The organism is Prevotella pectinovora, assembly GCF_000834015.1.
Lineage (GTDB): Bacteria > Bacteroidota > Bacteroidia > Bacteroidales > Bacteroidaceae > Prevotella > Prevotella pectinovora.
Map to the genome: position 1 here is coordinate 115,343 of NZ_JXQI01000021.1, position 55,843 is coordinate 171,185.

Annotated in this window: 64 protein-coding genes, 1 tRNA gene and 1 pseudogene (2 of these 66 cut by a window edge); 48 read left to right on the plus strand and 18 right to left on the minus strand. The window is 46.9% G+C overall.

Annotated features, from left to right (window positions below):
* Window positions 1-1,300 carry the 5' portion of an AAA domain-containing protein gene (locus ST42_RS02505; protein ID WP_044072133.1) on the minus strand. The gene continues 677 nt to the left of window position 1, outside the view, so the window shows 1,300 of its 1,977 coding nt (coding positions 1-1,300); it begins with the start codon at window positions 1,298-1,300; its stop codon lies off the left edge, out of view.
* A 368-nt stretch (window positions 1,301-1,668) separates the two neighbouring features.
* Between ST42_RS02505 and ST42_RS02510 the strand changes: the two genes are divergently transcribed.
* Window positions 1,669-2,685 carry a YqiA/YcfP family alpha/beta fold hydrolase gene (locus tag ST42_RS02510; RefSeq protein WP_044072183.1) on the plus strand — a complete coding sequence of 339 codons (1,017 nt, stop codon included), beginning with the start codon at window positions 1,669-1,671 and terminating at the stop codon, window positions 2,683-2,685.
* A 1,843-nt stretch (window positions 2,686-4,528) separates the two neighbouring features.
* On the opposite strand, the gene ST42_RS02520 is transcribed toward ST42_RS02510, so the two are convergent.
* Window positions 4,529-5,032, minus strand: a complete 504-nt coding sequence (locus tag ST42_RS02520; RefSeq protein ID WP_042519259.1) for a regulatory protein RecX — start codon at window positions 5,030-5,032, stop codon at window positions 4,529-4,531.
* Window positions 5,029-5,862, minus strand: a complete 834-nt coding sequence (gene prmC / locus ST42_RS02525; RefSeq protein ID WP_022315712.1) for a peptide chain release factor N(5)-glutamine methyltransferase — start codon at window positions 5,860-5,862, stop codon at window positions 5,029-5,031. Before prmC ends, ST42_RS02520 begins: the two co-directional genes overlap by 4 nt.
* A gap of 156 nt (window positions 5,863-6,018) precedes the next feature.
* On the opposite strand from prmC, the gene metG reads away from it, so the two are divergent.
* The 5 genes from metG (at window position 6,019) to ST42_RS02550 (ending at window position 10,327) form a co-directional block, all read left to right on the plus strand.
* A complete protein-coding gene (metG, locus tag ST42_RS02530) occupies window positions 6,019-8,085 on the plus strand; it encodes a methionine--tRNA ligase (RefSeq protein WP_044072136.1) in 2,067 nt (688 codons plus the stop codon).
* A gap of 375 nt (window positions 8,086-8,460) precedes the next feature.
* Window positions 8,461-9,426 (plus strand): bifunctional diaminohydroxyphosphoribosylaminopyrimidine deaminase/5-amino-6-(5-phosphoribosylamino)uracil reductase RibD, encoded by a 966-nt coding sequence (gene ribD / locus ST42_RS02535; protein WP_022315715.1) that lies wholly within the window; start codon window positions 8,461-8,463, stop codon window positions 9,424-9,426.
* A gap of 67 nt (window positions 9,427-9,493) precedes the next feature.
* Complete coding sequence (locus ST42_RS02540) at window positions 9,494-9,748, plus strand: TIGR03905 family TSCPD domain-containing protein (RefSeq protein WP_042519097.1); 255 nt, start codon at window positions 9,494-9,496, stop codon at window positions 9,746-9,748.
* 93 nt (window positions 9,749-9,841) lie between these two features.
* Window positions 9,842-9,913, plus strand: a tRNA-Arg gene (locus ST42_RS02545).
* A gap of 96 nt (window positions 9,914-10,009) precedes the next feature.
* Window positions 10,010-10,327 (plus strand): DUF3467 domain-containing protein, encoded by a 318-nt coding sequence (locus ST42_RS02550; protein WP_022315717.1) that lies wholly within the window; start codon window positions 10,010-10,012, stop codon window positions 10,325-10,327.
* A gap of 140 nt (window positions 10,328-10,467) precedes the next feature.
* On the opposite strand, the gene ST42_RS02555 is transcribed toward ST42_RS02550, so the two are convergent.
* Together ST42_RS02555 and ST42_RS02560 are read right to left on the minus strand one after the other, a co-directional pair.
* Window positions 10,468-10,869, minus strand: coding sequence for a DUF4878 domain-containing protein (locus ST42_RS02555; protein WP_197065801.1), 402 nt, complete (start codon window positions 10,867-10,869; stop codon window positions 10,468-10,470).
* Between the two features lie 165 nt (window positions 10,870-11,034).
* Complete coding sequence (locus ST42_RS02560) at window positions 11,035-11,685, minus strand: YiiX/YebB-like N1pC/P60 family cysteine hydrolase (protein ID WP_022315719.1); 651 nt, start codon at window positions 11,683-11,685, stop codon at window positions 11,035-11,037.
* A 548-nt stretch (window positions 11,686-12,233) separates the two neighbouring features.
* On the opposite strand from ST42_RS02560, the gene rpsL reads away from it, so the two are divergent.
* From rpsL to ST42_RS02725, 34 genes are all read left to right on the plus strand, one after another.
* Window positions 12,234-12,611 carry a 30S ribosomal protein S12 gene (gene rpsL, locus ST42_RS02565; protein ID WP_022315720.1) on the plus strand — a complete coding sequence of 126 codons (378 nt, stop codon included), beginning with the start codon at window positions 12,234-12,236 and terminating at the stop codon, window positions 12,609-12,611.
* Between the two features lie 137 nt (window positions 12,612-12,748).
* Window positions 12,749-13,225, plus strand: coding sequence for a 30S ribosomal protein S7 (gene rpsG, locus ST42_RS02570; RefSeq protein WP_022315721.1), 477 nt, complete (start codon window positions 12,749-12,751; stop codon window positions 13,223-13,225).
* Window positions 13,226-13,250: 25 nt separating this feature from the next.
* Window positions 13,251-15,368: an elongation factor G gene (gene fusA, locus ST42_RS02575; RefSeq protein ID WP_022315722.1), complete on the plus strand. Its 2,118-nt coding sequence runs from the start codon at window positions 13,251-13,253 to the stop codon at window positions 15,366-15,368.
* A 98-nt stretch (window positions 15,369-15,466) separates the two neighbouring features.
* The gene (gene rpsJ, locus ST42_RS02580; RefSeq protein WP_009228666.1) at window positions 15,467-15,772 is read left to right on the plus strand and encodes a 30S ribosomal protein S10; all 306 of its coding nucleotides are present in this window, start codon (window positions 15,467-15,469) and stop codon (window positions 15,770-15,772) included.
* Window positions 15,773-15,796: 24 nt separating this feature from the next.
* A complete protein-coding gene (rplC, locus tag ST42_RS02585) occupies window positions 15,797-16,411 on the plus strand; it encodes a 50S ribosomal protein L3 (RefSeq protein ID WP_022315723.1) in 615 nt (204 codons plus the stop codon).
* Window positions 16,411-17,040 carry a 50S ribosomal protein L4 gene (rplD, locus tag ST42_RS02590; RefSeq protein ID WP_022315724.1) on the plus strand — a complete coding sequence of 210 codons (630 nt, stop codon included), beginning with the start codon at window positions 16,411-16,413 and terminating at the stop codon, window positions 17,038-17,040. Before rplC ends, rplD begins: the two co-directional genes overlap by 1 nt.
* A gap of 21 nt (window positions 17,041-17,061) precedes the next feature.
* Window positions 17,062-17,406 (plus strand): 50S ribosomal protein L23, encoded by a 345-nt coding sequence (gene rplW, locus ST42_RS02595; RefSeq protein ID WP_022315725.1) that lies wholly within the window; start codon window positions 17,062-17,064, stop codon window positions 17,404-17,406.
* Window positions 17,407-17,414: 8 nt separating this feature from the next.
* Entirely contained in the window at window positions 17,415-18,239 is an 825-nt protein-coding gene (gene rplB / locus ST42_RS02600) for a 50S ribosomal protein L2 (RefSeq protein WP_042519092.1), read from the plus strand.
* A 21-nt stretch (window positions 18,240-18,260) separates the two neighbouring features.
* The gene (gene rpsS / locus ST42_RS02605) at window positions 18,261-18,527 is read left to right on the plus strand and encodes a 30S ribosomal protein S19 (RefSeq protein WP_022315727.1); all 267 of its coding nucleotides are present in this window, start codon (window positions 18,261-18,263) and stop codon (window positions 18,525-18,527) included.
* Window positions 18,528-18,556: 29 nt separating this feature from the next.
* A complete protein-coding gene (rplV, locus tag ST42_RS02610; protein ID WP_022315728.1) occupies window positions 18,557-18,961 on the plus strand; it encodes a 50S ribosomal protein L22 in 405 nt (134 codons plus the stop codon).
* A 9-nt stretch (window positions 18,962-18,970) separates the two neighbouring features.
* Window positions 18,971-19,693, plus strand: coding sequence for a 30S ribosomal protein S3 (gene rpsC, locus ST42_RS02615; protein ID WP_022315729.1), 723 nt, complete (start codon window positions 18,971-18,973; stop codon window positions 19,691-19,693).
* A gap of 14 nt (window positions 19,694-19,707) precedes the next feature.
* Complete coding sequence (rplP, locus tag ST42_RS02620) at window positions 19,708-20,136, plus strand: 50S ribosomal protein L16 (RefSeq protein ID WP_022315730.1); 429 nt, start codon at window positions 19,708-19,710, stop codon at window positions 20,134-20,136.
* Between the two features lie 2 nt (window positions 20,137-20,138).
* Window positions 20,139-20,333, plus strand: a complete 195-nt coding sequence (gene rpmC / locus ST42_RS02625) for a 50S ribosomal protein L29 (protein ID WP_022315731.1) — start codon at window positions 20,139-20,141, stop codon at window positions 20,331-20,333.
* A gap of 2 nt (window positions 20,334-20,335) precedes the next feature.
* Window positions 20,336-20,602 (plus strand): 30S ribosomal protein S17, encoded by a 267-nt coding sequence (gene rpsQ / locus ST42_RS02630; protein ID WP_082026239.1) that lies wholly within the window; start codon window positions 20,336-20,338, stop codon window positions 20,600-20,602.
* A gap of 2 nt (window positions 20,603-20,604) precedes the next feature.
* Window positions 20,605-20,970, plus strand: coding sequence for a 50S ribosomal protein L14 (gene rplN, locus ST42_RS02635; RefSeq protein WP_009231165.1), 366 nt, complete (start codon window positions 20,605-20,607; stop codon window positions 20,968-20,970).
* Window positions 20,971-20,989: 19 nt separating this feature from the next.
* Window positions 20,990-21,310, plus strand: a complete 321-nt coding sequence (gene rplX / locus ST42_RS02640; RefSeq protein ID WP_022315733.1) for a 50S ribosomal protein L24 — start codon at window positions 20,990-20,992, stop codon at window positions 21,308-21,310.
* Window positions 21,310-21,867, plus strand: coding sequence for a 50S ribosomal protein L5 (rplE, locus tag ST42_RS02645; RefSeq protein ID WP_022315734.1), 558 nt, complete (start codon window positions 21,310-21,312; stop codon window positions 21,865-21,867). The genes rplX and rplE overlap by 1 nt, the downstream gene beginning before the upstream one ends.
* A gap of 3 nt (window positions 21,868-21,870) precedes the next feature.
* Window positions 21,871-22,173 (plus strand): 30S ribosomal protein S14, encoded by a 303-nt coding sequence (rpsN, locus tag ST42_RS02650; RefSeq protein ID WP_022315735.1) that lies wholly within the window; start codon window positions 21,871-21,873, stop codon window positions 22,171-22,173.
* A 61-nt stretch (window positions 22,174-22,234) separates the two neighbouring features.
* Complete coding sequence (rpsH, locus tag ST42_RS02655; protein ID WP_022315736.1) at window positions 22,235-22,630, plus strand: 30S ribosomal protein S8; 396 nt, start codon at window positions 22,235-22,237, stop codon at window positions 22,628-22,630.
* 14 nt (window positions 22,631-22,644) lie between these two features.
* Entirely contained in the window at window positions 22,645-23,211 is a 567-nt protein-coding gene (gene rplF, locus ST42_RS02660) for a 50S ribosomal protein L6 (RefSeq protein ID WP_022315737.1), read from the plus strand.
* An 18-nt stretch (window positions 23,212-23,229) separates the two neighbouring features.
* On the plus strand, window positions 23,230-23,574 hold the full coding sequence (gene rplR, locus ST42_RS02665; RefSeq protein WP_022315738.1) for a 50S ribosomal protein L18: 345 nt from the start codon (window positions 23,230-23,232) through the stop codon (window positions 23,572-23,574).
* 6 nt (window positions 23,575-23,580) lie between these two features.
* The gene (gene rpsE / locus ST42_RS02670; protein ID WP_042519089.1) at window positions 23,581-24,093 is read left to right on the plus strand and encodes a 30S ribosomal protein S5; all 513 of its coding nucleotides are present in this window, start codon (window positions 23,581-23,583) and stop codon (window positions 24,091-24,093) included.
* A gap of 15 nt (window positions 24,094-24,108) precedes the next feature.
* Window positions 24,109-24,285, plus strand: a complete 177-nt coding sequence (gene rpmD / locus ST42_RS02675; RefSeq protein ID WP_022315740.1) for a 50S ribosomal protein L30 — start codon at window positions 24,109-24,111, stop codon at window positions 24,283-24,285.
* 29 nt (window positions 24,286-24,314) lie between these two features.
* The gene (rplO, locus tag ST42_RS02680; RefSeq protein ID WP_022315741.1) at window positions 24,315-24,761 is read left to right on the plus strand and encodes a 50S ribosomal protein L15; all 447 of its coding nucleotides are present in this window, start codon (window positions 24,315-24,317) and stop codon (window positions 24,759-24,761) included.
* 4 nt (window positions 24,762-24,765) lie between these two features.
* Window positions 24,766-26,109, plus strand: coding sequence for a preprotein translocase subunit SecY (gene secY, locus ST42_RS02685; protein WP_022315742.1), 1,344 nt, complete (start codon window positions 24,766-24,768; stop codon window positions 26,107-26,109).
* An 11-nt stretch (window positions 26,110-26,120) separates the two neighbouring features.
* A complete protein-coding gene (gene map, locus ST42_RS02690; RefSeq protein WP_044072138.1) occupies window positions 26,121-26,918 on the plus strand; it encodes a type I methionyl aminopeptidase in 798 nt (265 codons plus the stop codon).
* Window positions 26,919-26,921: 3 nt separating this feature from the next.
* Entirely contained in the window at window positions 26,922-27,140 is a 219-nt protein-coding gene (gene infA, locus ST42_RS02695) for a translation initiation factor IF-1 (protein ID WP_022315744.1), read from the plus strand.
* A 13-nt stretch (window positions 27,141-27,153) separates the two neighbouring features.
* Window positions 27,154-27,270, plus strand: a complete 117-nt coding sequence (gene rpmJ, locus ST42_RS13395) for a 50S ribosomal protein L36 (protein ID WP_006950529.1) — start codon at window positions 27,154-27,156, stop codon at window positions 27,268-27,270.
* Between the two features lie 83 nt (window positions 27,271-27,353).
* The gene (gene rpsM / locus ST42_RS02700; protein WP_022315745.1) at window positions 27,354-27,734 is read left to right on the plus strand and encodes a 30S ribosomal protein S13; all 381 of its coding nucleotides are present in this window, start codon (window positions 27,354-27,356) and stop codon (window positions 27,732-27,734) included.
* A gap of 11 nt (window positions 27,735-27,745) precedes the next feature.
* The gene (rpsK, locus tag ST42_RS02705) at window positions 27,746-28,132 is read left to right on the plus strand and encodes a 30S ribosomal protein S11 (protein WP_042519081.1); all 387 of its coding nucleotides are present in this window, start codon (window positions 27,746-27,748) and stop codon (window positions 28,130-28,132) included.
* Window positions 28,133-28,215: 83 nt separating this feature from the next.
* Window positions 28,216-28,821, plus strand: coding sequence for a 30S ribosomal protein S4 (gene rpsD, locus ST42_RS02710; RefSeq protein ID WP_044072186.1), 606 nt, complete (start codon window positions 28,216-28,218; stop codon window positions 28,819-28,821).
* 11 nt (window positions 28,822-28,832) lie between these two features.
* Window positions 28,833-29,825, plus strand: coding sequence for a DNA-directed RNA polymerase subunit alpha (locus ST42_RS02715; protein WP_022315749.1), 993 nt, complete (start codon window positions 28,833-28,835; stop codon window positions 29,823-29,825).
* A 73-nt stretch (window positions 29,826-29,898) separates the two neighbouring features.
* Window positions 29,899-30,390 (plus strand): 50S ribosomal protein L17, encoded by a 492-nt coding sequence (gene rplQ, locus ST42_RS02720; RefSeq protein WP_022315750.1) that lies wholly within the window; start codon window positions 29,899-29,901, stop codon window positions 30,388-30,390.
* Between the two features lie 270 nt (window positions 30,391-30,660).
* The gene (locus ST42_RS02725; RefSeq protein ID WP_044072140.1) at window positions 30,661-31,656 is read left to right on the plus strand and encodes a hypothetical protein; all 996 of its coding nucleotides are present in this window, start codon (window positions 30,661-30,663) and stop codon (window positions 31,654-31,656) included.
* Window positions 31,657-31,734: 78 nt separating this feature from the next.
* Here the strand turns inward: ST42_RS02725 and ST42_RS02730 are convergent, their stop codons facing one another.
* From ST42_RS02730 to ST42_RS02740, 3 genes are all read right to left on the minus strand, one after another.
* A complete protein-coding gene (locus ST42_RS02730; protein WP_022315752.1) occupies window positions 31,735-31,920 on the minus strand; it encodes a hypothetical protein in 186 nt (61 codons plus the stop codon).
* A gap of 132 nt (window positions 31,921-32,052) precedes the next feature.
* Window positions 32,053-32,412 (minus strand): hypothetical protein, encoded by a 360-nt coding sequence (locus ST42_RS02735; RefSeq protein WP_022315753.1) that lies wholly within the window; start codon window positions 32,410-32,412, stop codon window positions 32,053-32,055.
* Between the two features lie 18 nt (window positions 32,413-32,430).
* The gene (locus ST42_RS02740; RefSeq protein WP_042519075.1) at window positions 32,431-33,960 is read right to left on the minus strand and encodes a hypothetical protein; all 1,530 of its coding nucleotides are present in this window, start codon (window positions 33,958-33,960) and stop codon (window positions 32,431-32,433) included.
* Window positions 33,961-34,455: 495 nt separating this feature from the next.
* Between ST42_RS02740 and ST42_RS02745 the strand changes: the two genes are divergently transcribed.
* Genes ST42_RS02745 through hydF form a run of 4 tightly spaced genes read left to right on the plus strand, consistent with a single transcriptional unit; the run spans window position 34,456 to window position 39,577 of the window.
* Entirely contained in the window at window positions 34,456-35,928 is a 1,473-nt protein-coding gene (locus ST42_RS02745; RefSeq protein ID WP_044072141.1) for a monomeric [FeFe] hydrogenase, read from the plus strand.
* Window positions 35,912-36,943 (plus strand): [FeFe] hydrogenase H-cluster radical SAM maturase HydE, encoded by a 1,032-nt coding sequence (gene hydE, locus ST42_RS02750; protein ID WP_042518156.1) that lies wholly within the window; start codon window positions 35,912-35,914, stop codon window positions 36,941-36,943. The genes ST42_RS02745 and hydE overlap by 17 nt, the downstream gene beginning before the upstream one ends.
* Before the next feature lie 8 nt (window positions 36,944-36,951).
* Window positions 36,952-38,373 carry a [FeFe] hydrogenase H-cluster radical SAM maturase HydG gene (gene hydG, locus ST42_RS02755; protein ID WP_394365281.1) on the plus strand — a complete coding sequence of 474 codons (1,422 nt, stop codon included), beginning with the start codon at window positions 36,952-36,954 and terminating at the stop codon, window positions 38,371-38,373.
* Between the two features lies 1 nt (window position 38,374).
* Window positions 38,375-39,577, plus strand: coding sequence for a [FeFe] hydrogenase H-cluster maturation GTPase HydF (gene hydF, locus ST42_RS02760; protein WP_044072143.1), 1,203 nt, complete (start codon window positions 38,375-38,377; stop codon window positions 39,575-39,577).
* Window positions 39,578-39,723: 146 nt separating this feature from the next.
* Here hydF and ST42_RS02765 read toward each other — a convergent pair whose 3' ends face one another.
* The 10 genes and pseudogenes from ST42_RS02765 to ST42_RS02800 all read right to left on the minus strand — a co-directional run bounded on the left by ST42_RS02765 (window position 39,724) and on the right by ST42_RS02800 (window position 51,513).
* Window positions 39,724-41,031, minus strand: coding sequence for a VapE domain-containing protein (locus ST42_RS02765; protein ID WP_231556883.1), 1,308 nt, complete (start codon window positions 41,029-41,031; stop codon window positions 39,724-39,726).
* A gap of 159 nt (window positions 41,032-41,190) precedes the next feature.
* Window positions 41,191-41,649: a DUF6078 family protein gene (locus ST42_RS02770; protein ID WP_044072144.1), complete on the minus strand. Its 459-nt coding sequence runs from the start codon at window positions 41,647-41,649 to the stop codon at window positions 41,191-41,193.
* Between the two features lie 443 nt (window positions 41,650-42,092).
* Window positions 42,093-42,354: pseudogene (locus ST42_RS13745) on the minus strand (IS982 family transposase); the annotation flags it as partial.
* Window positions 42,355-42,455: 101 nt separating this feature from the next.
* A complete protein-coding gene (locus ST42_RS02775) occupies window positions 42,456-44,510 on the minus strand; it encodes a DEAD/DEAH box helicase (protein WP_044072146.1) in 2,055 nt (684 codons plus the stop codon).
* 1 nt (window position 44,511) lies between these two features.
* On the minus strand, window positions 44,512-45,018 hold the full coding sequence (locus ST42_RS02780) for a hypothetical protein (RefSeq protein ID WP_044065290.1): 507 nt from the start codon (window positions 45,016-45,018) through the stop codon (window positions 44,512-44,514).
* A 67-nt stretch (window positions 45,019-45,085) separates the two neighbouring features.
* Window positions 45,086-45,526 carry a hypothetical protein gene (locus ST42_RS02785; protein ID WP_044065292.1) on the minus strand — a complete coding sequence of 147 codons (441 nt, stop codon included), beginning with the start codon at window positions 45,524-45,526 and terminating at the stop codon, window positions 45,086-45,088.
* Window positions 45,527-45,616: 90 nt separating this feature from the next.
* Window positions 45,617-46,036 (minus strand): hypothetical protein, encoded by a 420-nt coding sequence (locus tag ST42_RS02790; protein WP_156139277.1) that lies wholly within the window; start codon window positions 46,034-46,036, stop codon window positions 45,617-45,619.
* A gap of 176 nt (window positions 46,037-46,212) precedes the next feature.
* Window positions 46,213-46,467, minus strand: a complete 255-nt coding sequence (locus ST42_RS13965; RefSeq protein ID WP_044065293.1) for a hypothetical protein — start codon at window positions 46,465-46,467, stop codon at window positions 46,213-46,215.
* Between the two features lie 523 nt (window positions 46,468-46,990).
* Window positions 46,991-50,263, minus strand: coding sequence for a type VI-B CRISPR-associated RNA-guided ribonuclease Cas13b (gene cas13b / locus ST42_RS02795; RefSeq protein ID WP_044072147.1), 3,273 nt, complete (start codon window positions 50,261-50,263; stop codon window positions 46,991-46,993).
* Window positions 50,264-50,388: 125 nt separating this feature from the next.
* Window positions 50,389-51,513: a helix-turn-helix transcriptional regulator gene (locus ST42_RS02800; RefSeq protein ID WP_044072148.1), complete on the minus strand. Its 1,125-nt coding sequence runs from the start codon at window positions 51,511-51,513 to the stop codon at window positions 50,389-50,391.
* 231 nt (window positions 51,514-51,744) lie between these two features.
* Between ST42_RS02800 and ST42_RS02805 the strand changes: the two genes are divergently transcribed.
* The 4 genes from ST42_RS02805 to ST42_RS02820 form a co-directional block, all read left to right on the plus strand.
* Window positions 51,745-52,827 carry a helix-turn-helix transcriptional regulator gene (locus ST42_RS02805; RefSeq protein ID WP_044072150.1) on the plus strand — a complete coding sequence of 361 codons (1,083 nt, stop codon included), beginning with the start codon at window positions 51,745-51,747 and terminating at the stop codon, window positions 52,825-52,827.
* Window positions 52,828-52,878: 51 nt separating this feature from the next.
* Entirely contained in the window at window positions 52,879-53,721 is an 843-nt protein-coding gene (locus ST42_RS02810) for a WG repeat-containing protein (RefSeq protein WP_044072151.1), read from the plus strand.
* Window positions 53,722-54,192: 471 nt separating this feature from the next.
* Window positions 54,193-55,512, plus strand: coding sequence for a reverse transcriptase family protein (locus tag ST42_RS02815; RefSeq protein WP_262503193.1), 1,320 nt, complete (start codon window positions 54,193-54,195; stop codon window positions 55,510-55,512).
* 5 nt (window positions 55,513-55,517) lie between these two features.
* On the plus strand, window positions 55,518-55,843 hold the beginning of the coding sequence (locus ST42_RS02820) for a hypothetical protein (RefSeq protein WP_042518178.1). It continues 595 nt past the right edge of the window; only the first 326 of its 921 coding nucleotides appear in the window; the start codon lies at window positions 55,518-55,520; its stop codon lies beyond the right edge, outside the window.

Consider the following 55,843-nt stretch of genomic DNA (forward strand, 5'->3'; position numbering starts at 1 on the left):
GCGTCTTGGCGAGTCCGCCACGCATCGCCTCGAAGCTCTTCACCGTTGGCGGCAGCTGACAATGGTCGCCGGCGAGCACCACTCTCGACGCCCTCTTCATGGCAATCCAGCATGCAGCCTCAAGTGCCTGTGCTGCCTCGTCGATGAATAGTGTGGTGTATTTCTGTCCCGACAACACGTGGTTGGCGCTGCCTACGAGAGTTGAGGCTATCACACGCGCCTCGCCGAAGAGCTGGGCGTTGATTCGGCATTCTATCTCTGTGGCGCGGCTCTTCAGGCGTTCCACCTTCTGGTGCCAGTTGTCGGCAGCCCCTCGTTTGCGGTTCTGCCGCAGCTGGCGTATCGCCTTGCGGATGCTCCATAGTTCGGGATAGTCGGGATGCGACTCGAAGCGCCGCTCGTAGGTGAAGGAGAGCATCTTGTCGTTCACTCGTGTGGGGTTTCCGATGCGTAGCACCGCCACTCCGCGGTCTACGAGCTTTTCGGATATCCAGTCTACTGCCATGTTGCTCTGTGCGCACACCAGCACCTGGCTCTCCCGCTTCAGCGTTTCGTATATCGCCTCTACGAGCGTGGTGGTCTTTCCTGTTCCCGGCGGACCGTGTACCACCGCCACGTCCTTTGCCCTCAACACATTGTTCACGGCGAGTTCCTGTGCCGTGTTGAGCCATGGGAATTTTATCGCGTCGAACGAGAATGTCTGCGCTTTCTGCTTTGAATAGAACAGGTCGCGCAGGTATGCCAGCCGGTTGCCTTTGGCGCGTATCACGCGGTCGAGGGCTTCGAACATCAGCTTGTAGCTGGTCTCGTCGAAGAATAGCTGCACACCCACATCCTCCGTGTTCTGCAGTGTCACGGCGAGTCCTGTCTTGTCGGGAATCACCACCACCATGCGGTCGGTGTCGGCATAGCTCACGGTTCCTGTGGCAATCAGGTCGAAAGCCTTTGCCGTGCCTTTGGCCTGTGTCTTGCCGGTGGGCAGCTTGTCTGCTGTCGCCTCGCTGCCCGTCGCCTCGTCGGTATGGAAGAAGCACACGGGTTTTCCGAATTCGAAATTGTGTTCTATGTCGTCGTCGGCAGTGCGATACACCTCGATAGCCAGCTGGTTGAGCGAGTTGTAATAGCTCCTGCCGATCCTCACGGGATGCCATGCGTCGCCTCTGCGGATGCGTCGCGGGAGTCCCATGGCCTGCATCTGCCGTTTGAAGTTCTCCTTCTCCTCGTCGTATTCGGTCTGCAGCAGCGCTTTCTGGCGCAGCAGACTCATTATGGGGCTTTGTATTGTCTTGTCGTTCTCCATCTTGTTGTCTTTTCATTGTCAGGAATGGGGCATTGCCTGACGGAGTGTAAGAACAAAGGTAATGAATTATCCTGATAACGACAACCCGATTGCAGATTTTTGTGGCTGCCTCATGTCTGCTGTGGATATGATGGCATCTGCTGATAATTCCCCCCCCCAACGGCATGATCCCCGATTCGGGATAATTCATTTTCCGTTGTGCATTAATTTGTCTTTCGTTTTGTATTGAGCATGGATTATGCTACCTTTGCCTGATGAAAAAGCCGTGGGCAGGAGTCCACGTTGCACATATCGGAGAAACCGTTCCTGCAGCTCATCGGCATGTATGCCGGAAGCATGCGGAACCCGAATATAAAACAAGGAAAAAGATGGAAAAGGAAAACAAATACGTATTGCAGTATCCCTCGATAATGAAGGGCAAGAAGATAATGTATGTCCACGGATTCATGTCGTCGGCACAGTCGGGCACGGTGGCGCGCATCCGTGAGATGCTGCCGTCGGCAGACGTAGTGGCGTATGACCTGCCGGTGCATCCGCAGGAGGCGATGGACCTCTTGAGGCAGAAATGCGAGGAACAGAAGCCCGACCTCATCATCGGCACGTCGATGGGAGGAATGTATACCGAGATGCTGTATGGCTACGACCGCATACTGGTGAACCCGGCTTTCCTGATGGGAGAGACGATGACGAAACATGGGATGCTGGGCAAGCAGACCTTCCAGAACCCAAGGCAGGACGGTGTGCAGGAGTTCATCGTCACCAAGAGTATGGTGGAGGAATACAAGGAGGTGACGCGGCAGTGCTTCGCGGCAGTCACCGACGAGGAGCAGGATAGGGTCTACGGACTCTTCGGCGATGCCGACACCACGGTGGCTGCAGAGACCTATGGCGTGTTCGCCGCCCACTACCGCCAGGCGATAAGTTTCCACGGCGAGCACCGCCTCATAGACAAGTCGCTCATCCATGCCGTCATTCCCGTGGTGCGCTGGATCGACGACCGTCAGGAGGGTCGTGAGCGTCCTATCGTTTATGTGAGCATCGATGCGCTGCGCGATGCCAGGGGCAGCCAGAGAGGAAGTGCGATGAAGGGTTTCCAGACTCTGCTCAACCACTATGCGATGTATGTCGTAGCCCCGTCGCCAAGCTACGACGAGGAGTATGTTGCCGAGGTGCGCCGCTGGGTCAACGACACGGTGAATGTGCCGGCATGGCAGCGCCTCACCTTCACCAACCAGGAGAATCTGCTCTATGGCGACTATCTCATCGCTCCCGTGGCGGAATGTGAGCGCTCCGGATTCATGGGCACTACGATAGCCCTCGGTTCCGACACGTTCAAGACGTGGGACGAGATAATAGAGTTCTTCAGCCGTCTCGGCGGACAATAGTTCTCATGGAGAACGTCTGTATTGATGGTAATCTTTGATACGTCAAAGTCTCCATTATTGCCTGATAGAGGTTTGTGACCAAAAAAACGATCAAAATTGTCAGATTGTCAGGTTTTTGCTGTAATGCTTTGATATACAAATGGTTAGCGACCTGATGGTTGTTTTCGATTGTCTGGATGGTTTGCAGATGAGAGGAAGTATCAGATGGCAGGAATTGCATGTGTTGGCAGAATCCAGAAAACAGAAGTATGGATGTTACAACATTAACTTATTGGGCAGCCGCCTGGCGCATTTTCTGCCCAAGTGGGGCAAGCAGCGTGCCCAAGTGGGGCAAGCACGTTGCCCAACATGGGCAAGCACGTTGCCCCAGTTGGGCAGATTTTGTACTCTCTGACAGGATCATAGACTGCTGTCCATCAACCATAGGCTGGGGATACAGCGACATCACGGAATGACAAATGGGTTTAGGGTGTTTTATCTGTAACCCATACGCTCTTGGTTACAAACTAACCTTCCCAAAGGGAAGTAACAGATTACTCTGCCTCTGACTTCAGCCCCCTCTCGTTCTCCCCCGAAGGGGAGATGCAGGTTACTCCGTTTCTGTCATAGACTGGTGGTGCAGTTTACTCCGTTTCTGTCATAGACTGGTGGTGCAGGTTACTCCGTTTCTGCCATAAACTGGTGATGCAGGTTACTCCGTTTCTGCCATAAACTGGTGGTGCAGGTTACTCCGTTTCTGTCATAGACTGGTGATGCAGTTTACTCCGTTTCTGTCATAGACTGGTGGTGCAGGTTACTCCGTTTCTGTCATAGACTGGTGATGCAGTTTATTCCGTTTCTGTCATAGACTGGTGGTGCAGTTTACTCTGTTTCTGCCATAAACTGGTGATGCAGTTTATTCCGTTTCTGCCATAGACTGGTGGTGCAGTTTACTCCGTTTCTGCCATAAACTGGTGATGCAGTTTACTCCGAATACTGATGACCATTGGTGGTCAAGTTGCAAAATTATGGATAACCCACTGGTAATAAGGTTGTCAAGAGTAACCATTCCCTCCCCTACGGGGGAGGATAGGTGGGGGCTGATGGCAATATGCAGAGTAACTTGTCCTTTCCCATTAGGAAGGTCAGGATGGCCCTAATGACCGATTGGGGTTAAAACAACATAAAACGGTATGATATTTCGATGATACATCAATGATACTTTTCTGTAAAGAGTTCGGAAAAGTATCATTGGCGTTACTCGTTGGCTTGCAGGATTTTAGCCGTTCTGTGAGACCATAAAATGATACTATGATACTTTTTCGCGGAAAAAACATTCTTATGTGTATATTTTGTGCTTGATTATCGTTACCCCCCCATCGGTCATTAGGCCGTTTAATATATAATTCTAATAACTGCCTGCTTGGATTTTGATTTGGGTTAACGAATCTAAAAGCTACGACATTTATAGATGCTAATTTTCACTATAACATGTCATTTTGTTTAAAAACGTAATAAAAACAGTAAAATATTTGCCAATATGAAATATTTTTCCTTAATTTGCAAACAAGACAATGCTGCTTATGTGATAGCGTTCATTCTGTGAGGATGAACAGGCATTTGGATGTATGGAATGATAGACAAATATTTGGTATGGTTTTAAGCCAACGTTTTTTCGACAAACAATATGGTCGAGATTAAGTTCGCTTCAATCCTTCATGGCAGAATTAAATGAATAGAATAAATGTTTCTTATAATTAGATGAATAAATGTTGATTGAATAATGTTGGTATGTTGGGCAATTGCTCACATCGAGCTCAGCCGTATTCGTGAGAAACCGGCTGAGTCTTTTTATGGTTTCACTCTAAAAATCATCCTCAGCCACTTCTTCCTCCCGGTATAATTCTCCCAGGCAGTTGCGTATTTCCTCCATGTCGTAACCTCTGCCGAGGGCATAGCGGATAAGCTTGCAACTCAGTTCGTAGTCGCTCTTCGCCTTCACGCTCTTCATCTTTGCCTTCAGCAGAGGGCGCAGCGAGTCGGTGAAACTCGTTTCCTCAATCTCGTCGATAACCCGCCGGCGGATATCCTCGCTGATATGCTTCATATAGAGAGCCTGGTCCACCTTGTGGCGCCCCCATTTGTCGTATCTCACCTTGTCGTTGGCAAAAGCTCGGGCATAACGCTCGTCGTCGATATACCTGCCCTCCGTAAGAGCATCCACCACACGGTTCTGGGCATCCTCAGCCAGTCCCCATAGCGTCATCTTGCGCCGCATCTCAAACGAGCAGTGTTCCGCACGTGAACACAGTGCGGCGAGCTTGTTGAGGGCCTCCTTTTCCGTAATTTCCTTCTTCCCCTTCATCATTTTCTGCATATAGTGTTCCTGTTCTTGCCGTAGATGTCCTTTATCGTCTTGATGTCCCGATATCCCATATCGCCGAGCATTGTCTCCATCTCGTTGGCATAGAGGGCGTTGATCTCGAAGCAAAGCCATCCCCCGGGGCGCAGCGCATGACATCCGTAGCCGGCGATGGCACGATAGAAGAGCAGCGGGTCGTCGTCGGGGACGAAAAGCGCCAGATGAGGCTCGTGGTCCAACACGTTGGAGTGCATGCCGCTCCTCTCCCTGCCGCAGATATACGGAGGGTTGCTCACTATGGCGTCCCACCTGTCGGTGTCGTGGGGAGCGTTCAGGGCATCCTGTTTCACAAAATTCACCCTTGCTCCGAGCCTTTCCGCATTATCCCGGGCTATGCCGAGAGCCTTGTCGGAGATATCCCATGCCGACACCTCCCGACTCTCATCGTCCAATGCCAAAGTGCAGGCTATGCAACCGCTGCCCGTGCCGATGTCGAGGATGGCAGGGTGGGGCAGGGCGGCGGTGAGGCCGGCAACGATGTCGCAGAGCTGCTCCGTCTCGGGACGTGGGATGAGCACTCCCGGCGCCACACCGAAGATGCGGCCGGCAAACGGTGCCTTGCCGGTGACATACTGCACGGGTTCTCCCTCCTTCAGCCTTGTCATGGCGCAGGAGAGCACCTGTGTGTCGGCAGAAGACAGACTCTCCACACCGCCACACACGATATCCGTGAGCGACATGCCGAAAAGGTCGTCGAGAACGGTGCGGCATACAGCCTTCGCCTCGTTCTCGCCATATATGGCGGCGAGTTCTCGCCACAAGTCATTGTATCTCATCTCATAAGTGTTAGAATTGCAAAATTATCGTTTAACGCATTGACCTACAAACTTAATCGCCGATATTTAACGTGAAATTCGAAAAAAACACTAACTTTGCAGTTGAAAACTTGTGATACACATTATATAAATATAAGATAATACATTATTATATATATGGAAGAGAAGAATTTTAAGCGCACCACCGTGACCGCCGCCCTGCCATACGCCAATGGCGGAGTGCATATCGGCCACCTCGCCGGAGTGTATGTGCCGGCAGACATCTATGTGCGCTATCTGAGACTGAAGAAACAGGAAGTGATGTTCATCGGCGGTAGCGACGAGCATGGAGTGCCTGTCACTATCCGTGCACGCAAGGAAGGCATCACTACTCAGGAGGTGGTAGACCGCTACCACTCGCTCATCAAGAAGTCGTTTGAAGACTTCGGCATTTCGTTCGACATCTACAGCCGCACGACATCGGCTATACATCATAAGTTCGCATCAGACTTCTTCCGCACACTCTACGACAAGGGCGAGCTGGAGGAGAAGACCGAAAACCAGTTCTGCGACGAGGTGACAGGAGAGTTCCTCACCGACCGCAACATCGTGGGCACCTGTCCAAGATGCGGAGCAGAGGGAGCCTATGGCGACCAGTGTGAGAAATGTGGAGCCACCCTCTCGCCAGACGAGCTTATCAACCCAACCAACAAGAACAACCCTGGCCACGGCCTGGTGAAGAAGCCTACCAAGAACTGGTATCTGCCGCTCGGCAAATGGCAGGACTGGCTGAAGAAGTGGATATTGGAGGGACACAAGGAATGGCGACCGAACGTGTACGGACAGTGCAAGTCATGGCTCGACATGGATCTGCAGCCACGTGCAATGACCCGCGACCTGGACTGGGGTATCCCGGTGCCGGTGGAGGGAGCTGACGGCAAGGTGCTCTATGTGTGGTTTGATGCCCCTATCGGATATATCTCGAACACTAAGGAACTCTGCGACGCCAATCCCGAGACTTGGGGAACATGGCAGAAATGGTGGCAGGACCCTACATCGAGACTAGTACACTTCATCGGTAAAGACAATATCGTGTTCCACTGCATCGTGTTCCCGACGATGCTCAAGGCTCACGGAGATTATATACTGCCGGACAACGTGCCGGCAAACGAGTTCCTCAATCTGGAGAACGACAAGATTTCCACTTCCCGCAACTGGGCTATCTGGCTGCATGAATATCTCGTGGACTTCCCGGGAAAGCAGGATGTGCTGAGATATGTGCTCACGGCGAACGCTCCTGAGACAAAGGACAACAACTTCACCTGGAAGGACTTCCAGGAGCGCAACAACAGCGAACTCGTGGGTATATATGGAAACTTCGTGAACCGTGCGCTGCAGCTCACCAAGAAATACTGGAACGGCGTGGTGCCGGAGTGTGGAGAACTGACAGACTACGACAAGCAGACGCTTGAGGAATTCAAGGACGTGAAGAAGAAGGTGGAAGACCTGCTCAACGTGTTCAAGTTCCGTGATGCACAGAAGGAGGCAATGAATCTGGCGCGTATAGGAAACAAGTATATCGCCGATTGCGAACCGTGGAAGGTGTGGAAGACCGATCCGAAGCGTGTGGAGACAATCCTGTATATCTCGCTGCAGCTCGTGGCAAACCTCGCCATTGCGTTCGAACCGTTCTTGCCGTTCAGCAGCGCCAAGCTCCGCAAGATGATAAACATCGATGGCTGCGACTGGAACCAGCTCGGTTCTACCGACCTGCTGAAGGCTGGTCATCAGCTCAACGAACCGGAACTGCTCTTCGAGAAGATAGAGGACGAGACGATACAGCATCAGCTCGACAAACTGGCTGAGATAAAGAAGCAGAACGAGGCTGCTGAATACAAGGCAAAGGAAATCAAACCTACGGTGAGCTTCGAGGATTTCGAAAAGCTCGACATCCGTGTGGGAACGATAAAGACCTGTGAGAAGGTGAAGAAGGCAAACAAGCTCCTCAAGTTCACCATCGACGACGGTTCGGGCACCGACCGCACCATCGTCAGCGGAATAGCCAAGTTCTATAATCCGGAAGAACTCGTAGGCAAGCAGGTTTGTTTTATCGCAAACTTCGCCCCACGCAAACTGATGGGTATCGAGAGCCAGGGAATGATTCTCAGCGCAGAGAACTTCGACGGCAGCCTTAGCGTGACACGCATTGACCGCGAGGTGAAGCCGGGCAGCCAGGTGGGATAAGCATAAATGCAGGGGTGACCTGTACCTTTCCTTATAATGGGGCAGGACAGGTTTCCCTCATCAACCGATATAACGGTGATGTCTCAGCGCCGATGTGGAATTAACCGCCGCCGGATGAGACAGGCGGCAATAGGAGGAATAACTATGAAGCGTACACCTAAGTGCTACAATGAGGAAGAGTTTGAACTCGACAACATCTATAACGATGATGACGATCGCTACGGAAAAGCGGGACTCTCTGCTATGTTTTATTGATTAGACCTCTATTGAATGACTAATAAGGACGGGCGTTTGGCGGAAAGGAACAAACGCCCGTCTTTTGATTACTCCTCCCAATCGGTCATATTGCCGTTTGGGGATAAAACTCTCAGGATTATGACCACAGATGAAAGATATATGATGCGCTGTCTGCAACTGGCAAAGAACGGGATGCAGAACGCCAAGCCAAACCCTATGGTGGGTGCCGTGATAGTGAGCGGCGGCAGGATTATCGGTGAGGGATACCACGTGTGCTGCGGAGAAGGCCATGCCGAGGTGAACGCCTTCGCTTCGGTGAAGGCGGCAGACGAACATCTGCTGAAAGAGGCTACGATATATGTCAGCCTCGAACCCTGTTCTCACTACGGCAAGACACCGCCATGTGCCGACCTCATCATCCGGAAGGGGGTGAAGAGGGCGGTAGTGGGCTGTGTTGACCCCTTTGCCAAAGTGCATGGCAACGGAATCAGAAAACTGCGTGAGGCTGGCATCGAAGTCACTGTGGGAGTGCTTGAGGAGGAATGCAACGAACTGAACAAGCGCTTCTTCGCATTCCATAGACTCAAACGCCCGTATATACTGCTGAAATGGTGTCAGACGGCAAACGGTTTCCTCGACGACTGTAATAAACCGCTGCGCATGTCTACTCCATACACGCAGATGCTCGTGCATAAGCTGAGGAGCGAATACGACGCAATACTCGTCGGACGAGTGACGGCGGAGAGAGACAAGCCGAAACTCAATGTGCGCCTATGGGCTGGCAATGACCCTAAGCGCATCGTGATAGACCGGGAGCATCCGTGTTTCGATGGTCTCTGCTTTGACAACGGCGACACCGTGCCCGGACAGATAGCCGGTTGGCTGCATGGACAAGGAGTGCAGTCGCTGATGGTGGAAGGTGGAGCGGAGACGCTGAAGGGCTTCCTGCGTGCCGGACTGTTTGACGAGATAAGGGTGGAGACGGCACCGGTAGTGGTGGACGGCGGTACGGCGGCTCCGATGCTGGCCGGAGAAGAACTCCGATTCACAGGCAGAGAGGTGTATGGACAGAATGTAATCGACACATACCACCGCATCGGTTAGGTCTGCCGATATGGGGAGACCGTGGGTTCAGACAATAATATTATGTAATATAAACAACGAAAACATTATGAAGATTTATGATTATATGACTCAGGGCACCTGCAGTCAGGCAATACACATCGAGCTCAACGACGACAATACCATCAACAACGTGTCGTTTACTGGTGGCTGCAACGGAAACCTGAAAGGCATCGGAAAACTCGTGGAGGGAATGCCGGCGGAAAAGGTGGTGGAGAAGCTGCGTGGTGTGACTTGCGGTTTCAAGAACACAAGTTGTCCGGACCAGCTCGCCAACGCCCTCAGTGAGATGTTGAAAGGTTGATGCCATTTTTTATCCGTAAAATGCGAGATAAACAAAAAAAAATGTTACCTTTGCAATCGTTACAAAAAACCGATGTGCGCAGAGGTGCATAGGGGTCTCATAGTTCAATGGATAGAACAAGTCTCTCCTAAAGATTAGATCCGAGTTCGATTCTCGGTGAGACCACATCAGTGATTACAGACAAGACGGATGGCGTAAACATTGCGGCCAACCATTATTGCCTTATTTTGAAACAATATCAAAGACTTAAATTTTAAATTTATGGAAAATAAAGAAAAACAGGAGGGACAGTTCCAGCTCGAACTTCCTCAGAATGTTGCTCAGGGTGAATATGCAAACTTCGCACTCATCACCCACTCTCGTTCAGAATTCATCGCAGACTTCGCTCGCGTATTGCCAGGTCTTCCAAAGGCAGTCATCAACAGCCGTGTGATTCTCGCTCCGGAGCACGCCAAGCGTCTGCTCATGGCTCTTCAGGAGAACGTGGCTAAGTATGAGCACGAGTTCGGCAAGATACAGCTTCCTGGTCAGGAAGGCAAGACCATCGCTCCATTCAACGTAAACAAGGGCGAGGCTTGATCTATAGGCTAATTACGGATGCGGCAATCCCCGTTGATGGCGGATGGATGGCATCGCGGAAAAAATAATGACGGATGCGCAGTAGAGATGATACTCGATGCGCATCCGTCTTTTTGTTTGTTTGTCAGCAAGGCTGGCGGTTATTTGCCGATATCCAACTTCCAGTTGCCGTCCTCATCCTTGCGGAGCTTGATGTCGTCGGTGGTCTCGGAGCCGTCGCCCATCACTATCTTCATCTTTACTATGGCAGTCTTGCCGTCCTCTGAGATCTCCTCGCTCAGAGCTTCGTATGACTTGATGCCGTCCTGCTTCTCAAATTTCTTCGTTGCCTTGTCCTTCATCATGGCTACGAGCATCTGCTTCTCGTCCTCAATCTCCTTCTTGTCCTTGCCCTCTTCCTTCTTCTGATAGATGAGGTCCACATATCCCTCGTAGTCGCCCTTCTGGATGCAGGCAATTGACTTCTCGGCAACCTTGGTAGGAGTGTTGCTGTTGCATGATGTCATCACGAGTGTCAGGATAAGGACACCTAAAATTGTCATTAGCTTTTTCATAATTGTAGTTGGGTTTAGTTAATAATGTTATTTAAATAAATAGTGTTGTCATCGTTCGTTCCTTTGATGCTGTTGTAACTTGTTCTCTTTTGAGAATGTCGTCACTCGCTCTTTTGTGGATGTCGTCATCGTTTGTTCCTTTTGCCGGTGCCGTCATTGTGTGTCCTGGAATGTGACGATTCTCTTCAGCCTGCGGCATCTGAGAAAGTCGGAGGGGTAGATGACGTGGCTGAATTTCACTCCCGGCAGTATCGCGTCGTGGCGTATGCCGTTGGTGATGTCGATGCCGCATTTCTGGTATACATGTGCCACGAGCTGGCTGCAATACATCTTCGTGGTGTCGCTGTCGTTGTAGTCGTCGTCGAAGAGCGTGCCCCGTTTGTATATCCCGTAGGCAAGGCGGGCGCTCTTCTCTGCCGTTTCCCTGTCTCGGTATCTCAGCACGCATCCTTTTGATGCCCTGATGGTGGAGAAGAAATCCTCAGGCCGCTCCATCTTTACCCTGTCAACGTCGCCCTCGAAGTCCGGTTCGTCGGGTACGGCATGTACCACCATCTTCCTGCCGCATGAGTCAACGATGATGCCGCAGTGGGAGAAGTCTGACCCGCCGTCGGCTATTCTCACGGCGCGGCTGGTGAGTCCTGTTCCTTTGCGCAGCACTATGTCGCCCTCTTCAAGAGTGGTGCCGGCAGGCATGATGCAGTGAGCCTTCTCGTCTTTCTTGCTGCATGCTGTCAGGATACAGACAATTACAAATGTCAGTAGCCAGAATTTCTTGGGTATTGATAGAAGTGCTTTCCTCATCAGCTTGCTGTTGGTTTCTGCAAATATACGCAATAGTCGGAAATAAACAAAATTTTTACACCTTATTATATATATAGGAGCGGGAAAAAAACTTTCTGAAGTGTTTGCCTGGGTGTTGTACCTATTTTTTTGAAGCCATATCATCGGTGGTCGCTGAAAATGCAATATAGTCTGAACTTTTTCTTGAGACGTTCTGACTATCAGCTTTTGTCTGTGCCTTTTCCGTTTCGCCTTTGATGGCGGCTAAGGTGTATATGTGTGACGTGTATCTGTCGGCAGGACGTAGATGTTTTTTAATTTCTTCTTATTCAGCTTGTTATATTGTGTGCCTTAAGTCATGGTTTTGTTCTTGTTTTGCGTTACAAAACGTTAATAAAGTATATATCGTGTAAAATTATGAGTGTAAGAAAAGTAGTAAGACTCCATTTATTAGGTAATATAAAAAAAAGTTCCTACCTTTGCAACCCAAATTGGTCTTATGGCTGAGACCGTATTGTAATATCTTGATAATAACAAAATAATAAATATAAAATTAAAAATTAAAAACAATGCCTACAATTCAGCAATTGGTAAGAAAAGGCAGAAGGGTGCTTGTTGACAAGAGCAAGTCTCCAGCTTTGGACTCATGTCCTCAGCGTCGTGGAGTCTGCGTCCGTGTCTACACCACAACCCCTAAGAAGCCTAATTCGGCAATGAGAAAGGTTGCCCGTGTTCGTTTGACAAACCAGAAAGAGGTGAACTCTTACATTCCAGGAGAGGGACACAACTTGCAGGAGCACTCAATCGTGCTTGTTCGCGGTGGTCGTGTTAAGGACCTTCCTGGTGTGCGTTATCACATCGTTCGTGGTACTCTTGATACCGCAGGTGTAGCTAACCGTACACAGCGTCGCTCTAAGTATGGTGCTAAGCGTCCAAAGCAGAAGTAATCATAACCGAGAGGTTTAAAATCTAACATTTTAATCGTTTTGCTGGAGAATTGTTATAACAGGTTGAGTAAGCGGCTCAAGAGAGAGCACTGAAGAACATTGACAGCCCCAAGCAGAATTTATTTTCAAAACAAGAAATGAGAAAAGCAAAACCAAAGAAACGCGTGATCCTTCCGGATCCAGTTTTCAACGACCAGAAGGTCTCTAAGTTCGTGAACCACTTGATGTATGACGGAAAGAAAAACACCTCATACGAAATTTTCTACAAAGCATTGGATACCGTAAAGGAGAAGATGTCAAATGAGGAGAAGTCTGCCCTTGAGATTTGGAAGACTGCTCTCGACAATATCACTCCACAGGTGGAGGTTAAGAGCCGTCGTATCGGTGGTGCTACCTTCCAGGTGCCTACAGAGATTCGCCCAGACCGCAAGGAGAGCATCTCTATGAAGAACATGATCGCTTTCGCTCGCAAACGCGGCGGAAAGTCAATGGCTGACAAGCTGGCTGCAGAGATCATGGATGCTTTCAACAACCAGGGTGGTGCCTTCAAGCGTAAGGAGGACATGCACCGTATGGCTGAGGCTAACCGTGCGTTCGCTCACTTCAGATTTTAATTTTTTGATAAGGTAAAAAAGAATCATGGCAAAGCAAGATTTACATTTGACCCGCAATATCGGTATTATGGCTCACATCGATGCCGGTAAGACAACAACTTCTGAGCGTATCCTGTTCTATACAGGTAAGACTCATAAGATTGGTGAGGTGCATGACGGTGCCGCTACAATGGACTGGATGGCACAGGAGCAGGAGCGTGGTATCACCATTACCTCTGCTGCTACTACCTGTAACTGGAACTATGCAGGCAAGTCATACAAGATCAACTTGATCGATACTCCGGGACACGTTGACTTCACCGCTGAGGTGGAGCGTTCACTCCGTGTACTCGATGGCGCTGTTGCTACTTACTGTGCAGTAGGTGGTGTTCAGCCACAGTCTGAGACCGTATGGCGTCAGGCTGACAAGTATAATGTACCTCGTCTGGGTTACGTGAACAAGATGGACCGCTCAGGTGCTGACTACTTCGACGTACTCCGTCAGATGAAGGAAGTGCTGGGTGCCAACCCTGTTTCTCTCGTAGTGCCTATCGGTAGCGAGGAGACTTTCAAGGGCTTGATCGACCTTATCAAGATGAAGGCTATCTTCTGGCACGATGAGACAATGGGTGCTGAGTATGAGGTAGACGAAATTCCTGCTGACCTCAAGGACGAGGCTGAGGAATGGAGAGGCAAGCTGGTTGAGTCTGCTGCCGAATTCGACGAGGCTCTCATGGAGAAGTACTTCGAGGATCCTGATTCTATAACAGAAGAGGAACTCATGGCAGCTCTCCGCAAGGGTACTCTCGCAATGGAGTGCACACCGGTTCTCTGTGGTTCTTCATTCAAGAACAAGGGTGTTCAGACTCTTCTTGACTATGTTTGCGCATTCTTGCCATCACCACTCGATACACCGAACATCGTGGGTACTAACCCTGATACAGGTGCAGAGGAAGACCGTAAGCCATCTGAGGATGAGCCTACATCAGCTCTTGCGTTCAAGATCGCTACTGACCCATACGTTGGTCGTCTCGTGTTCTTCCGCGTATACTCTGGTAAGGTGGTTGCTGGTTCTTATGTATACAACACCCGCTCACGCAAGAAGGAGCGCGTTAGCCGTCTGTTCCAGATGAACTCTGCTAAGCAGATTCCTATGGAGATTATCGACGCTGGTGACATCGGTGCAGGTGTAGGTTTCAAGGATATCCGTACTGGTGATACTCTCTGCGACGAGGAGCACCCAATCGTACTCGAGTCAATGACATTCCCTGATCCAGTGATCGGTATCGCTGTTGAGCCAAAGAGCCAGGCTGACGTTGACAAGCTCGGTATCGGTCTCGCCAAGCTCGCTGAGGAGGACCCAACCTTCACAGTACACACTGACGAGCAGAGCGGTCAGACTGTTATCTCTGGTATGGGTGAGCTTCACCTCGACATCATCCTCGACCGTCTGAAGAGAGAGTTCAAGGTTGAATGTAACCAGGGTAAGCCTCAGGTTAACTACAAGGAGGCTATCACCAAGACCGTTAACCTCCGTGAGGTTTACAAGAAGCAGTCTGGTGGTCGTGGTAAGTTCGCTGACATCATCGTAAACGTTGGTCCTATCGACGAGGACTACAAGGAGGGCGGACTCCAGTTCATCAACGAGGTTAAGGGTGGTAACATTCCTAAGGAGTTCATCCCATCAGTACAGAAGGGATTTGAGAACGCAATGAAGAACGGTGTTCTCGGTGGCTATCCTATGGACAGCTTGAAGGTAGTTCTCGTGGATGGTTCATTCCACCCGGTTGACTCCGACCAGCTTTCATTCGAAATCGCTGCTCTCCAGGCTTACAAGAACGCTTGCGCTAAGGCAGGTCCAGTTCTTATGGAGCCTATCATGAAGCTCGAGGTTGTTACTCCAGAGGAGAACATGGGTGACGTGATCGGTGACTTGAACAAGCGCCGTGGACAGGTAGAGGGAATGGACGAGACTCGTTCTGGTGCCCGTATCGTTCGCGCTATGGTTCCGCTGGCAGAGATGTTCGGTTATGTAACAGCTCTCCGTACAATCACTTCAGGTCGTGCTACAAGCTCTATGGAGTATGACCATCATGCAGCTCTCTCTAACACTATCGCCAAGGCAGTGCTCGAGGAAGTTAAGGGTCGTACAGACCTCCTGTAAAAAACACATATTAGAGAGAGAGGACGCCATTTAGCGTATGACTCTTAATTGACGTGCCTCTCTCTTTATTTCTTATATTATTAATTTCAAAATTAAAAATGAGTCAGAAAATCAGAATCAAGCTGAAGTCTTACGACCACAAGTTGGTTGACAAGTCAGCAGAGAAGATCGTGAAGGCAGTAAAGGCTACAGGTGCCATCGTTAGCGGTCCTATTCCATTGCCTACACACAAGCGTATTTTTACCGTTAACCGCTCTACTTTCGTTAACAAGAAGTCTCGTGAGCAGTTCCAGCTCAGCGATTACAAGCGTCTTATCGACATCTACAGCTCAACAGCAAAGACCGTTGACGCCCTGATGAAGCTTGAGTTGCCAAGCGGTGTAGAAGTAGAAATCAAAGTATAGTTTAATTTTTTAATATTAATTGAAATGCCAGGATTAATTGGAAAAAAAATCGGAATGACATCCGTTTTCAGTGCCGACGGTAAGAATGTACCGTGCACTGTTATCGAAGCAGGTCCTTGTGTTGTAACTCAGGTAAAGACCGTTGAGAAGGACGGTTACCAGGCCTATCAGTTGGCTTACGGCGAGATGAAGGAGAAGAATACCACTAAACCTATGCTCGGCGTATTCAAGAAGGCAGGTACAACACCAAAGAGACACTTGGCCGAGTTCAAGTTTGACGAGGAGTACAACCTCGGTGACACCATTACGGTTGAGATCTTCAACGACACAAACTTCGTTGACGTTGTAGGTACCTCAAAGGGTAAAGGTTTCCAGGGTGTCGTTAAGCGTCACGGATTCGGTGGTGTAGGACAGTCTACTCACGGACAGGACGACCGCGCCCGCAAACCGGGATCTATCGGTGCTTGTTCTTACCCAGCAAAGGTATTCAAGGGAATGCGCATGGGCGGACAAATGGGAGGTGACAGAGTGACAACTCAGAACCTCAAAGTGTTAAAGGTAATTCCAGAGCACAATCTTATTCTCGTTAAGGGAAGTGTAGCTGGTTGTAATGGTTCAACCGTAATAATTGAGAAATAATGGAAATTAGCGTATTAAATATCAAAGGTGAGGACACTGGAAGAAAGGTTACGTTAAACGAATCAATCTTCGGAATTGAGCCTAATGACCATGTTCTTTATCTCGATGTAAAGCAGTACCTCGCTAACCAGCGTCAGGGAACAGCAAAGTCTAAGGAGAGAAGTGAGCATGCTGGTTCTACACGTAAGCTCGGACGTCAGAAAGGTGGCGGCGGCGCACGTCGTGGTGATATCAACTCACCTGTACTCGTTGGTGGTGGTCGCGTATTCGGTCCTAAACCACGTGACTATCGTTTCAAGCTGAACAAGAAAGTTAAGTCTCTCGCACGCAAGAGCGCTCTTTCTTACAAGGCTCAGGAGAATGCTATAGTTGTTGTTGAGGACTTCACTTTTGAGGCTCCAAAGACTAAAGAATTCGTAAATGTTGCTAAAAATCTTAAAGTTGACGGACGTAAGACTCTCTTGGTTTTGCCAGAAGTAAATAAAAACGTATATTTGTCAGCTAGAAATTTGCAGCGTACCGAAATCATGACTGCATCGGCCCTCAATACTTACAAGGTTTTGAACGCTGATGTTCTTGTCGTGACTGAAAATTCGCTCAAGGCAATCGACGGAATCTTAACAAAATAAATTAATAGGAGACAGTAAATTATGGCATTCATTATCAAACCATTGGTCACTGAGAAGATGACTAAAATTACAGACAAGTCTTCTGTTGAGAAAACTTACAAGGTAAAGGGTGAGACACGCACAAAGAAGGCAGAGGCTAAGTATGGCTTCATCGTTCGCCCAGAGGCCGGTAAGCTCGAGATTAAGAAAGAAATTGAAAGTCTGTATAACGTTACAGTAATTAATGTAAATACGCTTCGTTACGCTGGTAAGCGCTCAAGCCGCTATACAAAGGCCGGACTCATCAAGGGTCAGAAGAACGCGTATAAGAAGGCAATCGTTACTCTGAAAGAGGGCGATACAATTGATTTTTACAGCAATATCTAAAATAAAAAATGGCAGTACGTAAATTTAAACCGGTTACACCGGGTCAAAGACACAAGGTTATTGGCACGTTCGAGGAGATTACTGCATCCGTGCCAGAGAAGTCTCTCGTTTACGGTAAACGTTCTACCGGCGGTCGAAACAACACCGGTAAGATGACTGTCCGCTATCGTGGCGGCGGTCACAAGAAGAAGTTCCGTATGATCGACTTCAAACGAGAGAAAGATGGTGTTCCAGCTGTAGTTAAGACAATTGAGTATGATCCAAACCGCTCGGCTCGTATCGCTCTCTTGTTCTACGCAGATGGAGAAAAACGTTACATTATTGCTCCCAATGGACTGCAGGTAGGTACTACCCTGATGTCTGGTAAGGATGCAGCGCCTGAGATTGGAAACACTCTCCCGCTCGCTAACATCCCAGTAGGTACAGTAATTCACAACATTGAATTGCGTCCTGGACAGGGTGCCCTGCTCGTTCGTTCGGCTGGTAATTTTGCTCAGTTGACTTCTCGTGAAGGCAGTTATTGTGTTATCAAACTCCCTTCTGGCGAGACTCGTCAGATTCTTAGTGCTTGTAGAGCTACTGTAGGTAGCGTAGGTAACTCGGACCACGCTCTTGAGTCGTCTGGTAAGGCAGGTCGCTCACGTTGGCTTGGTCGTCGTCCACACAACCGTGGTGTTGTAATGAACCCAGTTGATCACCCAATGGGTGGTGGTGAAGGACGTCAGTCTGGAGGTCATCCACGTTCACGTAAGGGCTTGTATGCTAAGGGACTCAAGACAAGAGCTCCAAAGAAGCATTCTAACAAGTATATTATTGAAAGAGCTAAGAAATAATCAAGTTAATTAGAGTAAATTATGAGTCGTTCATTAAAAAAAGGTCCGTACATTAACGTATCGCTCGAGAAGAAAATTCTCGCTATGAATGAAAGCGGAAAGAAGAGTGTCGTTAAAACATGGGCTAGAGCATCAATGATTTCCCCTGATTTTGTGGGTCACACTGTTGCAGTTCATAACGGAAATAAATTTATTCCTGTTTACATTACCGAAAACATGGTCGGCCACAAGCTTGGTGAGTTCTCACCAACACGTCGTTTCGGCGGACATGCTGGTAATAAGAAATAACAGGCAAACCATTGTAAAAAGAAATTAAAATGGGAGCAAGAAAAAAAATATCGGCTGAGAAAAGAAAAGAGGCCTTGAAAACAATGTACTTTGCGAAGCTCAATGGCGTTCCTTCTTCTCCACGTAAAATGCGCTATGTAGTTGACATGGTTCGTGGCATGGAGGTTAACCGCGCCCTTGGAGTTCTCAAATTCTCTAACAAGGCTGCTGCTGCAGACGTAGAGAAGTTGTTGCGCTCTGCTATCGCAAACTGGGAAACAAAAAATGACCGTAAGGCTGAAGACGGTGAACTTTATATCTCTAAGGTCTTCGTTGACGAGGGCGTTACAATGAAACGTATGAGACCGGCACCACAGGGCCGTGGTTACAGAATCCGCAAGCGTAGCAACCACATCACTCTGTTTGTTGATGCCAAAACTAATGATGAAAAATAATATAGTAGAATGGGACAGAAAGTAAATCCAATAAGCAACCGTCTTGGTATCATTAGAGGTTGGGAGTCAAATTGGTTCGGTGGTAAGAACTTCGGCGATAATTTGGTAGAGGATACCAAAATCCGTAAGTATCTTAACGAGCGTCTGGCTAAGGCTAGCGTTTCCCGCATCGTCATCGAGCGTACTTTGAAGCTTGTTACCATCACTATATGCACAGCCCGTCCGGGTCTCGTCATTGGTAAGGGTGGTCAAGACGTTGACAAGTTGAAGGAAGAGTTGAAGAAACTCTACGACAAGGAGATTCAGATTAATATTTTCGAGGTTAAGAAGCCTGAGCTTGACGCATCAATCGTTGCTAATAACATAGCAAGACAAGTTGAGGGTAAGATCGCTTACCGTCGTGCTATCAAAATGGCTGTTGCAAACACTATGCGTGCAGGTGCTGAGGGTATCAAGGTACAGATCACTGGCCGTCTGAACGGTGCCGAGATGGCACGTAAGGAAATGTACAAGGAGGGACGTACTCCTCTTCATACATTCCGCGCTGACATCGACTACTGTCAGGCAGAGGCACTCACAAAGGTTGGTCTGCTTGGTATCAAGGTTTGGATTTGCCGCGGCGAGATTTACGGCAAGGTAGATCTCACACCTAACTTCACACAGGAGAAGTCTAATGGCGGACGTCAGGGTGGCAAGCCAAGAGGTAACCGTAAGAGAAACAATAACCGTTAAAGTTAGAAACAAACATGTTACAGCCTAAAAGAGTAAAATACAGAAGACCTCAAGATGGACGTGGTAATAAAGGCAACGCTCACAGAGGTACACAGCTGGCTTTCGGATCATTCGGTATCAAGACACTTGAGGCAAAATGGTTGGATAGCCGCCAGATAGAGGCTGCCCGTATCGCAGTCAATCGTTATATGCAGCGTGAGGGTCAGGTATGGATCCGCATTTTCCCGGACAAACCAATCACTCGCAAGCCTGCTGACGTCCGAATGGGTAAAGGTAAGGGAGATCCAGCAGGATGGGTAGCCCCTGTTACTCCAGGACGCGTTCTTTTCGAGGTTGAAGGCGTTTCTTTTGACATAGCAAAGGAGGCTCTTCGTCTCGCAGCGCAGAAATTGCCTGTTAAGACTAAATTTATTGTTAGACGTGATTTCGATAAAAACGCTTAATTATGAAGATTAAAGAAGTAAAAGAACTCGAAACCAAGGACTTGGTAGAGAGAATAGAGTCAGAGGTTGCAAAGTACAATCAGATGAAACTTAATCATGCGATCACTCCTCTAGAGAATCCATCTCAGATTAAGTTGGCACGTCGTGACATCGCACGCATGAAGACAGTACTCCGCGAGAGAGAACTTAACAAATAACAATGGTCCAGATGGAAACAAGAAATTTAAGAAAGACAAGAACGGGTGTCGTTATCAGTAACAAGATGGATAAAACCATTGTTATTGCCTCTAAGTTCAAGGAGATGCACCCTATATATGGTAAGTTTGTCCAGAAGACAAAGAAATACCATGCTCATGATGAAAAGAATGAGGCTAACGTAGGTGATACAGTCCTCATTATGGAAACTCGTCCTTTGAGTAAGACAAAGAGATGGAGATTAGTTCAAATAATTGAAAAAGCTAAGTAAATATGATACAAGCAGAATCAAGACTTACTGTATGTGATAACAGCGGCGCCCGTGAGGCTTTGTGCATCCGTGTGCTTGGTGGAACACGCCGCCGTTATGCAAGTGTTGGTGACGTGATCGTAGTTTCTGTAAAGAACGTCATCCCGTCAAGTGATTTGAAAAAAGGTGCAGTATCTAAGGCTTTGATTGTTCGCACAAAGAAGGAGATTCGTCGTGCTGATGGTTCTTACATCCGTTTCGATGACAATGCTTGTGTTTTGTTGAACAATGCTGGTGAAATCCGCGGTAGCCGTATCTTCGGCCCTGTTGCCCGCGAATTGCGTGCAGTCAACATGAAAGTCGTTTCTTTGGCACCTGAGGTTCTTTAATATTTAAAGTAAGAGATTAATGAATAAGTTACATATTAAGAAAAACGATACAGTCATCGTTCTGGCCGGTGAGGACAAGGGCAAGACTGGTAAGGTGCTGAAGGTACTGGTTGACAAGCAGCGTGCTATCGTAGAGGGCGTGAATATGGTCTCTAAGAGCACAAAGCCAAGTGCTAAGAACCCTCAGGGAGGTATTGTAAAGCAGGAAGCTTCTATACATATCTCTAACTTGAGTTTGATAGATCCTAAGAGTGGCAAGGCTACTCGTATTGCAATTAAGATGAACGATGAGGGCAAGAAGGTCCGCATCGCTAAAAAGTCAGGGGAGGAAATCAAATAATGAATACAGCTGAATTAAAAACCGTTTACGCAGAGACAATCGCTCCTGCACTCCAGAAACAGTTCAACTATTCTTCTAAGATGCAGATTCCTGCCCTCAAGAAAATCGTTGTAAACCAGGGTCTCGGAGATGCGACACAGGACAAGAAGATCATTGATGTCGCTATCAACGAAATCACTGCTATCACTGGTCAGAAGGCAGTAGCAACATATTCTAAGAAGGATATCGCTAACTTCAAGCTTCGTAAGAAGATGCCTATCGGTGTTATGGTGACATTGCGTCGTGAGCGCATGTATGAGTTCCTCGAGAAACTCGTGCGCATCGCCCTTCCTCGTATCCGCGACTTCAAGGGTATCGAGAGCAAGTTCGACGGCCGTGGTAACTACACACTTGGTGTTACAGAGCAGATCATCTTCCCGGAGATCAACATCGACTCTATCGACCGCATCCAGGGTATGAACATCACTTTCGTGACATCTGCCAACACGGATGAAGAGGGTTATGCTTTGTTGAAGGCTTTCGGCCTTCCTTTCAAGAACGCTAAAAACGATAAATAAGATATGGCAAAAGAGTCAATGAAAGCTCGCGAGGTAAAACGTGCCAAACTGGTGGCACGTTATGCCGAGAAACGCGCAGCGTTGAAGAAGGTTATCGCAACTTCTAACGATCCTGTAGAGGCATACGAGGCAGCTCGTAAGTTGCAGTCTATTCCAAAGAATGCAAACCCAATCCGCTTGCACAACCGTTGCAAGATCACAGGTCGTCCAAAGGGTTATATCCGTCAGTTCGGTCTCTCTCGTATTCAGTTCCGTGAGATGGCTTCTGCAGGACTCATCCCTGGAGTTAAGAAGGCAAGCTGGTAATAAGCAGTTTCAATTTTTTAATATTGTCGGGGTAGGCCCGATTAATTAAACATTTTATATAATGACAGATCCAATAGCAGATTATCTAACGAGGTTGAGAAATGCAATCATGGCTCATCACCGTGTTGTTGAAGTTCCAGCTTCTAACTTGAAGAAGGAAATCACTAAAATCCTCTTCGAGAAGGGATACATCCTTAACTACAAGTTCGTAGAGGATGGTCCTCAGGGTTCTATCAAGGTTGCCTTGAAGTATGACCCACAGACTAAGGCAAACGCAATCAAGTGCCTTAAGAGAGTTTCCACCCCAGGTCTTCGTAAGTACGCTGGTTACAAGGAAATGCCGAGAGTTATCAACGGATTAGGTATTGCAATATTATCTACATCCAAAGGTGTAATGACTAACAAAGAGGCTGCCGACCTGAAGATCGGTGGTGAGGTTCTTTGCTACGTATATTAATTGGAGGATTGAATATGTCAAGAATAGGTAAATTACCAATTAGTATTCCAGCTGGAGTTACAGTAGCTCTTAACAACGGCGTTGTAAGTGTAAAGGGTCCTAAGGGTGAGCTTTCACAGAAGGTTGACAGCTCAATCATCGTTAAGATAGAGGATGGACATGTTGTTCTTTCTGTTGACGAGAACAGCCCTGTTAACTATAAGCAGAAAAATGCGTTCCACGGACTTTACCGTGCTTTGATCCACAATATGGTTGTTGGTGTAAGCGAAGGTTATCAGAAGGTCTTGGAGCTTGTAGGTGTTGGTTATCGTGTTTCAAACCAGGGAAACCTCATCGAGTTCTCTCTTGGTTATACACACCCAATTTTCATTCAGCTTCCTAAGGAAGTTAAGGTTGAGACTAAGTCTGAAAGAAATCAGAATCCTATCATAATTCTTGAGTCTTGTGACAAGGAGTTACTGGGACTTATCTGTGCAAAAATTCGTTCTTTCCGTATGCCTGAGCCTTATAAAGGAAAAGGTATCTTGTTCAAGGGTGAGGTTATCCGCAGAAAGTCTGGTAAGACAGCTGCAGCTAAGTAACTTTAATAATTTTCGATTATGACAACTAAGAAAGTAGAAAGACGAATTAAGATAAAATACAGAATACGTAAGCGTGTCAACGGTACAACCGAGCGTCCACGTATGAGTGTTTTCCGTAGCAATAAGCAAATTTACGTTCAGATTATCAACGACCTGACAGGCACTACACTTGCCTCTGCTTCATCACTCGGACTTGAGGCTATGCCTAAGAAGGAGCAGGCTGCCAAGGTTGGCGAGCTCGTAGCCAAGAAGGCTATCGAGGCTGGCATCTCTAAGGTGGTTTTCGACCGTAACGGTTATCTCTACCACGGACGAGTTAAGGAGTTGGCTGATGCAGCACGTAAAGGCGGTCTAATTTTTTAATCGATTATGGCAATGAATAAAGTAAAAATAAATAGTGACGTTGAGTTAAAAGACAGATTGGTTGCTATTAACCGTGTTACCAAGGTTACCAAGGGTGGCCGTACTTTCACCTTCGCTGCAATTGTCGTTGTTGGCGATGGAAACGGTGTCATCGGTTGGGGTCTTGGCAAAGCAGGTGAAGTTACTGCTGCCATAGCAAAGGGTGTAGAGTCTGCAAAGAAGAACCTTGTAAAGGTTTCTCTTCTCAAGGGTACTATCCCTCACGAGATCGAGGCTAGCTTCGGTGGTGCAAAGGTATTCCTTCGCCCAGCAGCAGCCGGTACCGGACTTGTAGCAGGTGGTGCTATGCGTGCTGTATTGGAGAGTGTTGGTATCAAGGACGTTTTGGCTAAGTCAAAGGGCTCTTCCAACCCACACAACCTCGTAAAGGCTACTATCGTTGCATTGAGCCAGCTGCGCGATGCATACACAGTGGCACAGACTCGTGGTATTTCACTTGATAAAGTATTTAACGGTTAATAAAGGAGAATTTTTATGGCAACAATAAAGATCAAACAGATTAAGAGTAAGATCGGTGCTCCAGTTGACCAGAAGCGCACTCTTCAGGCGCTGGGCTTGACAAAGATTTCACAGGTTGTAGAGCATGAAGATAATCCTACTATCCGCGGAATGATTAGAAAGGTACACCACTTGGTAAGTGTTGTTGATTAATTACTCGTAACATTAAAAAAAGAACAATTATGAAATTACATAATTTACAGCCAGCTGAAGGCTCTACACATTCACGTCGTCGTATCGGCCGTGGTACAGGTTCTGGACTCGGTGGTACTTCTACTCGTGGACACAAGGGTGCCAAGGCTCGTTCTGGTTATAAGAGAAAGATTGGCTTCGAAGGTGGTCAGATGCCTTTGCAGCGTCGTGTTCCTAAGTCTGGTTTCAAGAACATCAACCACAAGGAATACTTTTCTGTAAACCTTTCTACTCTTCAGACTTTGGCAGAGAGCAAGAACCTCACTAAGATCGGTCTTGCTGAGCTCAAGGAGTTCGGAGTAGTAAAGGGTAGAGTACTCGTTAAGATTCTTGGAAACGGCGAGTTGAAGGCTAAGCTCGATGTAGAGGCAAACGCTTTCTCTAAGACTGCTGAAGAGGCAATCAAGGCAGTTGGTGGTAACACAACTATAATCTAAGTAAATGAAAAAGTTTATTGAGACACTGAAGAACTGTTGGAAGATTGAGGATCTGCGTCAGCGCATCCTCATCACGATCCTGTTCGTGGCGATTTATCGTTTCGGCTCTTTCGTAGTGCTTCCTGGTATTAACCCTGCAATGTTGGAAAAACTGCAGAATCAGACAAGTGGCGGTTTGATGTCACTGTTGGATATGTTCTCCGGTGGTGCGTTTTCTCATGCTTCTATTTTCGCATTGGGAATAATGCCTTACATCTCAGCTTCTATCGTTATGCAGCTGCTTGCTGTCGCTGTGCCTTACTTCCAGAAGATGCAGCGTGAGGGCGAGAGTGGCCGCAAGAAGATCAACTGGTATACACGAGTATTGACTGTGTTCATACTCGTGTTCCAGGCTCCTTCTTATCTGATGAACCTCAAGGCGCAGGCTTACGGAGCTTTGGCTCCTGGTCTCGACTGGGGATCTTTCATCCTCACAGCCACTATCATCCTTGCAGCAGGTAGTATGTTTGTTCTCTGGCTCGGTGAGCGCATCACTGACAAGGGCGTCGGCAATGGTGTTTCACTTATCATTATGATCGGTATCATTGCCCGTCTTCCACAGGCTTTCATTCAGGAGACAAGTTCTCGCTTTACTGCCATCACAAACGGTGGTCTGGTAATGTTCATCATAGAGCTTCTCATCCTCTATCTTGTGGTTTGTGCTGCATTGCTCCTCACCCAGGGCACTCGAAAAGTTCCTGTACAGTATGCTAAGCGTATTGTCGGCAACAAGCAATATGGTGGCGCTCGTCAGTATATTCCTTTGAAGCTTTTCGCTGCAAACGTTATGCCTATCATCTTTGCTCAGGCTTTGATGTTCATTCCTCTCGCAGTGGTTCAGTATTCTACTGATGCCTCTAACGAAATCATCCGTTCTCTGATGGATCACCGTAGTTTGCTGTACAATATCGTGTTTGCAGTGCTCATCATTGCCTTCACATATTTCTATACAGCCATTACATTGAATCCTACTCAGATGGCAGAGGATATGAAACGTAATAATGGTTTCATTCCTGGCGTTAGGCCTGGTAAGGAAACAGCGGATTACATTGAGACGGTGATGAGCCGTATCACATTCCCTGGTTCTTTGTTCATCGCCTTCATTGCAATCATGCCTTCACTGGCAGCGTTGCTCAACGTGCAGGATGGATTTGCACAGTTCTTCGGTGGTACTTCTCTTCTGATTCTCGTAGGTGTCGTTATCGATACACTGCAGCAGATTGAGAGCCACATGATGATGAGACATTACGATGGTCTTCTCAACTCAGGACATGTTCGCGGTCGTAATGCTGGCGTTTCCGCTTACTAAGCACTGTGCAGATGAAAGTTTTTCTGAAGACTGAAGATGAAATTGAATTAATGCGTAAAGCCAATCAGTTGGTGTCACAGACACTGACTGAATTGGCTAAACGTATAAAGCCCGGAGTAACTACTCTATACCTTGACAAGGTTGCTGAGGAATTCATTCGCGACCACGGAGCAATCCCGACGTTCAAGAATTTCCCGAATCCCTATGGCGACCCGTTTCCGGCTAGTATCTGTACTTCCGTGAATGACATTGTGGTTCATGGAATACCAAGTGAAGATACTGTTCTCAAAGATGGCGATATCATCTCCATCGATTGTGGAACATTGCTGGATGGCTTCAATGGCGACTCTTGCTACACGTTCTGTGTAGGTGAGGTTTCCGATGAGATAAAGCAACTGTTGTCCACGACAAAAGAAGCTTTATACAAAGGAATCGAGAATGCGGTAGCCGGTCGTCATCTTGGCGACATCGGTTCTGCCGTTCAAGACCATTGTGAGAAAAAAGGTTATGGAGTCGTAAGGGAGTTGACGGGCCATGGCATAGGAAGAGAGATGCACGAAGACCCCCTGGTACCCAACTATGGCCGGAGAGGTAACGGCATCCTGCTGAAGTCAGGAATGTGTCTTGCCATTGAGCCTATGATTACGATGGGAGACCGCAAGATTGCGATGTTGCCCGACCATTGGTCTATATGCACTCGCGACGGAAAGCCGGCTGCTCACTTCGAGCATACCTTGGCAGTGAGAAACGGTAAGGCAGAAGTTTTATCTTCGTTTAGTGAAATAGAAAAATTAGAAGCAAATTATTAAGTTATGGCAAAGCAAGCCGCAATTGAGCAAGATGGAACAATCGTAGAGGCACTCTCTAACGCGATGTTCCGCGTTGAGTTGGAGAATGGTTGTCCTATCACAGCCCACATCTCAGGAAAGATGAGGATGCACTACATCAAGATTCTTCCTGGTGACAAGGTAAAGGTGGAGATGAGTCCATACGATTTGACCAAAGGCAGAATAGTATTTAGATACAAATAAACTATAGAGATATATGAAGACAAGAGCATCATTGAAGAAACGTACACCCGACTGCAAGATCGTTCGTCGTAAAGGTCGTCTGTTCGTTATCAACAAGAAGAACCCTAAGTACAAGTTGCGTCAGGGTTAAAAAAGGGTTGGCACCCTGATTGTGAAGTCAGTCGTGTCGCTTTATTAACAAACAAATTTATTTATTTTATCATTTAACACAAAATGGCAATAAGAATTGTTGGAGTAGATTTGCCCCAGAATAAGCGTGGCGAAATCGCATTGACTTATATCTACGGTATAGGTCGAAGTAGTTCAGCAAAGATATTGGACAAGGCTGGTGTTAGCCGTGACTTGAAAGTCAACGAGTGGTCTGACGACCAGGCAGCCAAGATCCGTGAAATTATCGGCGCTGAATTCAAAGTAGAAGGTGATCTCCGTTCAGAGATCCAGTTGAATATCAAGCGACTGATGGACATTGGTTGCTATCGTGGAGTTCGTCATCGTAACGGTCTTCCAGTACGTGGTCAGAGCACAAAGAACAATGCTCGTACACGTAAGGGAAAGAAGAAGACTGTTGCAAATAAGAAAAAGGCTACTAAATAATAATTAGAGTTATGGCAAAGAAAACAGTCGCAAAGAAAAGAAATGTTAAGGTTGACGCTCTCGGACAGTTGCATGTTCATAGCTCCTTTAACAACATTATCGTGTCATTGGCCAACAGCGAGGGTCAGATCATCTCTTGGTCTTCAGCTGGTAAGATGGGCTTCCGTGGTTCTAAGAAGAACACTCCTTACGCTGCTCAGATGGCAGCAGAGGATTGCGCCAAGGTCGCTTTCGACCTCGGTCTTCGCAAGGTGAAGGCATACGTTAAGGGTCCAGGTAACGGTCGTGAGTCAGCTATCCGTGCTATCCACGGTGCCGGCATCGAGGTTACAGAGATCGTAGACGTTACTCCATTGCCACACAACGGATGTCGTCCTCCAAAGCGTAGAAGAGTTTAATCAAGAAGAATACCCAATCTGCCTTGCATCGCAAGTAGTTTTTTCTGGCGATGCAGGGCATCAACAAAGATTTTTTAAATATTATGGCTAGATATACAGGTCCGAAATCAAAAATTGCGCGTCGTTTTGGTGAGCCAATCTTCGGCGCAGACAAAGTTTTGTCTAGGAGAAACTTCCCTCCTGGACAGCATGGCAACAATCGTCGCAGAAAGATGTCTGAGTACGGTGTCATGTTGGCAGAGAAGCAAAAGGCTAAATACACCTATGGTGTACTTGAGCGCCAGTTCCGTAATATGTTTGAGAAGGCTGCAAAGGCTGAAGGTATCACCGGTGAGGTGCTGCTCCAGAACCTTGAGAGCCGTCTTGACAACGTAGTATTCCGTCTTGGTATAGCTCCTACACGTGCAGCTGCCCGCCAGCTCGTTAGCCACAAGCATATCGTAGTTGATGGCAAGGTTGTTAACATACCTTCATTTGCCGTTAAGCCAGGTATGGTTGTTGGTGTTCGCGAGAAGGCTAAGTCTCTCGAGGTTATCGAGGCAGCGCTCGCTGGCTTCAACCACAGCAAGTACCCATGGATCGAGTGGGACGAGAACACAAAGAGCGGCAAGTTCTTGCACAAGCCAGAGCGTGCTGATATTCCTGAGAATATCAAGGAACAGTTAATCGTTGAGTTGTACTCTAAATAATCATTAAATTAATGGCGATATTAGCATTTCAAAAACCCGACAAAGTTGTAATGTTGGAGGCCAATGACAAATTCGGCAAGTTCGAGTTCCGTCCTCTTGAGCCTGGCTTCGGTGTTACCATAGGCAACGCGTTGCGCCGCATTCTGCTTTCCTCCCTTGAGGGTTATGCCATCAACACCATCCGTATAGCTGGTGTTGAGCATGAGTTCTCCTCAGTTCCTGGAGTTAAGGAGGATGTAACTAACATTATCTTGAATTTGAAGCAAGTAAGATTCAAGCAAGTAGTAGAAGAATTCGAGAACGAGAAAGTTAGTGTCACCGTTGAGAATTCCACAGAATTCAAGGCTGGTGATATCGGTAAGTATCTGACTGGATTTGAAGTGTTAAACCCTGATTTGGTGATTTGTCATTTAGACGCAAAAGCATCAATGCAGATAGACCTCACTATCAACAAAGGCCGTGGCTATGTTCCGGCTGATGAGAACCGTGAGTTCTGCACCGATGTCAACGTAATTCCAATCGATTCAATTTACACCCCAATCCGTAACGTGAAATATGCTGTTGAGCCATATCGTGTTGAGCAGAAGACCGACTACGACAAGCTCCTCCTTGAAGTCACTACGGATGGTTCCATTCACCCGAAAGACGCACTTAAAGAGGCTGCCAAGATCCTGATTTATCACTTCATGCTGTTCTCTGACGAGAAGATCACTCTCGAGAACACTGACGTTGAGACAAACCAGGAGTTTGACGAGGAAGTTCTCCACATGCGCCAGCTCCTCAAGACACGCCTTGTAGACATGAACCTCAGCGTTCGTGCCCTCAACTGTCTGAAGGCAGCCGACGTAGAGACACTCGGCGATCTCGTACAGTACAACAAGACAGACCTCTTGAAGTTCCGCAACTTCGGTAAGAAATCGCTTTCAGAGCTTGATGATTTGCTCGAGAGTCTGAATCTGTCGTTTGGAACCGATATTTCTAAGTACAAATTAGATAAGGAATAATATCCGCATACAGGCGAAGGAGCCATCCGGCTCCTCCTGCCGTTGCGAAACTCCTTAAAACAAGAAACAAAAAATGAGACATAATAAAAAATTCAACCATCTGGGTCGTACTGCTGACCATCGCAAGGCAATGTTGACAAACATGGCTATCTCCCTGATCAAGCACAAAAGAATCACTACGACCCTCGCAAAGGCTAAGGCCTTGAAGAAGTTCGTAGAACCTCTTATCACACGTTCGAAGAACGACACAACAACTTCACGCCGTGTAGTTTTCCGTTATCTTCAGGACAAGTACGCTGTTACTGAGTTGTTCAAAGAGATTTCTACAAAAGTGGCTGATCGTCCAGGAGGATACACACGTATCATCAAGTTGGGCATCCGTAAGGGTGACGCAGCAGAGATGGCATTCATCGAGCTGGTAGACTATGATGAGAACATGGCCAAGACTCCAAAGGCAGCTGCCAAGAAGACTCGTCGTAGCCGCAAGGCTGCTCCAAAGGCAGAGGCTCCAGTAGAGGCACCTGCAGCAGAGGAGGCAAAGGCTGAGGAAGCTAAGGCAGAATAATTCTCCGAATATATCTCATAGGAATTAATCCGTCCCATCTCGGGGCGGATTTTTTTTTGGTACGCTTATCCCAGATATTTATGCCGTTTGTTCCCATTGTGTTGCCGTTTGTTCCAAATCGGGGGAAATGACGTTTTCATGAGTGGCGGTTATTCTCTATTTTTGTAGTGCAATTCATATACGATTGCACAGCAGAGATAATCAATATTATGTTAACATCAATCCCCTAAAAACATTTGTGGATTTGACTAAAACAAGGAGAACAAGAACATGAACAAGAAATTTTTCGATTATGGCAAGTCATTCAGCAGGATGGGAATGGCAGTAGTAGCAGCACTTGCACTTACAGCAGGTTTCGCATCGTGCGGTGATGACGATGATGAAGGCGGATCGCCTACACCCAATACCGAGTCAGGCGTTCTGGAGACCACTTCAGGTAAGAAGGTGAGAGTGACAGGTGCCGGCAACCTTACATATTCCTACAACAGCGACGGCACGCTGGCATCCTTCGGTTATGGCAGCCATCCGTATGAGGCAAGCTACAACCCATTCATCTTTACACAAGACAACTACGGCAACGGCTATAAAGACGTCAGTGTGGTCAGCAACATCCGTACGAACGGCAGCGGATACATCACCGGCTGCACCGAGAAATACGACTATGAAAGCTCCGACTCAGAGGAGCATGGTTCGGGCAGCGTCAGCGTGAGCTACAACGACAAAGGCAACGTTACGAGAATCAAGGGCAGCGGTTCCGGCTATTACATCGAGGATGGACAAAAGGAGAAATACAGTTCCTCATTCGATTATTCCTTCACATGGAACGACGGCAAACTCCGGAAGGCTGTCTACACATTCGTTGAGGATGGTGAGAAAGACGTCGAAACCTTAGTCTTCGACTATGATGATGCCAAGGCAAACGTAACACTCCAATATGTGCCTAACTTCCTCAACGAAGAGTCAGACTCGTTCCTCGCCGGCCTGTTCTTTATCGGTTATGTAGGCAAGGGCCCGTCATACTTCCCGACCGGTGTAGACTACACTATGAAAGATTATGAAGGCACAGAGAACAAATACTACAACCTCACATATTCACTGAATTCAGACGGCACCGTATACCGCTACGGAGGAATGGAAAGCGGTTATATGTCATATTCCAGCGTCAGCGGAACCACGCCACGAAGCGTTTCTATGGCTCCTGCTGCCTCAGACAAAGTGAAGAGAAGCATTTTCAGCAGCATCCACAGAAGATTCATGAACAGATAACCCCCGACTATCAAGCAGGTTTATCCCTTATGCCATATAATCCCGGCCTTCCAATGCGTAAGGTCGGGATTTTTCCGTCTATGTATTGTCCGACAATATCAAGGAATCCCCATGAAACACATTAGGTGCTGCAAGTTCAGTCTCTATCATTCTGTAGAAGCTGTCCTTGTAGTCAATGTCATAGTAGCCAATAAGCAATGCAAGGAAATCCCCAAGAGAAAGGTTCTCTTCATGGAGGACATCTGTATTGATTGTAATTTTCATTGTCTTTTGTTTTTAAAGGGTTATCAATAAAAAGCACACCCCCTGGAGAGGAGCTGTGCTAGTTACTTTCTTGTTATTATAATTAGTTTTTGGGTAGATAGTCTGCAATGCTGTTTTTTACAATATTCATTCTTAAAATGTACCTTGCTTGGCATGTGTTATAAATCTTTCAATTAATGGTCTGAAAATAATCAATTGGTCTAAAAGTAGAGTTTGACAAGAAGAACCTTTAAATTTGAAATAGGAAAAGTCATCAGTTGAAGCAATATTCAGCCAATATTCATCATCTATTTTGGCTTGCTCAATAAACTCCTTAAAGACACTTTCCGAATTGTCCTTGAGGTAGTTACGCATTTCTTCATCAGAATTAAAATAACTGTACAATCCTTTAAACCATTTACTATAGAAAATAACAAGTTTCTTACCTTCAACTTCTATAGTTGCAATTATATTATCTTCATTTATTGAAGTTCTTATCTCTTCCTTTGTCATAAATATTTATTATTAAACCTATTTTGATTTTCTTTCAATACCTTTTGTATCCCTGAAAATGGCTTCAGCAGGTGTCGCAGGATCATATAGAACGTTTCTCCATTCATCAGGATTAAGAAGATACCCTCTTGTGTCAGCTTTTCCTAACTGTGCTCCAACCCATTCTGGAAGAGTCATTATTTCTTTTTGGCTCATTTTTGATATATCTTGGAAAGGTATTACCTCACTTTTAAACTTTGGTTGAAATACCCAATCCATGAATTTATAGTCTTTGACTCTTGGTGAGTTAGATGCTTCTCTTGTGAGTTTTCGTATCTCTGAAGCATAATCTGCGGAATTTGGTTTTTCTATAACAAATTTTACATTTGATGTATTTTCAATGTCATCAAGAGCATTAAAAGTATTTTTCAATTTGTTGTTTGTAACAGTTTTCATTCCCATTTTGGAAGCTATTCCTAGATCAATGTCATTTCCAGAGAAGAACATAACTTTAGATGGTTTTACCAAGACATTATCTCCATACGTGAAGGTATCTGAAGGTCTTGTAGAAATAACATGTTTACCAAGTAAGGTTTTACCTGGAAATGCCATAACTGACGATGTATTCCAATCTCCTCTATCATGTTTTCTGACCGGCACATCTGTTGTCATATTTGTAATTATTGGACTGTCTACTCCCCTGCCATTTTCAAATGCAAATGTATTAATTGGAGAAGTAATCTGAATTTTTCCATCTTTTATTACTGGCATTCGTTTTGATGCTTTATATAAAGTTGGTAATTCCACATCGTTGCCATAATAGAATTTGCCTGCATAATATCTTGGATATTGAGCAAAGGGACTATGCCAAGCTGCTATTCCCAGCCCTTTCCCCAATTCATACATTGGTTTTACTAATTGTGCCAAAGTCGATACATCCAAGGCTGTTTCAGGGGTAAATGTTCCATTCTGAATGTCTTGTAGTCCTTTAGCACCAGATAAGGAAGTTGCAGCTGCATCTATCCATGGGAACAGTCTGTTGTACTTTGCTGTGTCAGCAAAGAAGCCCAGCCCTCTTGTAATGCCTTGACCTAAAGCGGTTGATGCAACACCATCCATAAAGGGGGCTGCAATTACTCCAAATGGCGCTGCTGTTGCAACATCTCTCCAAGCTGCAGCATTAGGGTGTTGCTTGTCCCAGAGGGCATAGTCCTTTGCTCCTCTGACAGCGGCATCCTTAAGATGTGGGTTATACTCTCTGTGGGGAGCATTATTGACTTTTGTCTTGTCATTGCTCATTGTAAGATACTGATTGAAAGCATCAGAGAGCAATCCCCGCTTAACTTCCTTTGATGGTGTCACCACTACTTCATCAAGATTATGCTGCATCATGACTGGGATAGCCTTGCCATCTTTCATTCCATAGTAGTTTCCCTTGCTGTCTGCAAACACCTGCCTCTTCTTTACTGTGCCGTCAGGTTCCTCTATTCCCATTGTTGTGGTGGGGAACTTCTGGTTGCCCAGTGTGAGAGGTATGCTCCAATCAAAATCTCTTAAATATCCTGCCATACTATTTATTTTTTTTAATTCTCAGCAAAGATAACAAAAGCAGGGGAGAGGGTAAAGGAGCTAATGAAAGTCCTTAGATAATCTCTTGTTTTCGCTAATAATGTTAACAGATACAAAGATATGAATTTATTCAGCATGTTGTATATGATGATACCTCATTTCTTTATAATTTCATTCAGTTCAGCAATGGATTGTATATATGGCATACTTGCAGTCTTTTGTTTTTTTAAGGTGTCTTTTGCTCGTTTCTGATTCTCATTATCCCGCTATTACTCCTTAATCCTCAGATGAAATCCACTCTTCCCAAAATCACAATCCAGGCGGGCCTGATGGCCGATTAAGGCTAAACCAGGCGTCATTACCATTATTTGGCTCCTCTTCTATCAAAAAAAATGAATTTCCTTTGCCTCTCTCAAAGCTTTCTTATAACTTTGCCCAAAGTTTTGCGCCAGACTGTTCTGGCTGTTGTTTAACCTATAAATCTGAAATAAGAATATGCCATTTACGAACAATGTCATGATTGTCCGTCACAAGCTGTTGACCGAACTTGTGAAGCTATGGAAAAATGACGAATTAGTAGACCGCATTGACCGTCTGCCTATCCAATTGAGTCCCCGCCGTTCAAAACACGAAGGACGTTGCTGTGTACACAAAGAGAGAGCAGTATGGAGATATAAGTCACTTCCGTTGTTGGGCATGACGATGGAAGACGAAACCGACGAGCTGACACCTCTCTCAGAATTTGCTTTCCGCGCCATGAAGAGAGCCGGCAGCGGTGCTCCAAGAGAAGATATCCTTACCGTTATCGACGAGGCTTGTTCATCCTGCGTTCAGATCAATTATGAAATCACCAATCTGTGCCGTGGATGTATCGCCCGCCATTGTATGACCAACTGTCCCAAGAAGGCCGTCCATCTGAAGAAGAACGGACAGGCATTCATCGACCACGATGCTTGTATCAGCTGTGGTATCTGTCACGACAGCTGCCCATACCATGCCATCGTATACATACCCGTTCCTTGCGAGGAGTCATGCCCGGTAAAGGCAATCAGCAAAGACGAGCGTGGCATAGAGCATATCGACGAGAGCAAGTGTATATACTGCGGAAAATGTCTCAACGCATGTCCGTTTGGCGCCATTATGGAGGTATCCCAGGTATTCGACGTGCTCTATAGAATCCGTAGCAAGAAGAAGCTTGTGGCCATCGTTGCCCCTGCAATCCTCGGCCAGTTCAAGGCAGAGAAAGACCAGGTCTACGGCGCACTCCGCGAGGTGGGCTTTGCCGACGTCATCGAGGTGGCACAGGGCGCCATGGAGACCGTAGAGCGTGAGGGCCACGAGCTGCTGGAAAGACTCGAAGAAGGTCAGCCCTTCATGACCACCTCTTGCTGTCCTTCATACAAGGAGATGGTGAAGAAACACGCTCCCGACATGGCGAAATACGTTTCCGACACCCGTTCGCCGATGTATTACACCGCCCGTCTGGCAAAGCAGCAGCATCCAGACGCCGATGTAGTGTTCATCGGTCCGTGCGTTGCCAAGCGCAAGGAAGCCCAGAGCGACGAAGCTGTGGACTTCGTTCTCACATTCGAGGAAATCTCTTCCGTGATCGACGGACTGGGCATCGACATGGGCACCACCGCTCCATATAGCATGGCGGTGCAGTCGGTGCGCGAGGCACATGCTTTCGGAGAGTTGGGCGGCGTGACAGGCGCCGTGAAGGCATATCTCAAGGAGAAAGCCGAGTCATTGCAGGCAATCCAGGTTTCTAACCTGACAAAGAAGAACATCGCCATGCTGCGGGCTTACGGCAAGTCAGGAAAGGCTCCTGCCAAGTTCATCGAGGTCATGGCATGCGAGGGCGGATGTATCACCGGACCTTGCGTCCACAATGAGCTGAAAGCCGGAAAGCGCCAGTTCGACAAGGAATTGGGCAAGGAGACAAAGACCTATGATGATATGGATTGACAAACTACGCAGAGACCATGCTCTCGCGCCAGACGAATACCGGCAGCTGCTGGCAACGACAGACACCGATGCCGTGGAATATCTGCATCGGCAGGCGCGGGAGGTGGCTCTCAGGCAGTTTGGTCATGACATCTATATACGCGGACTGATAGAGGTGGGCAACCGCTGCCGCAACAATTGCTACTATTGCGGCATACGGGCAGCCAACATGTCGGTGGCGCGTTACGAACTGACAAAAGAACAAATCCTGACCTCTTGCCGGGAAGGCTATAAGCTGGGCTTCCGCACTTTTGTATTGCAAGGTGGCGAGAAGTCTGGCTCTTATGCTATGTGGGAAGACGTGGTCAGCGAGATACGCCTCGCCTATCCCGACTGTGCCATCACGCTCTCGCTGGGCGAGATGACGAGGAGCGAATACGAGGGACTGTTCCGTGCCGGCGCCAACCGCTATCTGCTGAGGCATGAAACATATAATGCCGACCATTACCGCAGGCTCCATCCGGAGTCTATGTCAAGAGAACACCGGCTGCAATGTCTGCAATGGCTCAAAGAAACCGGCTATCAGACCGGCACCGGCATCATGGTGGGCAGCCCCGGACAGACTCTGGACCATCTGGTGGAGGACATCTGCTTCATCCGGCGTTTCCAGCCGCAGATGATAGGCATCGGACCCTTCATACCCCAGCATGACACACCTTTCAGGGATTGCCGTCCGGGAAGTGCCGACCTCACCCTGCGCCTGCTCTCCATCTTCCGCCTGATGTTCCCGTCGGTGCTGATACCAGCCACTACGGCGCTCTCCACACTCCTGCCCGACGGCAAGGCCCGGGGCATACTGGCAGGAGCCAATGTGGTGATGCCAAACCTCTCGCCGGCGGCATACCGCTCCAGCTATGCGCTCTACGACAACAAGGCGGCGATGGGCACGGAGGCAGCCGAAGGGCTGGCCCTGCTGAAACAAGAATTGGATAAAATCGGGTATCGTATATCTACGGCTCGTGGTGATTTTAAATGAATAATGACATGGACAAGATCTTTAATCCTGCCTCCGGTGAGGCAGAAGAGTTTATCAACCATCAGGAGATTCTCGATACGCTGCAATACGCATCGGAGCATAAGAACGATCGGGAGCTGATAGAGAATCTGCTTGAGAAGGCGGCGAAATGCGGCGGACTGACCCACCGTGAGGCTGCCGTGCTCCTGGAGTGCGACGTCCCCGATCTGGTAGACCGCATCTTCCATCTGGCAAAAGAGATAAAGCAGCGCTTCTACGGCAACCGCATCGTGATGTTCGCACCGCTCTATCTCTCCAACTATTGCGTGAACGGCTGCGTATATTGTCCGTACCACGCCAAGAACAAGACCATACCCCGCCGCAAGCTCACCCAGGAGGAAATCAGACGAGAGGTCGTAGCCCTGCAGGATATGGGTCACAAGCGTCTGGCGCTCGAAGCCGGCGAAGACCCGCGCAATAATCCTATAGAATACATCCTGGAGTCTATCCGGACCATATACGGCATCCATCACAAGAATGGAGCCATCCGCCGCGTCAATGTGAATATCGCCGCCACCACGGTGGAGAACTACCGCCGCCTGAAAGACGCCGGCATCGGCACGTATATCCTCTTTCAGGAGACATACCACAAGAAGCACTACGAGGAACTCCACCCCAGAGGTCCCAAGAGCAACTACGCCTACCACACCGAAGCTATGGACCGCGCCATGGAGGGCGGCATCGACGATGTGGGCATCGGCGTTCTCTTCGGTCTCAACCTCTATCGCTACGATTTCGTGGGCCTCATGATGCACGCCGAGCATCTGGAGACAAAGTTCGGAGTAGGTCCACACACCATCAGCGTGCCCCGAATCTGTCCGGCAGACGATATCTCAACAGAGGACTTCCCCGACGCCATTTCCGACGAGATGTTCGAGCGCATCGTCGCCGTCATCCGCATCGCCGTTCCATACACCGGCATGATCATCTCCACCCGTGAGTCAGAGGCCGTGCGCCGCCGTGTGCTGGAGCTTGGCGTGTCGCAGATCAGCGGCGGTTCGCGCACCAGCGTGGGAGGCTATGCCGACTCAAAGCCGGAGCATACCGAGCAGTTTGACGTCAGCGACCATCGCTCGTTGGACGAGGTGGTGGGCTGGCTGCTCGATTTGGGACATATACCGAGCTTCTGCACCGCCTGCTATCGCGAAGGACGCACCGGCGACCGCTTCATGTCGCTGCTCAAGGCCGGACAGATAGCAAACTGCTGCGGACCCAATGCCCTGATGACGCTGCAGGAGTATCTCGAAGACTATGCCTCGCCTGAGACCCGGGCGAAGGGACAGCAGGAGATTGCCAAGGCGTTGGAGCATATCCCGAACCCGAAGATAAAGGCGATTGCCACGAAGCGGCTGGAAGATATAAAACAAGGAAAGAGAGATTTCAGATTCTGACATAGATATGGAGAATACACCACAGGTTTCCCGCTTGCATATAGCCCTCATAGGGAAGAGGAATGCCGGCAAGTCGTCACTGCTCAACGCATGGTTGGGACAGGACGTTTCTATCGTGTCCAGCGTGGCAGGAACTACTACCGACGCCGTGAGGAAGGCTGCCGAACTCCCCGGACTGGGGGCTTGTGTGATTATCGACACACCGGGATTTGACGACACCGACCGGCAGCTGGGACATCTGCGCGTTGGCAAGATGCAGACTGCCGTGAAGCAGGCCGACATCGTAATTATGGTGGCGGGCGGACCCGTGCTCACGCCGGAAGAACGGGAGTGGGCTTCTTGGCTCAGGCTCAAGAAGACTCCCTGGCTCCTTGTCCTGGGCAAGGCAGACACCATGGCGGATGCAGAACAGGTAGCCGACCGTCTGTCCGGCGAACTGGATGTTCCTGCCGTGGCTGTCAGCGCCTTGCGCCGCAGCGGTTTCTCCAGGATGATGCAGCTGCTGCTCCAGCTCCTGCCGCCCGATTTCGGCAAGGAGACCATCACGGGCAGTCTTGCCGCTGAGGGCGACAGGGTGTTGCTCGTGATGCCACAGGACAAGGAGGCGCCGAAGGGACGCCTTATCCTCCCACAGGTGCAGACCATCCGTGAACTGCTCGACAAGCGGTGCATCGTTTCCTGCTGCACTCCCGACAAGCTGGCTGCTGCTCTCGCCTCGTTCCGTGAGAGTCCACACTTGATAATCACCGATTCGCAGGTCTTTCCGCAGGTGTACGGACAGAAGCCAGTCGACAGTAGGCTGACCTCCTTCTCCGTGCTCTTCGCCGCCTACAAGGGCGATGCCGTGGCGTTGAAACAGGGAGCGGAGAGCATAGCCCGGCTTACAGACCGTTCTCATGTGCTGATAGCCGAAGCCTGTGCCCATGTGCCGGCGGGCGAGGATATCGGCAGGGTGAAACTGCCGCGTCTGTTGCGCAAAAGGGTGGGCGAGGGCCTTCAGGTAAGTTTCGTCAATGGCCGTGATTTCCCCAAAGACCTCTCGCCATACGATCTCGTTATCCATTGCGGCGCCTGCATGTTCAATCGCCGTTATGTGTTAGACCGCATCCGTTCCTCACAGTCACAAGGTGTGCCCATCACCAATTATGGTATGGCGATAGCCTATCTCACCGGCATCCTGCATAAGATAGATTTCGCAGGATAGTCTGTTGGAATATATGAAAAACTTGATTTCTCCAGAAACTGTCAGATTGTCTGGTTTTTGCTCTAACGCATTGATAATCTGATGATTATCGACCTGACAGTTGCTTTGGATTGTCTGGACAATTCGTCATCCTCATGGGTGGAATGTCATTTGTCCACCAGTTCCACGAGAAATTCGTTGCCTCGCCATGTCCTCCTCGACGTCATTCCGGGCAGCGCCTTCAGCCGGCGGCTGAGTGTCGTGAGATTGGTAGAGGCCATTGCCGCCGCACCAGCCTTCTGGCGCAGATGCTGAAATATCGCCACCGTGGTCATATACTCACCCCTGCCGTTCTCCTTGCCGATGCGGAAATACTCTTTGAAGAAATCCTCCGCCGCTATAGTGCGCTGAAACCTGTCGTTGCTCATCGTCAGCAGCTCCGTTTCCAGTTTGTCGAAATACCAGCGGCGCCCACTCTCTATCTCGCTCAGCGCCTGGGCATAGAGCTGGGTGTAGTCTATTGGCGTCGACACGTCGATGGGCCGGTTGAAATCCACACAGATGAAGCGGCGGCTCCCCGACGGGTCGCTCAGCACATTCTGCATGTTGCTCGTGGCGATGAACGATGCCCGGCGCGGCAGTTCCTCGATGGCGGTTCCCCACGGGCGCTTCATCTTCACCGCCGGCAGCTGCACCACATTCTTCAGAAATCCCTCCTGCAGCTTCGGCGATATCTGGTTGAACTCGTCCAGATTGATGAGCAGCAGTTCAGACATCGCCCTCAACACCTGCTTCTTCTCTGCCAGCTGCAGACTGTCGCAATATCCCCATTTCAGTTCCGGCGGCAGCAGCCGGCGGCAAAACGTGCTCTTGTTGAAACCCTGGTCGGAGATGAGCAGCGGCACGTTGCTGTTGCCATACAGCTCCCCCGTCTTGCCCGTCCATTGCGCCACCATTCCCAGAAACCACGTGTGGAATCTCTCCCTCCACTCCGGGTCCTCCGTCGGCACCGTGTCGGCAAGCCTGCCGATATGGTCGCTGCCGTCCCAGCGGCCCACACATTTGGCGAGGAAGTCGCCGATGGGGTCGAAACAGCCGATGAAGTCAGACCCCACATAGTTTCTCACGTCATTAAACCCCACGGCGATGCCCGCCAACTGCACCTCAAGTGTGATTCTCTTCAGCGCCCTCATGTCGAGCATCACAAAAGGTCCGTTGCCGTCCCTTTCCATATACTCCGTGCATTCTGTCACCGTGTTGTATCTCAACACATACCTCCGCCTGATATGCTCCACCATCCTCACCACATGTGAGCACCTCGTCGGAATCCTCTCCCCGGTCTCCTTCTCCGTGTTCGTCACTTCCGTTTCCTCACTCGTTTGAGTACTGTTCATTCTCTCAAACCACTTCTCCGAGGTCTTGGCAGATATCCTCAACCTTCCCCTTTTGTTTGTTCTTATGCTTTTTGTTTTCATGGTATTGTCTGTTTTTTTAGCCAAATGGCCGATTTGGAATTTTAGTCTGTTTTGGTTCAGAATTGGGCACGGTGCTTGCCCAACATGGGCACGGTGCTTTCTCAATAGGGGCAAGCAGCTTGCCCCGGTTGGGCATCTTTCCTGTCCGTTTCGTGCCCATTATTTATTCAAAAAGCTGACCATCTCTTCGTAGAAGTCAAACTCCACGTCGTCATACCCATAGTTGGCGAAAATCCTCTTTATCTTCTCCTGCTGGTTTTCCGTCAGTTTCCACGCCCCCGAGTCGTATCTCGAAAAGTCCCTTCTGTTGCTCATTGTCTTGATGATGTCGTGGCGTATGGCCTTATAGTCGCATGCCTTTATATTGCCGAGAGCCTTCTTGAATCCCCATGCCACCTTTATCTTCTTCATCTTATGAAACAGTTTGCATCCTTCCACCGGGTTTGAGGTCGGCAGGATACATTTCCCACACAGGTCCTTCTGTTTCATCTTTCTGATGACATGCCATCTCGTGCATCTCTTCTTTATCTCGCAGTTTTCGTTCAAACAATGAACCCAATTGTACGGTGTCGTGAATTCTCCCTTCACGAAATCCGAATACTTGATTTCATAATGCATACTCAATGCTTTTTTAAAGTTTATGATTATATTATCCCGGTCCTTTGTTCAGCCCTGATGATTGATCAGGGCTTGGCGAGACAGTGATGCAGTCGTGCGCGCTTCGCTCCATCCCGTGTCCGCTTTCCGGTCCGTATGCCTATAAAATACGGTCCATTTCCCCCTCATGTCATATTCCATCCCCTTCCATACGATTAAATCTTCTTATTCCCTAACCATCCAGACAATCACCCGATGGTTTTCGTCATGCAAAAAATGCGGAAGTGTCTGAATTACAGATACTTCCGCATTGAAGACCAGATGGCTGACGGTTTTTTTGAAAAAAGTGGATTAATTGGATATTATGACCGATTAGAGCTAAATCGGTCGGATTATCGGTCGGATTTCCGGTCGGATGATGGATATTCCGGTCGGATTATATTCCATATACTCTAATTATAGTCGAACAACCATTTCTCACTATCAATGCACTCTGTCTCTGCTGTCAGGGATAGCGCCACCACTTCCAAATCCAGAAAATCTGGGAACAGAACCACGATGTGGAACATTACCCGATTCGTTGACGAGATTTTCAGAGAATTGCTTGCATATCTCAAGTATTTTGACGAATTTTGTATAAAGGTTGTACATACGATGGTTTGAACTTAATGTTTTGATCACCACTAAGTTACTAAAAATCAGTGATATGTACAACTTTTTACTCATATTTATCAACTTAAATTAATTCCGCCAACGGGTATCAACTGCATAGCACTCATTGCTCTCTGATTCTTTGGAACCAGATAGGTTGTGGCATCACGTATTCTTCAGGCAAGTCCTTCGTCAAACTCTTGCTTCTTGATTCGCATTATCAGATAGCTGACGGACTTTGGCGCTTTCTTGCGGGTGTACTTCAATAGATTGTCAAACTCTTCTTCTGTCATATCCGAATTGAATGCCTCTATCAGTTCGCTTTCTCTCGTAGAATCGAGCATGATGGATTTGCGCTTCATCAGCATGCGTAGGGCATGAATGCCACGGTCGTATTTCGGTTTCGCTTCAACCAGTTTTCTCATCAAGTCGAGACCTGGTTCGCCGATGTGCATTTCGTTGAGCATGGCAATATTGTAGAGCACCTTGGCATCAGGGGTCGCCATGTCGAAGACATCTCCCATTAGAACGTTCACTTCGTCAGCTTCGTTGTATCTGCCTGACATTGCCAATGCACGGGATTTCACGTATAGGGCTTCCTGACATAGATGCTTCTGAAGAACTGTATCCGCCAACATCAAAGCCTGTTCGTATTTTCCGGCATAGAGGCTGAGCAATGCCGCCAAGAACGTTGCTGGCCAATGATTGGCTTTTAACAGTTCTGTTGGAACATTCTCTATGCTTCCCATCAGGAAATCATCGCATACTACAGTGTCGAGGAATCTTTTGGCTTGTAGCATCGCCTCCTTGATATCTCCAGCCAGAGCTTTCTTGTTCACCAATAGCAGGTATTGCCTGGCGGCTTCGTCGTAGTCGTTCTGCTTGAGTGCCGCATATACTGCTTTGCCGCTCTCTATCTCGTTGTTTATGAGATGCTCGTCGTTATACCCACTGGCATAAGCTAGAATTTCACGGTTTGTATACGCATACTGCGGTATGACATCTTTGGAGAGGAACAGTCCGTCCAATGTCCTCACTCGGCTCAATGCCACATACAGCTGCCCTGCAGCAAAGAGACCATGGCTAAGGTTCAGCGACATCTTGTCGAATGTCATGCCTTGGCTTTTGTGTATGGTGATAGCCCATGCCAACTTCAGTGGATATTGTGTGAATGTGCCTGTGACATCCTTTTTCAGTTTTTGCAACTTGTGGTCATATTCGAAATCTACAGAATCCCATGAGGTGCAAGGCACGGTGTAGGTGTTGCCGTTGTTGAGACAGACGTGGATCTCGTCTTTCGTGAGTTTCACCACCTTCGCAAGTGTGCCGTTAGCCCATCGCTTAAGCTGGTCGTTGCGGGTGAACATCACTTGTGCGCCAACCTTAAGATGAAGGTTCAGATCCACAGGCAGTCTCTTGTCGTCGAACTTCCCTGAAACGGTTCCCTCGTAGACGAATTCCTCAGCATCAATCTCAGAAAGACACTTGTGGTTTATCTCGCTGGCGGTCTTGTTGAGAGACGTCAGTGTGATGACCATTCCATCCTTGGCTTCAGGCTGCACCACGCGGCGGTTGAGATTCATGATGTTCTCAGGTGTTACCTTGTTCATGCGTACATTTTCAAGGATATGCAGAAATTGCTTGTCGTCATCCTGTCTATACACCTTCTGAAATTCAATCTTCACCATGCGCATGTTTTTTATGGCATTGGCTTTATAGAAGAAGAACTCGTTGGTCTGATAGATGTCGTGCATCAATTCCCATTCTGCTCCATGTCTCACTATTGGAGGCAGCTGAAACATGTCGCCAACGAAGATTATCTGTTTGCCTCCGAAGGGCAATGTGGTGCGCAGAGTCTTGCGCAGCGTGTAGTCGATGGCATCCACTATGTCGCATCTCACCATTGACACCTCATCGATGATGATGGTGTCGGCATGCAGGAGCGTCAGGATGCGGGCCTCATTCAGTTTTCCACAGGTTCCAGGAGGACATACTTCCATCGGAAGACCGAAGAAGGAATGTATGGTGTCGCCGCCAGCCAAGATTGCGGCGACTCCGGTAGGTGCCAATGTTATAAACTGCTTGTCAGCCATCTTCTGAACGTTGCGTAGAAAGGTGGTCTTGCCGGTTCCTGCACGTCCTGTGAGAAAAAAACTGCTGTTGGTGTTGGCAATTAGCTCGTAAGCGAGCATCTGCTGCAGGTTTTTGGGGTCTATCTGTATATTCTCCATATTATTTCTGTTCTATTGCTGGTAATATTTGTGTAAGGCGAGTATTGAAATCTGCATCAAGGAAACTCTTGTAGCATTTGCCGATCAGACTTTTTGCCTGTATCTCGATTTCTGCTGCCGGTACTGATGTGCGTTGTGATTTCAGTATGCCTGCGAGGTAATCCTTGACCATCCTTTCTGATTCCGCGCGTATGAACTCTTCGTTTCTGTGCACCTTGTCATAGTCTCGCTTCTGTATCAGCTCAAGTTTCTTTCCGTTGAAGGCATATATCTCAATGCTGTCAATGTAGGTCCAGTTGTGGTAGAGTCCCACTTTCTCCACTATGACTATGCGGTCGCAGAAACGAATTCCCCGATAGTATCGGTTCCCGTTTCCACTTTCATATTCGTTACAGATGAACATCTTCTGTCCATTGTCCCATGCCGGAATGCTGGCTCTCTGATTGCCGAAAGTAGGTAGTATGCTGTCAAACAAGTTTTTGCTTATTGCCTTTGCTAATGAAGCCATGTTTTTTTCCTTTCTTTTAAGGTTTAGTTAATTAGTTTTCGTTTTCTCTCTTTCTGTGAGGGACAGATCATGCAAGCATTTTACGCTGAGTCTGCTCAATCATCTCTTTTGAGAAAGATAATATCTGATGCTCGCTGATTCGCTGCCCGAGAGCTTTTGCCTGTCCTATGAGGAAGTCTTTTAGCATGAGAATGCTTTGCTCTTTGGCAAAGAACTCAGAGAATGCTCTCCAGTTGTATCCTCCCCATGATTTCTGGGCAATGATTCTTGCCTTTTTGCCGTCCCATCCAAACAGTGTTATACCGTTGAGGAAGGTGTGGGTATGTCCTTGGCCGATGTTGTAGTACACTGCAAGACGGTCGGAGATACGGATTGCCTTGTAGTAGGTGTTGCCGGCGGCGCTGGTGTAACCACAGGTCAGAAACACGTTCTTCTCTGGATTGTATGTTAGAGAACTTCCCGAAAGGGCTGGTAATGCCTTGGCGGCAATGAGTGCTAGAGCATTCATATGCTTTTAGTTTTTTGTTGTTTTTGACGGAATAGGCCGTCGCCTTTGATGATGAATTTAAGTGAATTTGGAACCATTCCTGCGTGGTTGTCATGCACACAACTGATGGTCTCTCAGTTCACTCATGCTTTTGCTTGTGCAGTGGCGGTAGATATGGCTTGAGAAGCGGTCTCTTCTTCGTCCCACCTTGCTGTATGCTTGTTGAGCCTGGCGTTTTTCCACTATGCGGCGAAGAATGCGCTTCTGGGCATTATACGACTTAACCTTGTTTTTGCAGCGAAGGTTCAGCAATATGCCGTCAAACAGTTCCTCCTCCATCTGTTTCGTCGCACGTCTGCAAGACTCCTTTGCAGCAGCTTTCTGGTATCTGCTTCCATGGGCAATCTTGTCCCAGCTTTTTGCCACCTTTCGACGAGCATTGGCTTCTGCCTTTCTGCCTCTTGCCCTATTGTTCTTTTTGTGAACCTTGTTGGTAGGCTGCATCATTGTTTCTTTCTTGTCCTTCTTCATAGTCTTGGAGATTTAACTTCAAACGGTTATCAGGCCGTTTGTTGTATTCTTTTTATAGTGCTTGTCTGGATTTTGTTTTTTCATTTTCTTAGTCGAAACCTCTGTGAAGATATAGGTTCTCACCTATTTGGAACAATTCGTGTAGGTGGAGAACCTTTATCTTCTTGCTCATAGCTCTACTTTTTTCCTGCGAAGTAGCCTGCGATAGCGGTGCCGACTGCGGTTGCAATCACACCGATGAGCTGCCAACGTTCTTTTTCTGATTCTGTCATAGTTTTCTTGTTTTGGTGAGCCTCCATTTTTGTACACACCGTGGAGGTTTCGGTGGAGCAAAGGTATGCCAGTTTCTTATGAGAGCAAAAGGTTTTGGCGTTAACATTGGTCCCTTCTGTTTTGGAACCATTCCGCATCTGCTGCAACCTCTTGGTCATGTGCTTCTATTGTCTTATTGTGTTCTCCATTTTTTATTTCAATTTCGAGTTGCCACCAAACGTTTTGCAGCGTCAATCAGCGGGGTGGTTCCGATGATTGACGCTGCAAAGATAGAATGAAATGATGGGTATGGCAAGGAAATTTTAAGCGGGAATGGTTCCTTCAAATTTGGAACCATTCCCGGTGTTGTAATAGTCCCTCAAAACTGGACTTTCCACAACGAGATATCTCCAACTGGAATGTTGTTGTAATAGCCCCTCAAAACTGGACCTTCCACAACAATGGAACGTCTCTAATGTTACTAACATGAGTTGTAATAGCCCCTCAAAACTGGACCTTCCACAACCTACAATCGATAACATCCTTATAATCAATGTTTTTAATTGATTTTGTTTTCATAAATGAAATATTTGAATGTTATGGTTATGCAAAAATAGGAATATTTTATGTTCTGCCCAAATTCGTACTGTTATTTTCCTCCTCTGGTGCCATCATATATCTGATGACACCAGAGGTTTGGAACTATTTCATGATGGCATATTCTCCAAATGCTTTCTTTATGCTCATGGCAATTTCAGGCAAAGCCCTTATCTCAACAACACCTTTGTCGGGATAGTTGTTGTGGTCGAAAGCATTCCTGATTTTTCGCAATATGTCACTTTGTTCTTTATTGATATTCTTGTTGTTTAGGAGAATCTTTAAGATGGACTTGAAATCAACCTTTTCTTCTCTGTCAACTCTCGCTGACAACTCAGGATAAGTGTCGAATGCCCATTTCTCCAAGTTGAAAACGATGCTCGATATTTCCGGTCGGCATTGGTCATACTTCTTGAATTCTTCCATGATGTCCTCCTTGGATACAGTGTCGGAGCCAACAAGTTCTAACAGGTTGCCGATTCTCTTGTCGCTTGCCAAGACGAAGAAATCACCATAGTTCTTCAGCTTCATGCCTTCCGATGTTATGGTATATTTCTTGCCGCCCTTTTCAAAAGTGAATGACATAGGCATAATCTCAGACAGGATTCCCTTTTCTGCGTCAGGCATAATCTCTTTCAGTTTGAATCTCTCGCCGTCGAAATCCGCCAGTTCCGTCAGAGTCTTCTTTGCCAATAAGAAGAGCAGGGCATCCTGTACTCTGTATCTGCGGATTACCTTCTCACTTTTCTGGTATTCGTTGCGGCTGTTACTCAAACGCTTGTCTAATATCGTTTCAATTTCTTCAGAAGAGGCATTACGCATCTGTCTGTTAGACCTGATTTTGTTTGAAGCCAGTTTTCTGTAGCGTTCAGTCCGGCTTGCACGTTCTTTCCATAAACCTTCTCTTTCTTCTACGGATGTGAAACAGCTCTGCAACGAGCCTTTTCTGTCGTATTCACCCCTCAGCATGTCCATATAGCGATAGTTGCGCTTCCACTGATAGAATGTCTGGAAGTCATCATTCAATACACGTTTCATATATTCTGCGATGAGATACGTGACGTTGGCATTATTGAAATCAATGCCCTCCATCTGCGGCAGCGATTTCAGGTGGCTCTTGATTTCGTTGTCGAACATCTGTCGAGGCAATTCCACCGGCAGGTCTTCATCATAGATTCTGCCGAGAGTCTTCATAGCAGGTGTTTTCCATTTGTTCTGGTCTCGTCTGATGAAAGGCACATCCACCCTGTTTCCCTTCTTTATCTCGTTGGAGAGTCCGATGAGATAGAATTTGCGCTCTATTAGATACCTCTCGTAGAAATCCACGGCATTGGCAGGGATAGAGCGCACAAATACCTTATATAGGAAAGGATGAGGCTCTGTTGTGCCTTTGCCGATGAGCCGGGCTTTCTCAAACATCAGCTTGAACTGTTGCTTGGCTTCATAATCGTCGCCACTGTTGTAAACGGCGATGGCAGACTGCATGATGCGGTAGTTCAATCCCGTAATCTTGTTCTCGCCATCATTTACAGAAGGTTGGAACAACACAATGTCTTTGGCGAGGAAATCCGCCAGCTTACCTGTAGAAATCTGTTTGAAACCGCGCTTGCCCATCTTGTTGTCGGCAGAACGTATGGATTTACGGTCGTCTTTAAATCTCTTGATGCGCCGTTCGGTATCGGCAAGCATGTCATCAACGGTAAGCCTGATGAAGGCGTCAACGTCCTTGCCATGAGCATTCCCGCTGATGAGGTCAATAATCTTCTGGGGCAGATCACTTTCTGCAATGCCGAAAGAGGCTATGTTTTCAGCTGTCACCTCTTCTTTTTGCATCGCTTTGAACAATCTCTTATACCTGTTGTGAACATCGACAATAAGCTTTTCGGTCTTTTTGCTACCGAACAGGAACATATGAAATGCCATGGCAGGTATTTCAAGAGTGCTCATACGGCAGGATGGAATGGTCTTTACCACATATCTGTCATCCTCAATTACAGGCAACAATGGGGCAGGGGTTTCTTCATCGCTTATGAACATTTCCACCTTGTTGTTCTCCAGTATATAGTGAGTGTATGTGTCCACGATGTATGGATAGTTTGCAGGATTGGCATCGTCTCTTTTCATGTTCTCAAAATCGCGAATACGAATGCCGCTATTGCCGAAAGTTCCGTTTTCTTGCTTTCTCATCGTTTCAACCTCTTCCAATCTTCCGAAACCGTTGAGAGGCTGTTCTATCACCCTCACTCGTGTCTGACCGTCGATGCAGGTCTTGTCGGCTTTGAGCAGATAGCGCAGTTTCCCCATATTCACATGAAAACGGATGTGGTCGAACAGCTTGCCGTAGTCAATATATTGCAATAGCAATGGCACGAATCTGTCGGAACTACGCTTCATAAGCACTTCGTTGTGGTCATTGGAAATGATTCTGAATCGAGACTGCTTTTCTGCCGAGAGTGTTTCGAACAGTTCGTTTGGACAACGCTTTATTTCATTGAGCATATCCATGGCCACCGACTTGTTGCTCTTTTCCGAGTGGATGCGGTCTTTGGGCTGCTTGATGCTGTTTATTCCAAAAGAACGGATGATGATGCGTCGCTCTTCCGATTGTGCATTATAGGAAGAGAAGATAGGAAGCCTTGACAGGAAGATGTTGATATACTGCTTGTCGAGGAACAGACAGATAAGCAAGGCTATGCCGACTCCAGACAAGTGGAGTTTCTTTTGTGTGTCGCCGTTGTAGTCTTGCAAACTGAGGAAGAAACCGGTATTTACTTGTGATTTCTTTTTTCCGTATGCGTCTTTGACGAATTTGAATCTTTTGTCCTGTATAAAGGCGAGGTCTTCGGTTTTGTATCCATAACGCTCATTCATGTTTCGCAGTGCTACAGTGTAGTAGTTGTTTATCATTCCGGAAAGAGGCTGCTCAGTACTTGTCAGAAACTCGCAACCGTCAATCAGCTTCTCATCGTATGTCTTGTAATGGCTGGCCTGGTCACGATACATTTTCAGCACACCGAAAGCCCTTTTCAGAACTTCAAAGATGTCGTTGCTGTTCACCTCAACCCTATTCTGTTTGTATTTTCCGTTCGAATACTCTCTTTGGTTTTCAGCCATAATCTTGAGGAAAGGAAAATATGACTGCAGACGTTCGATGATGAACATAGTCTTTTCCGGCTGTTTGTCATATCCATTCTTCGCATTGTATAAATGGCTCATTACGGGGTGGAACCATAGATTTTCGTTGTTCTCGTTCTGTTCCCCCTCTATGTCGGCCACTTTCTGTATGTGGTCGAGTACGGTCTGTGCGTTCAGCATTGCCATGACAGAGTATGTTCCGAAATACTTCTTCTGGTTTTCCACTAATGCAGGTATATTCATATCGTATGCTTTTTAGTTGGTTAATATTCCGTTCGTTAATACAGGTGCAAATTTATGATTATGAGTCGTATTCTGCAAGTATTATTATGGCGTGATTGGTTCTTTTGCTTTTGGAACCATTCCGTTTATGAATCTTTGTCGGTGCTTTCTGTGCCTTTTGCATATAGCCTGTGCATATTCTCTATTCTGTCGGCAAATATCTTGCGTATGTTTTCAGGGCTTACAACTTCGAGTCCGTCGCCCATCTGAAGGATGCGGCCGATGAATTCGTTGTTGAGTTCTACATGGATGACGAACTCACCATATTTACCGTCTTCATGCTCTCCAAACTGGATTGACACTTCCTGGCTTGGGTGGATTCTCTTGGTGTCCGTCAATTTGAAGATATAGTGAGAGTGTGCACGTATGTGTACTGCTTCTGCATGATAAGGATTTCCCTCTTTGTCTTTCGTGTGGGTTACACCTACGATGTTTTTGAAATACTCATTATAGAATCCTTTTGGGGCAGGCTTGAAGGCGATTTTATAGAGTTCGCGAGGTCTCGAACATATTCTGTCGAGGGCGATGTTGTATCCATTCTCAGGAGTCTGGCCGTCGGCATGGCCCAGGAGATGCCACCTGCCATTGAATTCTTTCAGGAAATGAGGATGAAAAGTCAAGTTGCGCTCTTCTTCATCATAAGGCTTGTAGTCGATAGACAACACCTGCTTTTTTATGATAGCTTCGTAGAGGAAAGGAAGAAGCTCGATGTTTGTCAGCATTCGGTCGAGACTCGAAGCCAGTATCTGTTTGCCCTCACGCTTATTCTTCTTTATTTCAAGCAGGTCTTCGCAATCCTGGAAGAAATATTCAAGCCACGACGTAGGAAAGAATCCCGCAGAATTCTGACAGAATTGCCAATACTTATTTATGTTCTTTATAACCATGGCGTTGCGCATATCCCTTAGTGGGTCAGGATTGCTTCCTGTATATCTGAAACTTTTGTCACGGTTGTTTCCTTTTTCCTCAATGCAGCCGGCGCCGATCCTGTCGGTCAGTGCAGTCTTCAACTCGTTGAATGCCTTTTTCAGTTGGGTATAGTTTTTGCATTTCGTAACACTATATTGAAGTTCATTCGCCGATTTCTTGTCGAGATACTCTACCATTACATCTGTATTGGTGAACCATTCCCGTTTCATCAGATGCTTATATATAATGTTTGCGAATTGCGCCTTGCAGCTTTCTCCGAAGAATATATTGGAATTTTTCATAGTTGTAAGTTTTTTTGTTCTTGACTTGATGTGAGTGCAAATACTTTGCCAACGAGTGCAAAGAGAGTTTCACTCTCAATTTGCCGAGTGCAGCTAAGTATTATGCAAATATATCATTTATCTCTAACAAATACAAGTTGAATCGGCAGAAATATTATATATGTCACACAATAAAACGAACATAGGGTTCGTTTTGCAGATGTAACTTTGCACCATCAAAATATAAAGACTATGCCCAAAAATAAAAATGCAATGACTCGATTTAAGATACTTGACGAACTGCTTAGTTGTCGGTATCATAACTATTCGCTTGATGATTTGACGGAAGAAGTCAACAAGCGGCTTGCCGAATTGTATCCCGATACAGATGGTGTCGGTCGTCGGACTATAGAGAAGGATATTCGCTATTTGGAATATGAGGGTCCTTTCTTGGTGGAGATTGAACGTTACACCGTTCCTGGATATAATCGTGAGAAGCAGAAGTCATATAACAAGCGATGTCTCAGATATACGATGCCATCATTCTCAATCTTCAAAAAAGATTTGAGTGATGACGAAGAATATCTGTTGAAAGAAGCACTTTCATTGCTTGGACAGTTCGAAGGACTTCCAAATTTGGATGCTTTGGAAGGGTTAAGACTCGGATTGGGTGTAAGAAAGAATGAAAGGAGAATTATATCTTTAACAAAAAATCCTTTGGAGAATTCCAATTTGCTTGGTGAACTTTTTACCATTATTTCACATCGACAGGTCGTGGAATTGCATTATCATAAGTTTTTCTCACCGCATACTGGGTTGGCTGTCAATATACATCCGTATCTTTTGAAAGAATACAACCGCCGTTGGTTTCTGTTTGCAGCAGCCGAATCAGATGGGAAACTACTTTGTTTCAGTCTTGACAGAATTGACAATGTGGTTCCGTTGCCATCGCATAAATATATAGATTATGATGGCGAAATAAGTGAAATCTTTGATGATATAATAGGTGTGACGATAAGCGAGGGAAGTCCTGTGTTCAATATAGTTTTCTGGGTTAGTGATATATCAAAAGATTATGTTGCAACGAAGCCTATTCACGATTCACAAAAGAACATAAGCGGAAGTGAAGAAATGAAATTAAGGGAAATGTACCCGACACTTTCTAATGGAAAATTCTTCAGCATAGATTGCAAGGAGAATTATGAACTTATTCGTGAATTGACTAGTTTTGGAAAGGAACTTGTGGTTCTTTCGCCAGTCATAATACGGGAGAAGATAGAGAACAGAATAAAAGAGATGGTTGATAATTACAGATCTTTGGGAATGCGAACTTAGAATTCGTACTATATATTTAACTTTGCATCACAAAACATAAAATGATATAATATGGAAAAGAAAGAAATGTTGCAAGTTCATAAATATACTAAGATTCTAGTGCCAGCATCTTCATATAATATGCAGGATGACAAAAGGCTTCTTATTCCTTTTACAAGTGGTGATGAAATTGGCTTTGTAGACAAGGAAGGTGTCATTGTTGTAAAACCGCAATTCACCATGTACTATGGTGATTGTTATGATGAAAGCGACTATATAAGGGTCACCGTTGATTACCTATATGGATTTCCTCGCAGTGGAGGGAGGGTTGCTTCGTATAAGCGTCCGATGTATGGGCTTATTAATTTTAAAGGCGAAACTATCTTTGAACCGTCATTTTTTAGTTTGATACCAGCTATTGGAAACAAGAAACTATATACTGTCCAAGACAAGAATCTTGGATATGCTGTTTTAAACATAGATGGTACAGAAGTCGTTCCCTATGGTAAATACAGTTATATTGACGGATTTGATAAAGGTCTTGCAAGGGTGAAAATTGGAAACGTGACAAATTGGCAAAAAAACAATGGAAACAAATGGGGATTGATAAATGAAAATGGCGATGAGGTTCTCCCTATTGAATATGATGATATGTGGTCGTTTTATGGCAAGAATCGTGCTACAGTCAGGGTTGTAAAAGGAGATGTTGCCCAAAATATCGTTCTTTCAGAAATATTAGGTATGGTTAAAGACCAAGAAAGCGATAGTCTCTCGAATAATTATTGTATCGATGATTACGGTTCCAGTTATGGTGAATACGCTGGTACATATGCCCAAGATGTGGAAGGATATAGTGATGATGTAATAGACGATGCCTTTGATGGTGATCCAGACGCTTATTGGAATATTGATTAGTAAAAATGCAAATTATACATAGATACGACCAAAGAGTTCGCAACAATGTATTAACTTTGCGTCAGAAAATAAAAAGAGGTCTTTGATAATCGGAGCGACAGATATAAATTTGAAAACGTCTTGCGGGCGAAAGCCCTGTCTCTTTGGAGACAGATTCGCATGATGTCTCATCGTCTTTACGGCCGGTGGGATAATGTTATCACGTTAACGTAGACTTCACATACGTAGTATGTCTTCTACTCGTGTCTTATTGTTTTATATTTGTATTCTTATTTTATTATTATATAAAGAAATGAAAGTCTGTCGTTTCCGATGTCACCCTCTTGTATTAAAAAAAATATGGATAAGAACGATATAGCAAAAGCAGCCCAATTGTTGGAGACAAAAGAGGATCTCCTTCACCTTCTCAACAAGATAAAACAGGATGAGATGGCAGAATGTGGTATGTCTGACAAGTTCTATCCTTTCACGATGAAACACTTGAATTATTATTGCAATCCCAACAATTCGTTTCACCGATATAAGCAATTCAAAATTAAAAAGAAATCAGGAGGCTTTAGGCTGATAACGGCTCCAAGAAACCAGAGTTTCATGCTGTTGCTACGATATGTCAATGAAATCTTCAAGGCCGTTTACACTCCTTCTGATTATGCTATGGGATTTACAGAAAATCGTTCCGTTGTAACCAATGCTAATCTGCATAAAGGACGCAATTATATCTTCAATATCGACTTGAAGGATTTCTTTCCAAGCATCCATCAAGCAAGAGTGTGGAAAAGGTTACAGCTAAAGCCTTTGTCCTTCAAACAACCGATTGCAAATGTTGTTGCAGGTCTATGTTCCATGAAAGAAAAAATGGAAGATGGCAGTATAAGGTACGTTTTGCCACAAGGTGCGCCAACTTCACCGATTATAACCAACATGATTTGTGATAACCTTGATCGCAGATTGGCTGGATTGGCAAAACGATTTGGAGTTGTGTATTCAAGATATGCTGATGACATCACATTCAGTTCAATGCACAATGTTTACCATCCTATGGGAGAGTTCAGAAAAGAATTAAAGCGGATAGTCGAGAGCCAAGGTTTTGTCATAAATAAAGACAAGACGAGGTTGCAGAAACTGGGTTCACGTCAGGAGGTTACAGGCATTATAGTTAGTGACAAACTCAATGTGTCTCAGAAATATGTTCGCGACATTCGCAACATTCTTTATATATGGCGTAAATATGGTTATGCCACAGCGTTCAATAAATTCTTTCCAAGATACAAAGATGCTAAAGGACATGTAAAGAAAGGCAATCCAGATATGGTGAATGTGCTGGATGGAAAGCTTATGTATCTGAAAATGGTAAAGGGCGAGGACGATAGCGTATATATGAGGCTGAAGACGCAATTTGACGAGTTGCGCCACAAGCTCCACAACACCAGTCAAGCTACGCCTCGCGGCATCACCTACGTGGAAACGACACCCGTGCTGGAGTTTGAAAAGAAGAATGGCGCCACCATCGAAATCACCCGGTCGAAGCCGTCGGAGAAGGCCATCGAACCATTCGTCTCCCACCGATATGCCACCTTCCCCCTAGGCGGAAAGAGGCAGTGGGCCTCGGTCAACAAGACGTTGAAGCCGGAGGAGGAAACCCAAAAGGACCTTCTGGCCATATCCCACTGTCGCGACGCCAATGGTAAACTGTTTTGGTTGATTCACCGCGCCGACAAGATGATGGTTCGGCCACCTGAGTCGGTCAATATAGATGAACTGAATAAGGAACTCGACGATTTATTAGCCTAACGCTTATGGACGAAAAACTGAATAGCACATTAAACAAGGTAATACGGCTCTGCGGCCAGAACGCAGAGTTCGACAAGGAATTGCGAAAGAGGCTCGGCGTGGCCCCTTCCGCATCCGTTTTGCCGATAAGCGATGAGCGCATTGATCAGATCTACGAGTATTGTATTGAAAAGGTCGTAAGGAAACAGGCTCGAGATTTTTATTCTGATTTCCCCGTTTCATCCATAAGAGATGGTCTTATGGATGACTTCTGTAGGATGGAAGCATTTCGACGCAAGGATAACTTCGGTGATTTTTGTCTGTCCATGTATCAACAAATAGAGCGTATGAC

Bases quoted from the DNA above. Each gene is read 5' to 3' on its own strand.
- ST42_RS02510 (WP_044072183.1), top strand. From the start codon at position 1,669: ATGGAAAAGGAAAACAAATACGTATTGCAGTATCCCTCGATAATGAAG.
- ST42_RS02520 (WP_042519259.1), bottom strand. From the start codon at position 5,032: ATGATGAAGGGGAAGAAGGAAATTACGGAAAAGGAGGCCCTCAACAAG.
- prmC (WP_022315712.1), bottom strand. From the start codon at position 5,862: ATGAGATACAATGACTTGTGGCGAGAACTCGCCGCCATATATGGCGAG.
- metG (WP_044072136.1), top strand. From the start codon at position 6,019: ATGGAAGAGAAGAATTTTAAGCGCACCACCGTGACCGCCGCCCTGCCA.
- ribD (WP_022315715.1), top strand. From the start codon at position 8,461: ATGACCACAGATGAAAGATATATGATGCGCTGTCTGCAACTGGCAAAG.
- ST42_RS02540 (WP_042519097.1), top strand. From the start codon at position 9,494: ATGAAGATTTATGATTATATGACTCAGGGCACCTGCAGTCAGGCAATA.
- ST42_RS02550 (WP_022315717.1), top strand. From the start codon at position 10,010: ATGGAAAATAAAGAAAAACAGGAGGGACAGTTCCAGCTCGAACTTCCT.
- ST42_RS02555 (WP_197065801.1), bottom strand. From the start codon at position 10,869: ATGACAATTTTAGGTGTCCTTATCCTGACACTCGTGATGACATCATGC.
- ST42_RS02560 (WP_022315719.1), bottom strand. From the start codon at position 11,685: ATGAGGAAAGCACTTCTATCAATACCCAAGAAATTCTGGCTACTGACA.
- rpsL (WP_022315720.1), top strand. From the start codon at position 12,234: ATGCCTACAATTCAGCAATTGGTAAGAAAAGGCAGAAGGGTGCTTGTT.
- rpsG (WP_022315721.1), top strand. From the start codon at position 12,749: ATGAGAAAAGCAAAACCAAAGAAACGCGTGATCCTTCCGGATCCAGTT.
- fusA (WP_022315722.1), top strand. From the start codon at position 13,251: ATGGCAAAGCAAGATTTACATTTGACCCGCAATATCGGTATTATGGCT.
- rpsJ (WP_009228666.1), top strand. From the start codon at position 15,467: ATGAGTCAGAAAATCAGAATCAAGCTGAAGTCTTACGACCACAAGTTG.
- rplC (WP_022315723.1), top strand. From the start codon at position 15,797: ATGCCAGGATTAATTGGAAAAAAAATCGGAATGACATCCGTTTTCAGT.
- rplD (WP_022315724.1), top strand. From the start codon at position 16,411: ATGGAAATTAGCGTATTAAATATCAAAGGTGAGGACACTGGAAGAAAG.
- rplW (WP_022315725.1), top strand. From the start codon at position 17,062: ATGGCATTCATTATCAAACCATTGGTCACTGAGAAGATGACTAAAATT.
- rplB (WP_042519092.1), top strand. From the start codon at position 17,415: ATGGCAGTACGTAAATTTAAACCGGTTACACCGGGTCAAAGACACAAG.
- rpsS (WP_022315727.1), top strand. From the start codon at position 18,261: ATGAGTCGTTCATTAAAAAAAGGTCCGTACATTAACGTATCGCTCGAG.
- rplV (WP_022315728.1), top strand. From the start codon at position 18,557: ATGGGAGCAAGAAAAAAAATATCGGCTGAGAAAAGAAAAGAGGCCTTG.
- rpsC (WP_022315729.1), top strand. From the start codon at position 18,971: ATGGGACAGAAAGTAAATCCAATAAGCAACCGTCTTGGTATCATTAGA.
- rplP (WP_022315730.1), top strand. From the start codon at position 19,708: ATGTTACAGCCTAAAAGAGTAAAATACAGAAGACCTCAAGATGGACGT.
- rpmC (WP_022315731.1), top strand. From the start codon at position 20,139: ATGAAGATTAAAGAAGTAAAAGAACTCGAAACCAAGGACTTGGTAGAG.
- rpsQ (WP_082026239.1), top strand. From the start codon at position 20,336: ATGGTCCAGATGGAAACAAGAAATTTAAGAAAGACAAGAACGGGTGTC.
- rplN (WP_009231165.1), top strand. From the start codon at position 20,605: ATGATACAAGCAGAATCAAGACTTACTGTATGTGATAACAGCGGCGCC.
- rplX (WP_022315733.1), top strand. From the start codon at position 20,990: ATGAATAAGTTACATATTAAGAAAAACGATACAGTCATCGTTCTGGCC.
- rplE (WP_022315734.1), top strand. From the start codon at position 21,310: ATGAATACAGCTGAATTAAAAACCGTTTACGCAGAGACAATCGCTCCT.
- rpsN (WP_022315735.1), top strand. From the start codon at position 21,871: ATGGCAAAAGAGTCAATGAAAGCTCGCGAGGTAAAACGTGCCAAACTG.
- rpsH (WP_022315736.1), top strand. From the start codon at position 22,235: ATGACAGATCCAATAGCAGATTATCTAACGAGGTTGAGAAATGCAATC.
- rplF (WP_022315737.1), top strand. From the start codon at position 22,645: ATGTCAAGAATAGGTAAATTACCAATTAGTATTCCAGCTGGAGTTACA.
- rplR (WP_022315738.1), top strand. From the start codon at position 23,230: ATGACAACTAAGAAAGTAGAAAGACGAATTAAGATAAAATACAGAATA.
- rpsE (WP_042519089.1), top strand. From the start codon at position 23,581: ATGGCAATGAATAAAGTAAAAATAAATAGTGACGTTGAGTTAAAAGAC.
- rpmD (WP_022315740.1), top strand. From the start codon at position 24,109: ATGGCAACAATAAAGATCAAACAGATTAAGAGTAAGATCGGTGCTCCA.
- rplO (WP_022315741.1), top strand. From the start codon at position 24,315: ATGAAATTACATAATTTACAGCCAGCTGAAGGCTCTACACATTCACGT.
- secY (WP_022315742.1), top strand. From the start codon at position 24,766: ATGAAAAAGTTTATTGAGACACTGAAGAACTGTTGGAAGATTGAGGAT.
- map (WP_044072138.1), top strand. From the start codon at position 26,121: ATGAAAGTTTTTCTGAAGACTGAAGATGAAATTGAATTAATGCGTAAA.
- infA (WP_022315744.1), top strand. From the start codon at position 26,922: ATGGCAAAGCAAGCCGCAATTGAGCAAGATGGAACAATCGTAGAGGCA.
- rpmJ (WP_006950529.1), top strand. From the start codon at position 27,154: ATGAAGACAAGAGCATCATTGAAGAAACGTACACCCGACTGCAAGATC.
- rpsM (WP_022315745.1), top strand. From the start codon at position 27,354: ATGGCAATAAGAATTGTTGGAGTAGATTTGCCCCAGAATAAGCGTGGC.
- rpsK (WP_042519081.1), top strand. From the start codon at position 27,746: ATGGCAAAGAAAACAGTCGCAAAGAAAAGAAATGTTAAGGTTGACGCT.
- rpsD (WP_044072186.1), top strand. From the start codon at position 28,216: ATGGCTAGATATACAGGTCCGAAATCAAAAATTGCGCGTCGTTTTGGT.
- ST42_RS02715 (WP_022315749.1), top strand. From the start codon at position 28,833: ATGGCGATATTAGCATTTCAAAAACCCGACAAAGTTGTAATGTTGGAG.
- rplQ (WP_022315750.1), top strand. From the start codon at position 29,899: ATGAGACATAATAAAAAATTCAACCATCTGGGTCGTACTGCTGACCAT.
- ST42_RS02725 (WP_044072140.1), top strand. From the start codon at position 30,661: ATGAACAAGAAATTTTTCGATTATGGCAAGTCATTCAGCAGGATGGGA.
- ST42_RS02730 (WP_022315752.1), bottom strand. From the start codon at position 31,920: ATGAAAATTACAATCAATACAGATGTCCTCCATGAAGAGAACCTTTCT.
- ST42_RS02735 (WP_022315753.1), bottom strand. From the start codon at position 32,412: ATGACAAAGGAAGAGATAAGAACTTCAATAAATGAAGATAATATAATT.
- ST42_RS02740 (WP_042519075.1), bottom strand. From the start codon at position 33,960: ATGGCAGGATATTTAAGAGATTTTGATTGGAGCATACCTCTCACACTG.
- ST42_RS02745 (WP_044072141.1), top strand. From the start codon at position 34,456: ATGCCATTTACGAACAATGTCATGATTGTCCGTCACAAGCTGTTGACC.
- hydE (WP_042518156.1), top strand. From the start codon at position 35,912: ATGATGATATGGATTGACAAACTACGCAGAGACCATGCTCTCGCGCCA.
- hydG (WP_394365281.1), top strand. From the start codon at position 36,952: ATGGACAAGATCTTTAATCCTGCCTCCGGTGAGGCAGAAGAGTTTATC.
- ST42_RS02765 (WP_231556883.1), bottom strand. From the start codon at position 41,031: ATGAAAACAAAAAGCATAAGAACAAACAAAAGGGGAAGGTTGAGGATA.
- ST42_RS02770 (WP_044072144.1), bottom strand. From the start codon at position 41,649: ATGCATTATGAAATCAAGTATTCGGATTTCGTGAAGGGAGAATTCACG.
- ST42_RS02775 (WP_044072146.1), bottom strand. From the start codon at position 44,510: ATGGAGAATATACAGATAGACCCCAAAAACCTGCAGCAGATGCTCGCT.
- ST42_RS02780 (WP_044065290.1), bottom strand. From the start codon at position 45,018: ATGGCTTCATTAGCAAAGGCAATAAGCAAAAACTTGTTTGACAGCATA.
- ST42_RS02785 (WP_044065292.1), bottom strand. From the start codon at position 45,526: ATGAATGCTCTAGCACTCATTGCCGCCAAGGCATTACCAGCCCTTTCG.
- ST42_RS02790 (WP_156139277.1), bottom strand. From the start codon at position 46,036: ATGAAGAAGGACAAGAAAGAAACAATGATGCAGCCTACCAACAAGGTT.
- ST42_RS13965 (WP_044065293.1), bottom strand. From the start codon at position 46,467: ATGACCAAGAGGTTGCAGCAGATGCGGAATGGTTCCAAAACAGAAGGG.
- cas13b (WP_044072147.1), bottom strand. From the start codon at position 50,263: ATGAATATACCTGCATTAGTGGAAAACCAGAAGAAGTATTTCGGAACA.
- ST42_RS02800 (WP_044072148.1), bottom strand. From the start codon at position 51,513: ATGAAAAATTCCAATATATTCTTCGGAGAAAGCTGCAAGGCGCAATTC.
- ST42_RS02805 (WP_044072150.1), top strand. From the start codon at position 51,745: ATGCCCAAAAATAAAAATGCAATGACTCGATTTAAGATACTTGACGAA.
- ST42_RS02810 (WP_044072151.1), top strand. From the start codon at position 52,879: ATGGAAAAGAAAGAAATGTTGCAAGTTCATAAATATACTAAGATTCTA.
- ST42_RS02815 (WP_262503193.1), top strand. From the start codon at position 54,193: ATGAAACACTTGAATTATTATTGCAATCCCAACAATTCGTTTCACCGA.